Source organism: Sphingomonas sp. 1F27F7B, assembly GCF_005503355.1.
Taxonomy (GTDB): domain Bacteria; phylum Pseudomonadota; class Alphaproteobacteria; order Sphingomonadales; family Sphingomonadaceae; genus Sphingomonas.
Genome location: NZ_SCMK01000020.1, coordinates 54,279 through 96,934, shown reverse-complemented (window position 1 = coordinate 96,934; position 42,656 = coordinate 54,279). Strand labels below are relative to the sequence as shown.

The 42,656-nt window shown below is 64.5% G+C and carries 44 protein-coding genes and 1 pseudogene (1 of these 45 only partly in view); 30 read left to right on the top strand and 15 right to left on the bottom strand.

Annotation, left to right across the window (positions count from 1 at the left end; genetic code table 11):
* Positions 1-180 precede the first annotated feature (180 nt).
* The 3 genes from FFS08_RS24340 to FFS08_RS17560 all read right to left on the bottom strand — a co-directional run bounded on the left by FFS08_RS24340 (position 181) and on the right by FFS08_RS17560 (position 1,874).
* Entirely contained in the window at positions 181-507 is a 327-nt protein-coding gene (locus FFS08_RS24340) for a Rap1a/Tai family immunity protein (protein WP_223178489.1), read from the bottom strand.
* Between the two features lie 75 nt (positions 508-582).
* Positions 583-906 (bottom strand): PepSY domain-containing protein, encoded by a 324-nt coding sequence (locus tag FFS08_RS17565; protein WP_202408384.1) that lies wholly within the window; start codon positions 904-906, stop codon positions 583-585.
* A 77-nt stretch (positions 907-983) separates the two neighbouring features.
* On the bottom strand, positions 984-1,874 hold the full coding sequence (locus tag FFS08_RS17560) for a DUF1259 domain-containing protein (protein ID WP_008603797.1): 891 nt from the start codon (positions 1,872-1,874) through the stop codon (positions 984-986).
* Between the two features lie 168 nt (positions 1,875-2,042).
* Here FFS08_RS17560 and FFS08_RS17555 point away from each other — a divergent pair, with 168 nt between their 5' ends.
* The 4 genes from FFS08_RS17555 (at position 2,043) to FFS08_RS17540 (ending at position 6,304) form a co-directional block, all read left to right on the top strand.
* The gene (locus tag FFS08_RS17555; protein ID WP_025160483.1) at positions 2,043-2,993 is read left to right on the top strand and encodes a chromate resistance protein ChrB domain-containing protein; all 951 of its coding nucleotides are present in this window, start codon (positions 2,043-2,045) and stop codon (positions 2,991-2,993) included.
* A 2-nt stretch (positions 2,994-2,995) separates the two neighbouring features.
* Positions 2,996-4,393 carry a chromate efflux transporter gene (gene chrA / locus FFS08_RS17550; RefSeq protein ID WP_008603799.1) on the top strand — a complete coding sequence of 466 codons (1,398 nt, stop codon included), beginning with the start codon at positions 2,996-2,998 and terminating at the stop codon, positions 4,391-4,393.
* 74 nt (positions 4,394-4,467) lie between these two features.
* A complete protein-coding gene (locus FFS08_RS17545; RefSeq protein WP_017184236.1) occupies positions 4,468-5,136 on the top strand; it encodes a superoxide dismutase in 669 nt (222 codons plus the stop codon).
* 88 nt (positions 5,137-5,224) lie between these two features.
* Entirely contained in the window at positions 5,225-6,304 is a 1,080-nt protein-coding gene (locus FFS08_RS17540) for a Cj0069 family protein (protein WP_157838154.1), read from the top strand.
* Between the two features lie 84 nt (positions 6,305-6,388).
* On the opposite strand, the gene FFS08_RS17535 is transcribed toward FFS08_RS17540, so the two are convergent.
* Together FFS08_RS17535 and FFS08_RS17530 are read right to left on the bottom strand one after the other, a co-directional pair.
* Entirely contained in the window at positions 6,389-6,949 is a 561-nt protein-coding gene (locus FFS08_RS17535; protein ID WP_017184234.1) for a recombinase family protein, read from the bottom strand.
* Between the two features lie 167 nt (positions 6,950-7,116).
* Positions 7,117-7,539 (bottom strand): MerR family transcriptional regulator, encoded by a 423-nt coding sequence (locus tag FFS08_RS17530; protein ID WP_014072603.1) that lies wholly within the window; start codon positions 7,537-7,539, stop codon positions 7,117-7,119.
* A 76-nt stretch (positions 7,540-7,615) separates the two neighbouring features.
* Between FFS08_RS17530 and FFS08_RS17525 the strand changes: the two genes are divergently transcribed.
* The 4 genes from FFS08_RS17525 to FFS08_RS17510 all read left to right on the top strand — a co-directional run bounded on the left by FFS08_RS17525 (position 7,616) and on the right by FFS08_RS17510 (position 12,870).
* Entirely contained in the window at positions 7,616-8,011 is a 396-nt protein-coding gene (locus tag FFS08_RS17525) for a mercuric transporter MerT family protein (protein WP_014072602.1), read from the top strand.
* 12 nt (positions 8,012-8,023) lie between these two features.
* Positions 8,024-8,353: a heavy-metal-associated domain-containing protein gene (locus FFS08_RS17520; RefSeq protein WP_004213249.1), complete on the top strand. Its 330-nt coding sequence runs from the start codon at positions 8,024-8,026 to the stop codon at positions 8,351-8,353.
* Between the two features lie 79 nt (positions 8,354-8,432).
* The gene (merA, locus tag FFS08_RS17515; RefSeq protein ID WP_137863630.1) at positions 8,433-9,809 is read left to right on the top strand and encodes a mercury(II) reductase; all 1,377 of its coding nucleotides are present in this window, start codon (positions 8,433-8,435) and stop codon (positions 9,807-9,809) included.
* Positions 9,810-9,900: 91 nt separating this feature from the next.
* Positions 9,901-12,870 carry a Tn3 family transposase gene (locus FFS08_RS17510; RefSeq protein ID WP_014072601.1) on the top strand — a complete coding sequence of 990 codons (2,970 nt, stop codon included), beginning with the start codon at positions 9,901-9,903 and terminating at the stop codon, positions 12,868-12,870.
* A 45-nt stretch (positions 12,871-12,915) separates the two neighbouring features.
* Here the strand turns inward: FFS08_RS17510 and FFS08_RS17505 are convergent.
* Positions 12,916-14,022: pseudogene (locus FFS08_RS17505) on the bottom strand (DUF4158 domain-containing protein); the annotation flags it as partial.
* Positions 14,023-14,147: 125 nt separating this feature from the next.
* Between FFS08_RS17505 and FFS08_RS17500 the strand changes: the two are divergent.
* Both FFS08_RS17500 and FFS08_RS17495 read left to right on the top strand, forming a co-directional pair.
* A complete protein-coding gene (locus FFS08_RS17500; protein WP_008832583.1) occupies positions 14,148-14,768 on the top strand; it encodes a recombinase family protein in 621 nt (206 codons plus the stop codon).
* Positions 14,769-14,770: 2 nt separating this feature from the next.
* A complete protein-coding gene (locus tag FFS08_RS17495; RefSeq protein ID WP_011607966.1) occupies positions 14,771-15,295 on the top strand; it encodes a GNAT family N-acetyltransferase in 525 nt (174 codons plus the stop codon).
* Between the two features lie 66 nt (positions 15,296-15,361).
* On the opposite strand, the gene FFS08_RS17490 is transcribed toward FFS08_RS17495, so the two are convergent.
* From FFS08_RS17490 to FFS08_RS17460, 7 genes are all read right to left on the bottom strand, one after another.
* Positions 15,362-16,624 carry a type II restriction enzyme NmeDI-related protein gene (locus FFS08_RS17490; RefSeq protein ID WP_007683327.1) on the bottom strand — a complete coding sequence of 421 codons (1,263 nt, stop codon included), beginning with the start codon at positions 16,622-16,624 and terminating at the stop codon, positions 15,362-15,364.
* A gap of 281 nt (positions 16,625-16,905) precedes the next feature.
* Positions 16,906-17,310 carry a copper-binding protein gene (locus FFS08_RS17485; protein ID WP_007406376.1) on the bottom strand — a complete coding sequence of 135 codons (405 nt, stop codon included), beginning with the start codon at positions 17,308-17,310 and terminating at the stop codon, positions 16,906-16,908.
* Positions 17,307-20,450, bottom strand: coding sequence for an efflux RND transporter permease subunit (locus FFS08_RS17480; RefSeq protein WP_137863631.1), 3,144 nt, complete (start codon positions 20,448-20,450; stop codon positions 17,307-17,309). The genes FFS08_RS17485 and FFS08_RS17480 overlap by 4 nt, the downstream gene beginning before the upstream one ends.
* Complete coding sequence (locus tag FFS08_RS17475; protein ID WP_007406384.1) at positions 20,447-21,937, bottom strand: efflux RND transporter periplasmic adaptor subunit; 1,491 nt, start codon at positions 21,935-21,937, stop codon at positions 20,447-20,449. The genes FFS08_RS17480 and FFS08_RS17475 overlap by 4 nt, the downstream gene beginning before the upstream one ends.
* Positions 21,934-23,196, bottom strand: a complete 1,263-nt coding sequence (locus tag FFS08_RS17470) for a TolC family protein (protein WP_013039107.1) — start codon at positions 23,194-23,196, stop codon at positions 21,934-21,936. The genes FFS08_RS17475 and FFS08_RS17470 overlap by 4 nt, the downstream gene beginning before the upstream one ends.
* 63 nt (positions 23,197-23,259) lie before the next feature.
* Positions 23,260-23,517 carry a hypothetical protein gene (locus FFS08_RS17465; RefSeq protein WP_007683334.1) on the bottom strand — a complete coding sequence of 86 codons (258 nt, stop codon included), beginning with the start codon at positions 23,515-23,517 and terminating at the stop codon, positions 23,260-23,262.
* Between the two features lie 77 nt (positions 23,518-23,594).
* On the bottom strand, positions 23,595-23,957 hold the full coding sequence (locus FFS08_RS17460; RefSeq protein ID WP_007406428.1) for a hypothetical protein: 363 nt from the start codon (positions 23,955-23,957) through the stop codon (positions 23,595-23,597).
* 261 nt (positions 23,958-24,218) lie between these two features.
* Between FFS08_RS17460 and FFS08_RS17455 the strand changes: the two genes are divergently transcribed.
* The 20 genes from FFS08_RS17455 (at position 24,219) to hutC (ending at position 41,475) form a co-directional block, all read left to right on the top strand.
* Entirely contained in the window at positions 24,219-24,557 is a 339-nt protein-coding gene (locus FFS08_RS17455) for a hypothetical protein (RefSeq protein WP_007406371.1), read from the top strand.
* 140 nt (positions 24,558-24,697) lie between these two features.
* Positions 24,698-25,177 (top strand): heavy metal-responsive transcriptional regulator, encoded by a 480-nt coding sequence (locus FFS08_RS17450; RefSeq protein WP_007406417.1) that lies wholly within the window; start codon positions 24,698-24,700, stop codon positions 25,175-25,177.
* Entirely contained in the window at positions 25,174-25,395 is a 222-nt protein-coding gene (locus tag FFS08_RS17445; protein WP_007406426.1) for a hypothetical protein, read from the top strand. The genes FFS08_RS17450 and FFS08_RS17445 overlap by 4 nt, the downstream gene beginning before the upstream one ends.
* Before the next feature lie 59 nt (positions 25,396-25,454).
* A complete protein-coding gene (locus FFS08_RS17440) occupies positions 25,455-25,775 on the top strand; it encodes a hypothetical protein (protein WP_007406382.1) in 321 nt (106 codons plus the stop codon).
* A 23-nt stretch (positions 25,776-25,798) separates the two neighbouring features.
* On the top strand, positions 25,799-27,709 hold the full coding sequence (locus tag FFS08_RS17435) for a 2Fe-2S iron-sulfur cluster-binding protein (protein ID WP_030089529.1): 1,911 nt from the start codon (positions 25,799-25,801) through the stop codon (positions 27,707-27,709).
* Entirely contained in the window at positions 27,709-28,437 is a 729-nt protein-coding gene (locus FFS08_RS17430; protein ID WP_007406424.1) for a hypothetical protein, read from the top strand. The genes FFS08_RS17435 and FFS08_RS17430 overlap by 1 nt, the downstream gene beginning before the upstream one ends.
* Positions 28,434-29,156: a hypothetical protein gene (locus FFS08_RS17425; protein ID WP_007406380.1), complete on the top strand. Its 723-nt coding sequence runs from the start codon at positions 28,434-28,436 to the stop codon at positions 29,154-29,156. The genes FFS08_RS17430 and FFS08_RS17425 overlap by 4 nt, the downstream gene beginning before the upstream one ends.
* Positions 29,143-29,586 carry a DUF1622 domain-containing protein gene (locus tag FFS08_RS17420; RefSeq protein ID WP_007406411.1) on the top strand — a complete coding sequence of 148 codons (444 nt, stop codon included), beginning with the start codon at positions 29,143-29,145 and terminating at the stop codon, positions 29,584-29,586. Before FFS08_RS17425 ends, FFS08_RS17420 begins: the two co-directional genes overlap by 14 nt.
* Positions 29,587-29,600: 14 nt before the next feature.
* Positions 29,601-30,041: a four-helix bundle copper-binding protein gene (locus tag FFS08_RS17415; protein WP_015449267.1), complete on the top strand. Its 441-nt coding sequence runs from the start codon at positions 29,601-29,603 to the stop codon at positions 30,039-30,041.
* Between the two features lie 254 nt (positions 30,042-30,295).
* Complete coding sequence (locus FFS08_RS17410; protein ID WP_438830636.1) at positions 30,296-31,597, top strand: glycoside hydrolase family 130 protein; 1,302 nt, start codon at positions 30,296-30,298, stop codon at positions 31,595-31,597.
* A gap of 228 nt (positions 31,598-31,825) precedes the next feature.
* Positions 31,826-32,116 (top strand): hypothetical protein, encoded by a 291-nt coding sequence (locus FFS08_RS17405; protein WP_007406388.1) that lies wholly within the window; start codon positions 31,826-31,828, stop codon positions 32,114-32,116.
* Between the two features lie 318 nt (positions 32,117-32,434).
* Positions 32,435-32,836 (top strand): hypothetical protein, encoded by a 402-nt coding sequence (locus tag FFS08_RS23600; RefSeq protein WP_015449265.1) that lies wholly within the window; start codon positions 32,435-32,437, stop codon positions 32,834-32,836.
* Positions 32,837-32,983: 147 nt separating this feature from the next.
* The gene (locus tag FFS08_RS17395; protein WP_004212674.1) at positions 32,984-33,313 is read left to right on the top strand and encodes a hypothetical protein; all 330 of its coding nucleotides are present in this window, start codon (positions 32,984-32,986) and stop codon (positions 33,311-33,313) included.
* A gap of 252 nt (positions 33,314-33,565) precedes the next feature.
* Entirely contained in the window at positions 33,566-35,086 is a 1,521-nt protein-coding gene (locus FFS08_RS17390) for an aldehyde dehydrogenase family protein (protein ID WP_015449264.1), read from the top strand.
* Positions 35,087-35,112: 26 nt separating this feature from the next.
* On the top strand, positions 35,113-36,138 hold the full coding sequence (adhP, locus tag FFS08_RS17385) for an alcohol dehydrogenase AdhP (RefSeq protein WP_004212676.1): 1,026 nt from the start codon (positions 35,113-35,115) through the stop codon (positions 36,136-36,138).
* A gap of 25 nt (positions 36,139-36,163) precedes the next feature.
* Complete coding sequence (locus tag FFS08_RS17380; RefSeq protein ID WP_015449263.1) at positions 36,164-37,870, top strand: copper resistance system multicopper oxidase; 1,707 nt, start codon at positions 36,164-36,166, stop codon at positions 37,868-37,870.
* A complete protein-coding gene (locus tag FFS08_RS17375; RefSeq protein ID WP_171012667.1) occupies positions 37,867-38,853 on the top strand; it encodes a copper resistance protein B in 987 nt (328 codons plus the stop codon). Before FFS08_RS17380 ends, FFS08_RS17375 begins: the two co-directional genes overlap by 4 nt.
* On the top strand, positions 38,847-40,088 hold the full coding sequence (locus FFS08_RS17370; RefSeq protein WP_015449261.1) for an MFS transporter: 1,242 nt from the start codon (positions 38,847-38,849) through the stop codon (positions 40,086-40,088). The genes FFS08_RS17375 and FFS08_RS17370 overlap by 7 nt, the downstream gene beginning before the upstream one ends.
* Positions 40,089-40,156: 68 nt before the next feature.
* A complete protein-coding gene (locus tag FFS08_RS17365; protein WP_004213035.1) occupies positions 40,157-40,594 on the top strand; it encodes a DUF411 domain-containing protein in 438 nt (145 codons plus the stop codon).
* A 140-nt stretch (positions 40,595-40,734) separates the two neighbouring features.
* The gene (hutC, locus tag FFS08_RS17360) at positions 40,735-41,475 is read left to right on the top strand and encodes a histidine utilization transcriptional repressor HutC (RefSeq protein WP_004213136.1); all 741 of its coding nucleotides are present in this window, start codon (positions 40,735-40,737) and stop codon (positions 41,473-41,475) included.
* A 3-nt stretch (positions 41,476-41,478) separates the two neighbouring features.
* On the opposite strand, the gene FFS08_RS17355 is transcribed toward hutC, so the two are convergent.
* Complete coding sequence (locus FFS08_RS17355) at positions 41,479-42,213, bottom strand: PepSY domain-containing protein (RefSeq protein ID WP_004213137.1); 735 nt, start codon at positions 42,211-42,213, stop codon at positions 41,479-41,481.
* Positions 42,210-42,656: the 3' portion of a PepSY domain-containing protein gene (locus tag FFS08_RS17350; protein WP_015449260.1), read on the bottom strand. It continues 258 nt past the right edge of the window; the window shows 447 of its 705 coding nt (coding positions 259-705); its start codon lies off the right edge, out of view; it ends in the stop codon at positions 42,210-42,212. The genes FFS08_RS17355 and FFS08_RS17350 overlap by 4 nt, the downstream gene beginning before the upstream one ends.

Genomic DNA, 42,656 nt, shown 5'->3' with positions numbered 1-42,656 from the left:
GGCGTCACCTCAAGGTTTGTGCGCCAGACAACGATTTGGCAGACATAATGCGAACATCGGCTAATTAGCGAGCTTGAGGCGCGACATGGGATCGTTGAGCTGGCGGAATTCACCGCCAGGCGGACGCTCCGCCTGCCCTCAAAGGCAGCCGCCGGGCAGGCTACGCCGCGGGGTACGATGCTACTGACATGGCCAAGCCTTCGCTAACGAGCGTTCAGCTCCGGCCACCATATGAACACTCATAAAATAGCTATTCTGCTCCGCCCAGCGTAAATATGCCGCGCGCAGCGCCGATCGGTCATAGCGTGGAGCGCGGCATTCCGCTTTTCGCGCGACGATCATCATGTCGAGCACGCCTTGGAGGTAAGCGCCGCATCGCGGCTCATTCGCTTGACAGCTTACGAACAACGCCGAGCCCGTCGCCGACGCGGGTTCGGTTTGGCCGATCGCACTATCAGGCAGGGCGGCCAAAGCGGCGCATAACAATATCCATCGCCTTGGCCGCATTTTCGTCTCCTATTCCGCAGTATCATTTCGGAAGGGGCGCACGGCCCTCGACGGCCGGCGCCCCGTGCTGATCCATCATTCGCGGCCGAGCACCTGGCCTTCGGGCGTGACGAACAGTTCGATCGTCTTTCCGTCGCTGTTCTTGCCCTTGATTTCATAGAGCGTGCTTCCGTCCGCCTTTCGGGTGACTTGCTCCGCTTTGCTTATTGACGCGAGTTGCGCGCGTGCCGCGTTCATCGCGGCCTCGGGCACCTGAGCAAGCGGGATGTCTCGTTCGCTGTGCTTGCCGATTATCCGGTTTTCGTTCGCCTCGTGGTTTTGCGCGATCGCCACGCCCGCGATCGCCAGCGCGGCCGCGCCCACGCCTGCGACAACAGTGAGAGTTCGTTTGCTAGCCATGTTCCATTCCACTTCCTGCATAAGGGCCGTGGGGTCGGGCGGGCGGCGGTTACGGCCCAATGAGCCGTCGTCCGAGTTCAACTCCTCTGATTGTTCATCCTGTCGAGCGCCGCGCGCAGCCCACGGGCGAGCTTGGCTGCGTCGTCGTTGGCCCAGAAGTGCATGAAGAACAGCCGCGGCTCGTCGTTTAGCATATGATTATGCAGCGCCGTGACCTCGATCCCGTTCGTCCGCAGCACGCGCAGGACCGGATCGACCTCGTTTGCGACAAGTACGAAATCGCCGGTGATGGCGGCTCGGCCGTCCCCGGTTGGCTGAAAGTTGATCGCGGTCGCCGTGCCCATCGTCGGCGGAGTCTCCATATCGCCGTCCATCAGCCGCTCGGCGCGCGGAAAGCTGTATTGGAGGATGCCACCGGCCGTCTTGCCCTCACCGCCCATCAACCGGTTGAGCGCGGCCACATCGAGGTCGAGCCGCGATGCGGCTGCGCTGGCCGAAGGCGATTGCGGCGCGGCGAGCGGGGTCCGACTGGCTGATAGCGCTTGCCGGAGCGCGGCCGCGAGCTTCACCGGGTCGCCGTGGCCGGCAATGTGCATGTACATGGTCGCAGGCGAAGAGCGGAGCAGGTGATTGTGGAGCGCGGTGATCGTAAAACCGCTTGCGAGCAGGCGGCTCAAAACGGGGTTCACCTCGTCGTGGGTCAGCACGAGATCGCCCATCACCATCGCCTCGTCGCCCATCGGCTGAAACGCCGCCCAAGAGCCGAGCGCGAGGGAGGGCTTGATCGTCACCCCATCCAGCGTGACGCTCAGGTCCGAACGCGGGAAGCTGTAGCGGTGAACGCCCCCCGGCTGTTCGGCCCCCGCTCGTCCTATCGCCCGGTCGACAGCCGACCAGTCCGGCGCTGCCCATGCCGGGCTTGCCAGCAGGAGGCTGGCGAATCCCAAGGCGATGGTCTTTTTCAGCATAATTGATCCTTCATCAGCGCACTCGACACGGAAAGCCTCACGTCATGCGAGCGCGCCGCCGGCGAGCCGCGACATTGCGCTCCGGTTTCTTTCTTCGGGATAAGCAGTCCTATGCTCATGAGGCTTGTGATGCAACCCTTACACTTGTAGGCTAGTGACGATACAACTATGACAAACACACAAGCTTCCCCTTGGTTGCTCCTGATCCCGCAGCTTCCGGCTAAGCCTGCCTATTTGCGGGTGAAGGTCTGGCGGCGTTTGCAGGCGATCGGGGCCGCGCCGCTCAAGAACGCCGTCCATGCGCTCCCCAATCGCGAGGACACGCGCGCGCTGTTCGAAGAACTGCATCGCGAGATCACCGAAAATGGCGGCGAGGCGCTGATCCTCGAAGCGCGCCTTGTCGGCGGCATGGGCGATGCGGAGCTGCGCGGAGTGTTCGACGCTGCGCGTGACGCCGACTATGAGGAGTTGGCACGCGAGGCGCGCGCGCTGTGTGAGGGCGAGTATGTCGCGGCGGCGGATGTGGGCCGCCTGCGCAAACGCCTGAACGAGGTCGCCGCGATCGACTTTTTCGGTGCGCATGGTCGGCAGGCGGCACAGGCCGCCATCACCGAGGCGGACCGCCGCTCTCACCAACATCCCGATGTGAGCGGCCCCGGTGCGCCCGAGCTGACCCCGGCGGAGCTAAAGCGCCGCGTTTGGGTGACGCGCCGCCATGTCCATGTCGATCGCATCGCGTCCGCCTGGCTCATTCGCCGCTTCATCGACCCCGAGGCGAGCTTCAAGTTCGTCGAGGGCAAAGGATATGTGCCGGAGCCTGACGAACTGAGGTTCGACATGGCGGACGCTGAGTTCACCCACGAAGGCGACCGCTGCTCCTTCGAGACCTTGGTGTTCCTCACCGGTCTCGAGACCGACCCCGCGCTGCGGGCGCTCGGCGAAATTGTTCACGACCTTGATATTGCCGATGCTCGGTTCGAGCGCCCGGAAACTCCGGGAGTGAGCGCGCTTATCGCCGGCATCTGTGCCGGCACCGACGACGACGAGGAGCGGATCGCGCGCGGATCGACCGCGCTCGACGGATTCTATGCTCACTTCACCCGGCGAAAAGAGGACTAAAGATGGAGGCCAGCGCACGCGCTGAAATCGCAGTCGAGACGCTGCACGAGCACGGCATCAGCTTTGGCGAGGCGGTGCGCGTCTGGATCAGGGTCGCGCTGCTCAGCTTCGGCGGACCGGCGGGCCAGATAGCGGTGATGCATCGCATCCTGGTCGAGGAGAAGCGCTGGATCGGCGAGGAGCGGTTCCTCCACGCGCTCAACTATTGCATGCTGCTGCCCGGCCCTGAAGCGCAACAGCTAGCTGTCTATATTGGCTGGTTGCTCCATAAGACCAAGGGCGGCCTGGTCGCGGGCGCGCTATTCGTGCTGCCCGGCTTCCTCGCGATTTTAGGGCTCAGCTATGTCTATGTGCTGCTCGGCGAAGTGGCGCTGGTCGAGGGATTGTTCTTCGGATTGAAGGCCGCCGTGCTGGCGGTGGTGCTACAGGCGGTGGTCCGGGTGGGTTCGCGTGCCTTGAAGAACAACGTCATGCGCGGTTTTGCCGCGCTGGCGTTCGTCGCGATCTTCGTGCTCGACGTGCCCTTCCCGCTGATCGTGCTTGCCGCCGCGCTGATCGGCTTCTTCGGTGGCCGCGCTGGTTACGCCGCATTCAAGGGCGGCGGCGGACATGGTCCCGCCGGCGCTGAGATAATCCACGACCGCGACACCGCTCTTGGCGAGGGCCTTCCCGACCATGCCCGGCCGAACCTCTCTTGGTCGCTGCGCATCTCCGGCGTCCTGCTGCTGCTCTGGCTCGGGCCGGTCGCAGCGCTGCTGTTCGCGTTCGGCCCCGACGACGTGTTCAGCCGCATCGCCACCTTCTTCAGCCAGATGGCGGTGGTGACCTTCGGCGGCGCCTATGCGGTGCTCGCCTATGTCGCGCAGGAGGCAGTCGAGACCTATGGCTGGCTCCAGCCCGGCGAGATGCTCGACGGGCTCGGCATGGCCGAGACCACGCCCGGGCCGCTGATCATGGTGACGCAGTTCGTCGGCTTCCTCGCGGCCTTCCGCGAAGCGACCGGGCTGCCGCCGCTCGTCGCCGCGACCTTCGGCGCAATCCTCACCACCTGGGTTACCTTCCTGCCATGCTTCCTGTGGATCTTCGCCGGCGCGCCATTCATCGAGCGGCTGCGCGGCAACCGCGCATTGTCGGCCGCGCTTTCGGCGATCACCGCCGCAGTGGTCGGCGTGATCCTCAATCTGGCGGTCTGGTTTGGTATCCACACTCTGTTCGAGCAAGTCCGCGAAGTGCCGTTCGCAGCCGGCACCATCGATCTCCCAGTCCTAACGTCCGTCAACTGGCCGGCGCTGGCGCTCGCGGTGGGTGCGATACTCGCCATGTTCCGGTTCAAGGCCGGCATGCTGCCGGTGCTCGGCGTCTGCTCGGTCCTCGGGGCCGCATATGTAATGATCATCTGAAGGAGTGACGCGTGACGATCGACCATCTTTCCCGACGCAGTGCAATCGCAACTCTTGGCATCGGAGCCGCCGCCATGACTATCAACGAAGCCTCTGCGCAGACGCCGGCCGCAGCGCCGGCGGCTGTCCCCGCCTTTGCCGGAAATCATCAGGTCAAGCCGCTCAGGTTCAATCCCGCCAGGCTTCACGGCCTCTCCGAAAGGCTGATCACATCGCACCACGAGAACAATTATGCGGGCTCGGTCAAGGCCCTGAATATGATCGAGACACGACTTGCCGCCGCGCTCGCTGACACGGACCTGCCGCCGGTGGTCTATGGCGGATTGAAGCGCGAGGAGCTGCACCGCACCGGCTCGGTCGTGCTCCATGAGGTCTATTTCGACGGGCTCGGCGGCAACGGCCAGGCAGCCGGTTCCATCCGCGACGCGCTGGGCGCGGCGTTCGGCTCGTTCGACCGCTGGGAAGCCGACTTCCGCCGTACCGGGATGAGCCTTGCCGGCGGATCGGGCTGGTGCGTGCTCGTCTACAATCTCCACACGCGCTCGCTGCACAACCATTGGGCGTGGGATCATATGCACGGTGCGATTGCCGGCGTGCCGCTGCTCGCGCTCGATATGTACGAGCACAGTTTCCACATGGATTACGGCACCGCCGCCGCCAAATATGTCGACGCCTTCTTCCGCAACATCGACTGGGAAGTGGTCGACCGGCGCTATGCCGCGGCTTTGCGCGGCGGCGGCTGAACCCGACCGCCGTGGCTTAACACCCACTGCTGCGCGACACCTGAGTTCGCGACCACAAAGGGGACAGGTCCGATGGGGAGATGCAACAATGACATCCGGCCCGAACATCGCTCTTCTTTGGCGTGGGCAAGCAGCCGAGTGGACGCATCGCTTTCATGAAGCCCGGCAGTGGCCGATAATGCAGGCCTTGCGGGCGCTCGGGGCGACCGCAAGGCCTGTACTGTACAGGGACGAGGCGGTTCGCGAGATTCGGGACGAGCTGCTGTCGTGCGACGCAGTGCTGGTCTGGGTGAATCCGTTGGACATTTCAGGCGACCGCTCGCAGCTCGATCCAATGCTGCGCGAAGTCGCGGGGTGCGGCGTTGTCGTCAGCGCGCATCCTGACGTGATCGCCAAAATCGGCGTCAAGGAAGTGCTCTACACAACGCGATCCATGGAATGGGGCAGCGATGTCGATCGATACGTGGACGCTGAAGGCCTTCGCGCTCGTTTCCCCGAACATCTTGCCGCAGGCCCGCGCGTGCTGAAGCCGAACTACGGCAACGGCGGCAGGAATGTATGGCGTGTCCAACTAGACGAAGCGGGAAACGCTCCGGCTTTGAAAACGTCGGTGAAAGTTCAAGAGGCCCGCCAAGGAAGCAAATCGGAGCGCATCAGCCTAGCCGAGTGCTTGGAAAGGTGGGTGCCGTTTCTAAACGACGGCGGCGTGCTGATCGATCAGGCTTATCAGCCGCAGTCGTCCGAGGGCATGGTCCGCTGCTACGTGTGCGGGCACCGAGTGGTTGGCTTTGGGCACAACCTGATCACTGCGCTGATGACGCCAACGGCCATTGATACAACGTCGTCAACCCCACAGCCGATGGGCCGCGCCATGTTCGGACCGGAGGTGACGCGCTTCGCAGCCTTACGGAAAGCGATGGAGGATCGCTGGATTCCAGAGATGCAAAGGTTGCTGTCGATCGTCGACCACGATCTTCCGCTTCTTTGGGACGCCGACTTCCTATTTCGCCCTGGTGAAGCCATCAGCGATGGCTCCTATGCGCTTTGCGAGATCAATGCTAGTTCGGTTGCACCATTTCCGCCAAGCGCCGTCCAGCCAGTCGCCGCAGCGGCAATCGGTCGCGCTCTTGCCATTCGTTTGACGAAGGAGACCTCCAATCCTCATTGATATGATTCAAGCAATTCAAGAGACGTGACATTGGTCGTATCAATCAGACAAGCCTAAGGGTGAGCGAGGCTGGGTGAAACCGGCTCAGGTGGCAGCGCGGAGATACTGGTAGAGGGTTTCGCGACTGATCCCCAGGTCACGGGCGATGACGGCCTTGCGCTCGCCGTCATCAACACGGCGGTGCAGCTCGGCGACCATTTCGTCGGAGAGGGAACGTTTCCGCCCGCGATAAGCACCGCGTTGTCTGGCGACCGCAATGCCTTCGCGCTGCCGCTCCCGGATCAGGGCGCGCTCGAATTCGGCGAACGCACCCATGACCGAGAGCATCAGGTTGGCCATCGGGGAATCCTCGCCCGAGAAGGCCAGGCTTTCCTTCACGAACTCGATCCGGACGCCTCTTTTGGTGAGGGACTGAACCAGTTTGCGCAGATCGTCGAGATTACGCGCCAATCGATCCATGCTGTGGACCACGACGGTGTCACCCTCGCGGGCGAAGGCGAGCATGGCATCGAGTTCGGGGCGGTTGATGTCCTTGCCCGATGCCTTGTCGGTGAAAATCCGGTCGAGCGACTGCCCGTCCAACTGGCGATCGACATTCTGATCGAATGTGCTCACCCGGACGTAACCGATCCTCTGGCCTTTCATCGCCGCCTCCGGTCAAAATGTCAGGTTGAATTCTATGACACGGCGGAACATGCGTCAATAAATGCTTGCCATAACCCTATCCTGACAGAAACCGCCGCTGCATCCTGACGTCCGGTTAGGCTATACTCCAAGCTGACATCACAAAATCAAATCCCTCAAAGATGGCGTCAATTGCCTTGATGGGGTAAAAACTGGAGTGCTTCCAGGATGGGACATTCGGCAACGTCATCTCCAGTGCATCTGGCTAACGTGGTCGCCAGCGTCACCTCTATCTTCTGCAAATCTGCAATGCGGCGGCGGACATCTTCAAGGTGGAGTTCGGTTCTCGCCATAACCTCCGCGCAGGTTTGTGCACCGGTATCGGTGAGCGACAACAATGACCGTATCTCATCCATTGCATAGCCAAGGTCGCGCGCGCGCAGGATGAACTGCAACCTTTGCACCAGTTCCGGCGAATAGACGCGGTAGCCGTTGGAACTGCGAGGCGGCCCCGGCAGCAATCCCACCTTCTCGTAATAGCGGATGGTTTCGAGATTGCAGCCTGTTTTCCGGGCAAGCTGGGCACGCAAGATGCCGACCTGTTGCTCCATGAAAATACCTCTTGAGTCTGTAGTGGCTACAGAGCCTACACTGCGAATCACTCAGTTGGAACAAGGGATTCAAGCCATGGTCTCAACGCCGGAAGCGGGACAGCCAGCCCTCACCGAAAACCACGAGCCGAAGCAGGCAAACTGGGTTGCGGCGGGCGCATTGATCGGCGCGGGGCTCGCCTCGGCTTGCTGCGTCGTCCCGCTACTGTTGGTTATGCTCGGAATTTCCGGCGCGTGGATCGCCAACCTGACGGCGCTCGAACCTTACAAGCCCTATGTCGCAGGCGTAACGCTCGCGCTGCTCGGCTACGGCTTCTGGCATGTCTATTTCAAGCCGAAACCGCCCTGTGAAGACGGTTCCTACTGCGCTCGTCCACAATCGGCTTGGACCACCAAGGCGGTGCTGTGGCTGGGCCTTGCCGTCGCCATCCTGGCGCTCACCATCGACTGGTGGGCACCCTGGTTCTATTGAAAGGAAATACCCATGAAAAAGACAGTATGTATCGCTATGGCCGTGCTGGCTATGGCTGGCGGCGGGGTCGCCTATGCAGTTAGTGGCACGGCGCAAGATCGCCCCGCGGCTACCGCAACCGCTCAGAAGCAAACCACCTTTGCCATAGAGAACATGACCTGCGCCACCTGCCCGATCACCGTGAAGAAGGCGATGGAAGGCGTCGCCGGGGTAACGGCGGTCACGGTCGATTTCGCAGCCAAGACCGCGCGCGCAACCTATAACCCGCGCCGCACCAATGCTGCTGCGATTGCCGCTGCATCAACCAACGCGGGTTATCCGGCGCGCGCTATTCAAAACTGAGCGGGGCGCCGCCAGCGCCTCAAGAAAGCGATAAGCAATGAACGACTGTTGCAACCGCCCCGGGCAGGAAGGATTTGACGTGGCCGTCATCGGCGCGGGTTCTGCCGGGTTCTCCGCCGCGATCGCCGCTGCCGATCTGGGCGCGAAAGTGGCGCTCGTCGGTCACGGCACGATTGGCGGCACCTGTGTCAATGTTGGCTGCGTTCCTTCCAAGACGCTGATCCGCGCCGCCGAAGCGGTGCATGGTGGGCTTGCCGCCGCGCGCTTTCCCGGCCTTGGGGGCGCTGTCCAGATGGATGACTGGTCCGTATTGGCGGCGTCGAAGGACGATCTTGTCACGACGCTGCGCCAAAAAAAATATGTCGATCTGCTGCCCGCCTATGACGGTGTGAGCTATATCGAGGGCAAGGCACGCTTTGCCGATGGTGCGCTGATTGTCGGCGATGCGCCCATGAAGGTCGGCAAGGTCATATTGGCGATGGGTGCGCACGCCGCCGTGCCGCCGATTCCGGGGATGGACAGCGTGCCCTACCTAACCAGCACATCGGCGCTGGCGCTGGATCGCTTGCCCAAATCGCTGCTGGTGATCGGTGGCGGGGTGATCGGGGTAGAACTGGGACAGATGTTTTCGCGTCTGGGCGTTGATGTCACCATCTGCTGCCGAAGCCGCCTGCTCCCCGAAATGGACCCGGAAGTGAGTGCCGCGCTGAAAAACTATTTGGAAGCCGAGGGCGTGCGGGTTTGCGCAGGTGTCGGCTATCAGCGTATCGCCCAAACACAGAGCGGGGTCGAATTGACCTGCGAGGGGCATTGTGACACCGTCGTGGCGGAACAGGTGCTCATCGCCACCGGACGCCGACCCAATAGCGACGGGCTTGGGCTGGAGGAGCGCGGCATAGTGCTTGCCCGTAATGGTGGAATCGTCGTCGATGACCACCTCGAAACGTCGGTTCCAGGCATTTACGCGGCGGGCGATGTAACGGGACGGGACCAGTTCGTCTACATGGCCGCCTATGGCGCAAAACTGGCCGCGCGCAACGCGGTGACGGGCAACCAATACCGCTACGACAATTCCTCCATGCCATCCGTCGTCTTCACCGACCCGCAAGTCGCCAGCGCCGGCCTCACTGAAACGACAGCACGGGCGCAAGGCCTGGACATCAAGGTTTCGCTGCTCCCGCTCGATGCTGTGCCAAGGGCACTGGCAGCACGCGATACGCGGGGTCTCATCAAACTGATTGCCGACAAGGCGAACGACCGTTTGCTGGGCGGCCAGATCATGGCACCCGAAGGCGCGGATTCGATCCAGACACTGGTGCTGGCGATCAAACACGGCATGACCACCCTGGAATTGGGTGCAACGATATTTCCTTACCTGACCACTGTGGAAGGCCTCAAACTGGCGGCCCAAACGTTTGATAAGGATGTCGCCAAACTGTCTTGCTGCGCCGGGTGATTGCTCGGGGATCAACCGGCAACGAATGGCCTCCCTCCAGTGCAAGCCGCTTTGGTGTCAATTTTGTTATTCGCCTCAGCGGGAGAGCAAAATGGCACGACGCCGACTTCTGACCGGAGACGAGCGCCGGCGCCTGTTCGATCCTCCTGTCCAAGAAACCGCGATCATTGGGCATTATACCCTTTCTGCGGAAGATGTTGAATTGGTTGGGCGCCGCTATGGTCCAGCAAATCGCCTCGGTCTGGCTGCACAAATCGCTTTGATGCGACATCCCGGCTTTGGTCTGCAACCCGAGATCGGGCTTCCCGACGTCATTCTTCAGTACCTCGCGGCACAGTTATTCGTCGATCCTTCCTCCTTCTCTGCATATGGTCAGCGCGCGCAAACCCGTACCGATCATGCCGATCTCGTGGCGCGTTATCTTGGCATACGCCCGTTTCGACGCGGCGACCTGGCACTTGCCCTGAATCTTGCCGCGCAAGCCGCCGAGTATACAGACAGAGGTGAACCGATTGTTCGCGCCCTCATGGTTGGCCTGAAGGGTGAGCGGTTCATTCTTCCGTCAGGCGACACACTGGAACGCGCCGGTCTTGCTGGCCGGGCACGCGCACGCAAAGCTGCCGCAGCCGCAATCGTCGAAGGCCTCAGCTCTGCTGAACTGACACGGCTAGACGAACTCGTAATCAACAACCCGGATTTCGGCATGACACCGCTGGCGTGGTTGCGTAATTTCGAAGAAGCCCCGACTGCGGCCAATATCAATGGCTTGCTTGAGCGCCTGCGCTATGTTCGCGGCATAGGTATCCACCCGGTAGTTGGGGGCGCCATTCCGGAATTCCGCTTTGCCCAATTTGTCCGCGAGGGCGGCGTGGCACCGGCATTCCTGCTTTCGGATTACAGCGTCAATCGCAGGCGGGCGACGTTGACGGCCGCAGTGATCGACCTTGAGGCCAGACTTGCCGATGCCGCGATCCAAATGTTTGACCGACTTATCGGCGGCATGTTCACGCGCGCGCGGCGTGGGCGCGAGCGTCGCTACCAAGATAGTATTCAGTCGGTGGGGCAACTCATGCGGCTGTTTGGCGCCACGATTACAGCACTTGATGAGGCTGTCCAGAATGGCGGCGATCCGCTCGAATTGATTGACGAAGCGGTGGGCTGGCACCGGCTTGTTGCGGCAAAGGCCCAAGTAGATGCCCTTGCTGATCTTGCCGGCGAGGACGCACTGGTAACGGCAACCGAGCGTTACGCCACGCTACGGCGTTTCAGCCCGGCATTTCTGGACGCCTTCACCTTCAAGGCGTCTGGAACAGGGACGGCACTGATCAAAGCCATCGATGTCATTCGCGATGCGAACACACGAAAGTCGCGCGACCTTCCCGATGGCGTTCCACTGCCATTCCCCAATCGGCAGTGGAAGCGTCTCATCACCGAAAGCGGCCGTATCGACCGCCGACGTTATGAAATTGCGATCATGGCAACCTTGCGTGATCGTTTGCGCGCCGGTGATGTATGGATCGAGGGAACCCGCAACTATCAGCGCTTCGATGCCTATTTGCTGGGTCGGCGCGACGCCGCCAAAGTGGCGGATGTGCTTCCGTTCGATTCAAATGCTGCATCCTACCTCGCTGACCGGGCACGAAATCTTGACTGGCGGCTGCGCCGATTTGCCAAGCAGTTGAAAACAAACAAGCTTGAGGGAGTGTCGCTCGAACGAGACCGGCTCAAGCTTCAGCAAATGCCGCCTGTCACCCCACCGGAAGCTGAAGCCCTCGATCGCAAGCTCGATACCCTGCTTCCCCGCGTGCGCATCACCGAGCTGCTGCTTGAAGTCGCCGAACGCACTGGTTTTTTGAACGCATTCCGTGACCTGCGCTCAGGCAAGGAGCACGACAACCCCAGCACGGTACTCGCCGCAATTCTGGCTGATGGCACCAACCTCGGGCTGGAGCGGATGGCCAATGCCAGCGAAGGCGTCAGCTATGCCCAACTCGCATGGACCCACAACTGGTATCTTTCACCCGAGAACTATCAGGCCGCGCTGGCCATGATCATCTCAGCCCATCACGAATTACCCTTCGCGCGGCATTGGGGCGCTGGCACCAGTTCGTCGTCCGATGGCCAGTTCTTCCGGTCGGGGCGGAGCCGTTCAGGGGCGGCGGACGTCAATGCCAAATATGGCGCCGAACCTGGCGTGAAAATCTATTCTCACCTTTCCGATCACTTCGCATCATTCGGATCACGGATCATGTCCGCGACGGCAGGTGAAGCGCCTTACGTGCTCGACGGGCTTGTCCTGGGCGCCGGCAACCTTCCGTTGCATGAGCACTATACCGATACCGGCGGCGCCACCGATCATGTTTTCGCACTCTGCCACCTACTCGGGTTCCGCTTCGCGCCACGGCTGCGCGATATTGGCGACCGCAAGCTGGGTTCGATCGCTGCGCCATCGACATACAAGGGCATCGAAAATCTGATGGGCCGCACCATCAAAACGGCAGCGATCGAGGCCGATTGGGATGACATCGTCAGGATTGTCGCCTCAATCAAGGATGGCACGGTGGCGCCGTCAGTAATCTTGCGAAAACTTGCCGCCTACAAACGCCAGAACAGGCTGGATTTTGCATTGGCTGAACTGGGCCGTATCGAGCGCACTTTGTTCACGCTCGATTGGCTTGAACAACCGGAACTGCGACGTGCCTGTCAGGCCGGTCTCAACAAAGGCGAGGCGAGGCACACGCTTGCCGCCGCCATCTATACCAACCGGCAGGGTCGGTTCACCGATCGCTCGCTGGAAAATCAGGAATTTCGCGCATCTGGGCTGAACCTGCTGATTGCGGCGATTTCCTACTGGAACACGGTCTATCTCGACCGGGCCGCCCAGCACCTCAACGCTGTCGGCACGACGTTCGATGCGGCACTGCTTGCGCACCTTTCTCCGATGGGCTGGGCGCACATCAGTCTGACCGGCGATTACCTCTGGGAGCAGGCCAGGCGACTTCCAGCAGGTGAATTCCACCCACTCAACGAGCCAATGGCGCGGTTGAAGCGTGTAGCGTAGCCCATGTTCCGCTTATGTCCGAGAAATCGTTGTCTGGCGAACAAACCTTGAGGTGACGCCGACAAGGGTTCTGAACCGTTCCCAGCCAGGCCCGGTGGCGATTATCCCGTCCAGGGCCGTGCCATCGTCCTGCGCTCCAAGCAAAGCACCACCGATTTCGGCAAAGGACTTCAGCGTGTCCCGAACGGCCGCCTTTTCGTCGGCGATCCTGGTGTTGCAAAGGCGTTCGGAGGCCCGATAGAGACGGCCTACGATGCGATCGTGGGTCTCCACGATGACATCGGCCAGCGATGACCGCCATTCCAGGGTGCAGACAGCGAGGATCGCAAGCCGCCTGTCTTCGGGCAGATCACGCATGCCGTCGGCGTAATAGCGCTCGCCCTGCCGGCGAAGCCGGGTCACACGATGCGCCGGCACGCCGTCCAGCAAATCCGCCGGAAGATCGAACCTTTGAAGATATTCCAGTCGATCCATCAGCCGGTTAGCGGCTGCTGAATTTGCGCCAACCTCGAACTGTCGCAGCCATACGAAGCGCGTGACGCGACCATCCACCGTATCCTCCAACAGGTGAGCCAAATTCTCGCTCAGGGTTGGCGTGATGCGATGGGCGATAAGATCCTCGATCCGGCGCTCGGCCTCAACCAGCGCATCGGCGCAAAGGCGCTCGATCGTCGAGGAGCCGGGAAGGATCGTGCGGGTGCGGCGACACTCCGCAACGAAGCGACGGGCAAGATCCTCATTCGATGTCGCCGCCTCGGCTTCCCGAGCGATCCATTCGCGCAAATCCCGTGCGCCCCGCCCCGAAAAGGAGCGATAGCCGTAGATTCGGCGAAGGTCCGCCAGATGCTCGTGCCGGGTCTCCTCGCGCGCGGCATAGAGGAGTAGATCGTCGCTGGTCAGGCCGAGCTGGGCCGCGATGAAATCCGATACCTGCGCCGGGATCAACTCGCCAGGAGCGAGCACCCGGCCCGGGTAGCGCAGGACGCACAGTTGCAGCGCGAAGCCAAAACGATTGTGGGCGCGCCGGCGCTGGCGGATATGCCCGAGATCCTCATCGCTGAGGGTATAGTGCCGCAGCAGCTCACCTTGATCGACCGGCAAGTGAAGCAGCGCCTCGCGCTGTCGATCGGTCAGGGTCACGCGACGCGGCATACATGCTCCTTATTCTTTCCGAGCTACGGTTTGAGATAGCTTGATTGAGATGCTGGTTAAGATACACAATAGCCCAATCTTATGTGCTCATGTTCGTCACCGCCTCAAACCTTCGTTTGTGATCCATGCTGATCGGCTACGCCCGCGTGTCCAAAGCCGACGGCTCGCAGTCGCTCGACCTGCAGCACGATGCCCTTCGCGCTGCCGGTGTCGAGCCAGGCAATATCTATGATGATCGTGCATCCGGTAGCCGTGATGATCGCCCCGGTCTTGCCGCCTGCCTGAAATCGTTGCGCGACGGCGATGTCCTCATCGTTTGGAAGCTCGACCGGCTCGGCCGAACGCTCACCCACCTGGTCAGCACGGTGCAGAATCTGTCGGATCGCGGTATCGGTCTGCGGGTGCTCACCGGCAAGGGCGCGCAGATCGACACCACGACGCCATCGGGCCGGATGGTGTTCGGCATTTTTGCCACACTGGCGGAGTTTGAGCGGGATATGATCCGCGAGCGCACCATGGCTGGCCTGGCCGCTGCCCGCGCGCGGGGACGCAAGGGTGGCCGCAAGTTCGCCCTCTCCAAGGCCCAGGTGCGGCTCGCTCAGGCTGCTATGGCCCAACGCGACACGTCCGTTTCCGACCTCTGCAAGGAACTCGGGATCGAGCGCGTCACTCTCTACCGCTATGTCGGTCCCAACGGGGAACTCCGGGATTACGGTCAGCGCGTGCTTGCTGCCAAAACGCGATGATGATGACGGGAGCCCCGATCAAACTTACCCAAGCGGACGCCGCAGACGTTGCAGACCTGTACAACCGTTGCAGCGACTATTTCCTGTTGCAGGACGGGGCCGCGCCCACGCTGGACGATGCTCGCGAGCTTTTCTCCGATGTGCCGCCCGAAAAGAGCGCCCACAATCAAGCTGTCCTGGGATGGAAGGGGCCTGGCGGCCTATATGCAATCGCGGCCATCCTCCGCGATTATCCGCGTGATGGCACATGGTATCTCGGCTTCATGATCGTAGATGCCGCACAGCGTGGTCGTGGCGTCGGACGCTCAATTTACTCGACGGTCGAAAGCTGGGCCGCTGCGAGAGGTGCCACAGAGATTCGGTTGGCCGTGCTGGAAGCGAATGAAGCGGCAGAGCGATTTTGGCGTTCTCTCGGCTTCATTGAGTATCGGCGCGTTGGGCCAGACACCTTCAAAATGCGTAGCCATCGCCGGATAGAACTGAGCCGTCGCCTTTCTGGCGCGACCGTAGAAGGCAGCAACAAGTAAGATCTCGCGCCGGCTATCTGGGCGAGCTTGGCGTAGGATTCCGCCCCCTCCCGCAAACGCCCCCTTTCAGGGAAGGGGGCTTGAGATCGCCTTGATGGCCTTCAATCCCGTTCCAAAACGAGCGATCGCGTCCCTGTTTCTCTCCAGCTCGCCATAGGGCAGATAGGCGAAGTCGAGATCGGCAATACGGCTGAAAGCCGGGCGACGGAGTTGCGCGCGAACGTCCTGCTCGCGCGCATTCGGTGCGACCAGGAATAGCCCGGCGGCAGCGTGCAGATCGCTCCCCGACAGCGCCAGATCGAGCATGCGCACGATCCCCGAGTAGATCGAGGTCGAATGTTCAACCTCGAACGCGGCGGCGACGCCGTCGCCACCCTTCGCCAGCCACAACACGTCGATGAGGCGGATCGAGTCCGCTCCGGGAGAGGTCGCAATGGCGTCTGGAAGGCGCTCGAGGCATCCCTGTCCAAGCGGGCAGCCAGCGTGAAGTCGACCGCGGTCATTGGCGGCGATCCACACATCGTAACCGAGGGCATGGCCGAGGTCGCGCAGCCAGGCCTGGATTTCGGCGTGCGTGCGATCGGTTTCGCCCTGCGCGGCGGCTGTCTTGTCGAGCCGGCTTGCCTCCGCTCTGGCATGTTCCAATCTGCCGAGCCAGTCGTCGGCCGCCGTTGCGTCATCCTCCAGCGGTGGCGCGGGATAGCGGCCCGAGCCAATGTCGAACAACAGTCCGCCGATCGCGCCGAGATCGTTGGAGAGCAACTCGCGGTAACGGTCGTTGAGGTCGAGGATGCCGGCGCGCATGGCGAGAAAATGATCCCATGACCCGAGCTTCACCTTGGCGCCGGTGACGGCATTGTAGCCCTTGACGATCGCGGTATTGAAGGGCGGCACCAGCGTCGGGTGAAGGAAATAGAGCAGGTTGGCCGCCGCCGGCCCCAGCCCCTTGATCTTGAGCGCGTCTATGCTGCGGATGTGGCTGATGATCTCCTCGGCGGTATCGCAGCACGAGCAATTGTCGAGCAGGCGACCGAACGCCCGCTGGTTGTCCGGGCTTTCGTAGATGTCTGGAATGCGCAGCTTGGGCTTCCACAGCCAGGCATGGTCGGCGCCCTTGAAGATCTGCCGCTGTTCGGCGATCGAGTGGACAACCGTTTCCAGTGACGAGCCGCGATAGGCGACGCCGAACCGCCCACTTTCGATTTCTGCGACCACCTGCTGCAGCCCGCGACGGATGGAGCGGAAGTTTTTCAGCCGTTCGTCCCACAGAAACCAGGAGCGATAGGTGGCGCCGGGATCGTCTCGCCAACGACGGACAAGCTCGCTCACGAGATCATGATGTGTCGCGGGTAACAAGGTCATACTGGCTGGGTCATCTAAACTGGGCTCCTTGCCGTTCAGGCTATCGCGAGCAAGGGCGGCTTGCACGTTCAATGTGCGATCCGCGAAGCGTGCTCAAATTGTCGGTGATCGCGCAGGGAAACGCCGCTGGCATTGGGCGTTGCCGGTCGCAACCGTCGACCGGGCGCACAGCCAGGCAGACGGCCGGCACGGGCGTCGCCGCCCGGGAGCGGCGCCGCAACCAGCTTTTTCCGGTCGAACTTAGCGGATCACTGCTTTGCGATCGCGGTGACCTCGCCATCGCTGCCCTTGAGCGAGAGGTCGAAATCGACCTTGTCGCCGACCTTGACCGCATCGGTGATCGACGGCGCGGCCTTGAACGCCATCGTCATCGCGGGCCACTTGGCCTCCGGGATCGGACCATGATCGAGCGTGATCGTGCCTGCCGCCTTGTCGATCGCGGTGACGGTGCCATGGCCCTTGGCCTTGATCGCGGCGTTCGCGTCAGGCGCCATCGACATGTTGCCCATGTCGCCGCTCATGGTCGCGGCGGGCGCCGCCTCGTTGGTCTCAGTCGCAACGGGGGCCTCCGCCTTCTTGCCGCACGCGGCAGTCAGGGCGGCGAGGCCGAGGGCAATGGTCAGTCGTGCATGGTTCATCGTCTTCTCCTTCATGATGAAACGGGTTGAGGGATGGGATCGGTCTTGGGCCGGCGCAACAGCAGGTAGGCGGCGGGCAGGACGAACATTGAGAGCAAGGGCGCGGTCAGCATGCCGCCGATCATCGGCGCGGCAATCCGGCTCATGACCTCCGAACCCGCGCCTGATCCCAGCAGGATCGGCAGCAGGCCGGCCAGGATCACCGCCACCGTCATCGCCTTGGGACGGACGCGCAGCAGCGCGCCTTCGCGCACGGCGGCCTCGACCTCGGCAGCGTCCGGATGTGCGCCGCGCTCGGCCAGCGCGTTCTTGAGATAGATCAGCATCACCACCCCGAACTCGGCGGAGACGCCGGCGAGCGCGATGAACCCGACCCCGGTGGCGATCGACTGGTTGAACCCCAGCAGATAAAGCGTCCAGATGCCGCCGGTCAGCGCAAACGGCAGCGTCCCCATGATCAGCGCCGCCTCGTCGAAGCGGCCGAAGATGAGGTAGAGCAGCACGAAGATGATCAGCAGCGTCGCGGGCACGACCAGCTTCAAGCGGTCGACCGCGCGCTCGAGATATTCGAACTGGCCAGAGTAAGCGATGCTGACCCCAGGCGAGAGCCTGACCTGTTTCGCCACCGCACGCTGCAGATCGCCGACCACCGAGGCAAGATCGCGCCCGCGCACATCGACGTAGACCCAGGTCGAAGGCCGGGCATTCTCGGTCTTGAGCATCGGCGGTCCCTCGGCGATCGAGACGTTTGCCACGGTGCCCAAGGTGATCTGCTGGCCCGCGGGCGTCAGGATCGGTAGCGCCCGCAGCCTTTCGAGGCTGTCGCGCAATTCGCGCGGATAGCGCACGCTGATCGGATAGCGGGCGAGGCCCTCGACCGTCTCGCCGATCGTCTCGCCGCCGATCGCGCCGGAGACGATGGCCTGGACGTCGGCGATGTTGAGCCCGAACCGCGCGGCGGCGGCGCGGTCTATGTCGACATCGACATAGCGTCCGCCGGTCAGCCGCTCGGCGAGCGCCGAGCTGACGCCGGGCACGCTCCTGGCCACGGTCTCGACATCATGCGCGATGCGGTCGAGCTCGGCGAGGTCACTGCCCGACACCTTGACCCCGATCGGGCTCTTGATGCCCGTCGCGAGCATGTCGATGCGGTTGCGGATCGGCGGCACCCAGATATTGGCGAGACCCGGAAGCTTCACCCGGCGATCGAGCTCGTCGACAAGGCGTTCGGGCGTCATGCCCGACCGCCACTGGTCGCGGGGCTTGAATTGGATCGTCGTCTCGAACATTTCGAGCGGCGCGGGATCGGTCGCGGTCTCGGCGCGGCCGGCCTTGCCGAACACGCTTTCGACTTCGGGCACGGTCTTGATCAGGCGGTCGGTCCGCTGGAGCAGCTCACTCGCCTTGGCGGCCGAGAGGCCCGGCAGCGCCGAGGGCATGTAGAGCAGGTCGCCCTCGTCGAGATTGGGCATGAACTCGCCGCCGAGCCGGCTGAGCGGCCAGGCCGTGGTGGCGAACACCAGAGCCGCGATCAGCAGCACTGCCTTGGGCCGCTTCATCGTCCAGTCGATCGCGGGCCGGTAGATATTGGTGAGCCAGCGATTGACCGGATTGGCCTGCTCGGCCGGAATGCGGCCCCGGATCAGCCAGCCCATCAGGATCGGCACCAGGGTCACCGACAGGATCGCGGCCGCGCCCATCGCATAGGTCTTGGTGAAGGCGAGCGGCGCGAACAGCCGGCCTTCCTGCGCCTCCAGGGTGAAGACCGGAATGAACGACAGCGTGATGATCAGCAGGCTGAAGAACAGCGCCGGCCCGACCTCGGCCGCCGCCTCGGTGACGACGATCCAGCGCATCTCGCCATCGAGATGTCTGTCCGGGTGATCCTGCTCCCAGCGTTCGATCCTCTTGTGGGCGTTCTCGATCATGACGACCGCCGCATCCACCATCGCGCCGATGGCGATGGCGATGCCGCCCAGCGACATGATGTTGGCGTTCACCCCCTGGAACCGCATTACGACGAACGCGGCCAGCACACCGAGCGGCAAGGTCAGGATCGCGACCAGCGCCGAGCGGACGTGCCAGAGGAACAGGGCGCAGACCAATGCGACGACGATGAACTCCTCGACCAGCTTGCGGGTGAGGTTCTCGACCGCGCGATCGATCAGCTGCGAGCGGTCATAGACCGTGACCACCTCGACGCCCGGCGGCAGGCTTTTCCTGAGATCGGCGAGCTTGTCCTTGACCGCCGCGATGGTCTCACGGGCGTTCTTGCCTGACCGAAGAATAACGACGCCGCCGGCGACCTCGCCTTCGCCGTTCAGTTCGGCGATGCCGCGCCGCATCTCGGGGCCGACCTGGATCGTGGCGACATCGCCGAGCCGGACGGGCACGCCGCCCGCCGCAGTCTTGAGCGGGATTGCCCGGAAATCGTCGAGCGTTTTCAGATAGCCCGAGGCGCGGACCATATATTCGGCCTCGGCCATTTCCAGCACCGAGCCGCCGGCTTCCTGATTGGCTTGGCTGATCGCCTGCACTGCCTGGGCGTGGGTTACGCCGTAGGCCGCGAGCTTCACCGGATCGAGCAGCACCTGGTACTGCTTGACCATGCCGCCGATGCTGGCGACTTCGGCCACGCCGGTCACGGTCTTCAGCTCGTAGCGCAGGAACCAGTCCTGCAACCCGCGAAGCTGCGAGAGATCGTGCCGGCCGGTGCGGTCGACCAGCGCATATTCATAGACCCAGCCGACCCCGGTCGCGTCCGGCCCGAGCGCGCTGCGGGCGCTGGCCGGCAACCGACCCTGGACCTGGTTGAGATATTCGAGCACGCGGCTGCGCGCCCAGTAGAGATCGGTGCCGTCCTCGAAGATCACATAGACGAAGCTGTCGCCGAAGAAGCTATAGCCGCGCACCGTCTTGGCGCCGGGCACCGACAGCATGGTGGTGGTGAGCGGATAGGTGATCTGGTTCTCGACGATCTGCGGCGCCTGACCCGGATAGGAAGTGCGGATCACGACCTGCACGTCGGAAAGATCGGGCAGCGCGTCGATCGGGGTCGAGCGCACCGCCCACAGGCCCGCGCCGACCAGCGCGAGCATGCCGAGCACGACGAAGAAGCGGTTCCTCACCGACCAGCGGATGAGATGGGCGATCACTGGCCCGCCACCTTCGCCATATGCCGCAGCGTCGGTCCCGCCGGGGGCCGGTCGAACCCGAACCGGACCCGGTCACCCGCCTTGAAGCCGCGCGCGATGCCCGGATTGGCGAGCGCGAAGGTCATCGTCATCGCCGGCCAGTCGAGCGCGGGAACGGGCTCGTGGCTGAGCGTCACCGAATTGGCCGTGATCCGCTCGATCTTGCCCGTCGTCTCGTACAGCGTGGCTTTCGACGCCGGCGCGGCGATGGTCGCCGATGCCGCACCGCCGCCGATCGGCCGCGCCTCGATTCCCGACAGGCTCGCCTCGGAATCGATCAGGAACTGCCCCGAGACGACGACGTTCTCGCCGGGCGACAGGCCGGCAAGGATCTCGGTCTCGCCGCCTGCCTCGCGGCCGATGCGGACCTCGGCGGGATGATAGCGCCCGTCGCCTGCGGCCAGCATGACGAGCGTGCGCCTGCCCGTGCGGATCACCGCTTCGCTCGGCACCAGCAGCGCCGGCTTGGCATCGCCGCCAAGCGCGACGCTGGCGAACATGCCCGGCCGCAACCGGCCGTCCCGGTTGGGCAGCTCGATCCGCACGGTGAGCGTGCGGCTGTCGGCCTGCGTGGTCGGCAGGATCGCGATCACCCGGCCGGCGAAGCGCTCGCCGGGGAAGCCCGCCAGCGTGGTGCTGGCATTCTGGCCGACCCGGACATCGCCCGCGCGCGCTTCGGGCACCGCGGCATTGAGCCAGACGGTGCCGAGCCCGCTTACCTGGGCGAGCGTCTGGCCCATGGCGAGCGTCACGCCGGCACGGGCGTCGAGCGTCTGGATCGTGCCCGAGATCGGCGTCGTGATCGTCACCACGCCGTTCGGGCGTCCGCTCCGCTCGACGCTGGCGATGAGGCCGTCGGACATGCCCATCAGCCGCAGTCGCTGGCGCGCGGCCGCGGTGAGGTCGGGCTTGCCGAGCCGCCTGACGCTCAGATATTCGGTCTGCGCGCCGCCCCATTCGGGCAGGAGCAGGTCCGCGATCGGCGCGCCGGCGCGGACCACGTCCCCGGGCGCTCGCGCATAGACGCGGCTCACGAACCCGCCCGAACGCGCCTGGATGACGGCGACGTCGCGCTGGTTGAAGTCGATCGTGCCGGTGACCTCGAGGGCCGAGGCAAGGCTGCCCATCTTCGCCGCGACGACCCGCAATCCCAGGCTCTGCCGCGCGGCGGGATCGACGGCGACCGTGGGGGCCGCGCCGGCGCTTCCTCCGTCCGCGTATCGCGGCACGAGCTGCATATCCATGAAGGGCGACTTGCCGGGCTTGTCGAACTTCTGGTTGGGGAACATCGGATCGTACCAGTAAAGGACTTTGCCTGCCCCGGCGGGCGTGGTCGCCTCCGATTGCGGTGCCTGGCGATGGCCAGCCCAATAGCCTGTGCCGCCGGCCAGCAGCGCGACAGCCAGGATCGATGCGCCCCAGCGCAGCGCGGATTTATCGAGCGTCATGGCCGCTCCTCCCCATAGGTGATAGTGATGCGGACCGCGTCGCGCGCGACGTCGGCTTCGCGGTTGAGCGCCTCGACCTCGGCCTCCGCGAGCCCGAGCGTCGTGAGCAGCGCGGCGCCAAGGTCGAGCTTGCCGGCGCCATAGCTGTCGCGGTCGAGCTCGGCGCGGTGCCTGGCGAGTGGCACCAGCGTCTCGCGGGCATTGCGCAACCGGGAGAGATGCATGGCATGGTCTGCGAGATCGGCGTCGAGCTGCGCCACCAGCTCGCGGCGGATCGCCTCGCGGTCGAACCGACCCCCTTGCGCAAGGCTCTCGCTTGCAGCGATCCTGGGGTTCTGGCGCTTGCCGGCGAACAGCGGCAGGTCGATCGACACGCCGACCGAGGCCATGTCGCCGTACATGGGATCGCGCCGGCCATAGGTGACGCCGACCTTCCAGTCGGGGCGCTTGTCGGCGCGCGCGAGACGCACGTCCGCTTCGGCGACTGCGATCCGCGCGTCCTGCGCGCGCAGGGCGGGAAGCGCATCGATCCCGGCCCGCAGCCGGATCGGATCGACATCGAGCATCGGCGGGTCGCCCGTCGCCTGCGGGTCGGGGTCGCCGGTATAGCGCGCGAGCCGGGCCCGCGCCTGCGCCACCACCGCAGCCATCTCGGCGCGGCGATCGGCGATGGCGGCGCGGAGCTGGTCGGGCTCGAGCGCCTGGCTCGGGCGCGCGCTGCCCGACGCCAGGCGTGCGGTCACGGTCTTCTGCAGGTCGTCGAGGCTGGCATCGAGCAGGTCGAGCTGCCGGAGCCGGCGTTCTCCATAATAGAGATCGACCCAGGCGAGGGCGGTCTCGAGCCGCACGTTGCGGCCTTCGACCAGCTCGCCCGCCTCGGCGATACCGATATCGGCCGCGGCGCGCGCGGCGCGTGCATGGCGCTTGGCGAGATTGGGGAAGGTCTGGCTGAACCCGATCGTCGCCATAGTGAAATCGTCGCGCGTGAAGCTGCCGGCATTGGGGCCGCTCACCGGGAAGTTCTGCAGGCCCAGGTCGAGCGTCGGATCGGGCAGGCGATCGGCCGCGACCGCCGAAGAGCGGGCGCCGGCTGTCGCCGCCGCGCGCGCCTTGAGGCTTGGCGCGTTGGCGGCAGCGAGCCTCACTGCCTGCTCGTAGGTGAGCGGGCCGGCCGACACCGGCACGGCCCAGGCGCTCGCAAGCGTCGCACCGATAGAGAGCAACAGGCGTCGCACAGCGCGCCTCGGCATCATGATCATGGATATCATCCCCTCATGACAGAGGCGGCGCGCCAAGATGTGACGCGCCGCTCCGGAGCGGGTTTAGCCCTTGTCCGACCTGACTGCGCCGCGCATGCAGTCGGCGGCGCTTGCCTGCATCATCGCGCAATCGCAGCTGGCCATGTCCCGGCTGTCGGGCACCCATATGCGGACACGCGCAGGGCCAGTCGCCCGCGGACCATATTGCGGCGCCGACCGCCATTCCCAATGGCCTTGCGGCGTGCGGCTCGCGTCGGTTGCAAGCGCAGGCGCGGCGAGACTGAGGGCCGCCACAAGGGCGGCCGGAAGCAGTTTGATCATCACGAAAACCTTTGACTGAAAAGAAGGAAACCGGGCGCGCACGCATCGATCGATGCGCGCAGCCCGTGCTCGTTCAATCAGGCAAGGCTGGTGGGAGGATCCGGCTCGGGCGCAACCGCCTTGCCGGTCAATATCGTGTCGGTCGTCCAGAAGCTGGGCGCGTCGTAGAGACGCGCAGGCGCAACGCCGCCTGCCAGGTCCGCTGCGACCAGCGGGATCACGCACCCCATCGCGGCGATGCAATCGAGCGTCAGGCCCTTGCAGGGCTTTTCGCTGGGCGCAGGCTGCTGCTTGGCCATCATCGCCATGCAGTCCGCATCCATGCCCTTGGCCAGCGGCGCGCCTGCCGCCTGCGGCACGCTGTGCGCGGCCGCCATCTGGGCTCCGAAGAGACCGGACAGCGCTCCGATGACGAGCAGGAGGGCGAGCAGGCGTTTCACGGGCCTCGATATCTAGCGGGTTTCGCGGGCGCAGCCAACCAAAGTCTCGCGCCGCGCGGATTTTGAAGTGCTGACGGCTGATTCCGTCAACTCCGCGTCAATAAAGATCCGGCCCGGGGAAGAAGATCGGCTGCGGCCTCTACGTATATCGAGGCTGGACCCGGGACCGTAGTCCCAAGCCTGAAGAGACGCTCTTCCCCTCGGCAAAGTCCGGGCGGTGGCTTACCATCCAAGGAGGTGAATATGGTCAGAAAAACTCTCATGGTCGCGCTTGCCGGCATTTCGATGCTTGCTGCCGTCCCCGCTATGGCCCAGGGCATCGGGCACAGCCTGTTCATGCGCGGCTCGATCGTCGACACGGGCAGCAACGGCACGGTCGTCTGCATCGGCAAGGCCGATGGCGCCGAGGTCGGCCAGAAGCTCGAGGTCTATCGCGTCGTGACCCATCCGGGTCCGTCCAAGGGCGTGGCGCCGACCTATCACCGCCAGCTCGTCGGCCATGTGACGATCGACCATATCTTTGACGATCACTTCGCGCACGTGTCCGTCGCCGACGGCACGCCTGCCAGGCACGACATCGTCGAGCTTCGCAAGAACTGACAAGCCGGTGGCCCGGCGGCACGGGCTGCCCTGCGACGCGTCGGGGCAGCGGGCCGCCGGCGACGAGGAGACCGTTCGGGGTCAAAGCGAAACCGCTTGACCCTGGACCATGGTCCAACCGGCATGATCGAGCGGATGACATGGGCAATTTCAAGATCGGCGAACTGGCCGCGGCCGCAGGCGTGGGGCGGGATACGATCCGCTATTATGAGCGGATGGGCCTGCTGCGCGAGCCCGCGCGCACGGCAGCGGGCTACAGGCTCTACGACGCGACCGACCTCGAGCGCGTCAATTTCATCCGCTCGGCGCAGGAGCTTGGTTTCACACTCGAACAGGCCCGGCAGCTGCTGGCGCTCAGGGCGTCGGACACCGCGCATGCCCAGGCCGTGCTCGATATCACGCTTGCCAAGATCGCGGACGCCGAAGCCCGGCTCGAGCGCCTGTCGGATATCCGCGACATGCTGCGGATGCTCGCCGACGAATGCCCGGGCGAAGTGCCGGTCTCCGATTGCCCGATCCTCGCCTTCCTGACGGCGCGGCGGAAAGACCAGCAGCATAACAAGAAACATCAGGCAGCGCAGGACGAACGATCACCACGAGCGAAAGGGGTTTTGTCATGAAGAAAATGCGTTTGATCGCCGTCCTCACGCCGGCGCTGCTTCTAGGCGCCTGTGTGACCACGCGGCCGACCTCGGCGCAGGTCGAGAGTTGCCGGGCGATGGAGGGCAATATGGGTCTCCAGACGCCGCATGATCATGGCGAGATGAAGGGGCAGGGGCGCAACCCGATGAACCTCTCGCACGACCGGTGTCTCCGGATTCTGCGCAGCGCGCAATGAGCCGGTCCGGACGCCAGGGATGGCGCCCGGACACAGTTTTCAAGCCAAGGAGCAAAGCCATGATCGACCATGCGAAGAAAGCCCTTCCACTTGTCGGCGGAAGCCTGTTGCTGGCGCTCGCGCTTTCGGGCTGCGACCGCCAGGCCGACCAGACGGTGCCGCCCGCGGCGAACAGCGTCGCCGCCACCCCGGTCCTGACCGACAGCGGCAACGCTGCAGACGCGGCGCCGATGGACGCGATGAGCAACCAGGCCGAGATGGAGCGGCATCACCGTCAGGCGATGGACCATGACGCGATGCGCGCCGGGGCCGGCAACCAGACCGCGCCGGCACCCGATCCCGCGCCGGGCAATGCGGCGATGCCGATGAAGGATATGTAGGCTCGCACACTAAGGGGATGAGGATGTCCAGGCGGATCAGCCTTCGACGCTTGAGCCTCGGCTGCGCAATCGCTCTCAGCCTGTCCGCGAGCGCGGGCGCGCAGGAGGGCGAGGATCATGCCGCGCATCATGGCGCAGGCATGCCGGCCGGCGGGGGCATGTCCGCACCGGCAGAGCCGGGGTCGTCGGACATGGCGAAGATGATGAACCCCATGATGGATCGCATGATCAATGGGGAAGGGGAGAATGAGCACGGCCACGAATCGCGCCGGACCGGCTTCATCTCGCAGCTGCTCGCCTTTCCCGCGCTTGACGAAGCGGCAAGGCAGCGGGTCGCTGCGCAGGCCGGCGAACGGGTAAGCACGGGTCTGGCGATGATCAACGCCGCCTCGGCCGACGGCGCGCGTGCGACCACGGTCTCGGCCCGGCTCGATGCGGCGCGGCGCCTGCGCGAGGGAACCGACCTGTTCCGCTCCGGCACCGCCGCGCAGGGCGCGATCGGGGGCTTGCAGCCGCCCCGGGAGGTCGGGCTTGCCTGGCTGCGCGATCAGCTCGACATCGACCAGGCCGCGCCCGGCCATGCCGATCACTGGTTCGGCATCTCGCCCTCGCACCTCCTTCTCATGCTGTTCCTGGGGCTGGTGAGCGCCACGCTTATCGCGCTGCAGATCTTCCGCCTGCGGCGGATCGGGGCGATCGCCGGCGGTGTCGCCACCGCCAAGGTTCCAGCAAAGCCGGAGCCGAAGGCTGCCCCTCCCGCTACCAGGGTTGCGCCCGCGCCTGCACCCGTTGCCGACAGCGCCGGGCTCGCGCCGAGCAATGCGGCCGCACCCGCTGGGGCGTCGCTGCGCAAGCCCAAAAGCTGGGCGGGGCAGCTGCGCGTGGTCCAGATCGTGCGAGAGACGCCGAGCGTGCTGACCTTCCGGCTCGCGGACCCGACCGCCGACCGGCTGCCGTTCGACTTCCTGCCGGGCCAGTTCCTGCAGGTCGAGGTAGAGCCCGAAGCGGGCAAGACCGCGCGCCGTTCCTACACGATCGCCTCTTCGCCGACCCAGCGGGCCTATGTCGAACTGACGGTCAAGCGCGAGGAGCAGGGCGTGGTCTCGCGATACCTGCACGACAAGGTCGTCGCCGACGATCTGCTGAAGGTCAGCGGACCGTTCGGCGCCTTCACCTTCACGGGAACGGATGCCCAGAGCATCGTGCTGATCGCGGGCGGGGTCGGCATCACCCCGATGATGTCGGTGCTGCGCTATCTCACCGACACCGCGTGGAAGGGTGATATCTTCTTCTTCTACGGCGCACGGTCGACCGAGGAATTCGTGTTCCGCGACGAGCTCGAGCGGCTCGAACGCCGTTTTCCCAACCTCCATGTCGTCGCCGCGATGCAGCGCGCGCCCGGCACCGTCTGGATGGGCCCCGAAGGGCCGATCACGCGCGAGATGATCCTGGCCGCGGTGCCGGAGATCGCGAGCCGGCGCATCCATATGTGCGGCCCGCCGGCGATGATGGGCGCGATGCGCGGCGTGCTGGCGGAACTCGGCGTCCCCGAAGCGCAGCTGCACACCGAGGCGTTCGGTCCGGCCTCGCTGCCGGCCGACCACGAGGATCTCGAGGTCAAGCCCGCGCCCCCGCCAGCGGATAAGCCGGCCCCGAGCGCCGAGGTGGCGCCGAGCACGGTGACCTTCTCCGTGTCGGGGGTGTCGGCGGCCTTGCCCGCGGACGAGACCGTGCTGGAGGCGGCCGAGGGCGCGGGCGTCGAGATCCCCTATGCATGCCGTGCGGGCACATGCGGCGCCTGCGTGGTCAAGCTGCTGCAGGGCGAAGTGACGATGGAGGTCGAATCCGGCCTTGCGCCCGCCGACAAGGCGCAAGGCTATGTGCTCGCGTGCCAGGCGAAGGGGACGGGCACGCCGCTCGTGGTCGAAGCCTGATGCGCGAACGCAGCGACATTGCCGTGGGCCTGCTGGTCGCGTTCCTGCTGCTGTTCCCGTTCGGCTATCTCGTGCATGTGTCGCCCCGCTTTCCGGGTAGCCTGGCCGGCGGGATCATCGGGATCGCAGCGCTCGTGCTGATGCTGCTGACGCTTCCTTATGTCGCGGCCAAGCACATCGCCTGGGTCGACAAGGCGCTCTCCCGGGTCGTCAGCAAGCCAACCCTGCTCGCCATCCACATCTATGCCGGCGTGCTGGCGCCGATCCTGGGTCTGGTCCACGCCGCGCACAAGCTCGAAAGCCCGGTCGGCCTGCTTCTGACCGTCCTCCTGCTGATGACGGTCATCACCGGCTTCATCGGCCGCTACCTGCTTGCCCAGCTTGGTCGGGCGCTGCGCGGACGCAGGTCAGAACTGGCCTCGCTTCGCGCCGCCTTCCTCGAGGAGCCGGCGGCGCCGACGCAGGCCGATACCGCAGCCCCGCCGCTGTCGGGCTGGAAGCGCTATCTGTTCGTCGCCGGGGATGCGTCCGCGGGCCAGCGCCCCCAGGACAAGGCGGGGATCGCCGCAGCGCTGGCCGATACCGAATTCGCGATCCGTGCCGAAGAGGCAACCAACACCCTGTTCGCGCGGTGGCGGTTCCTGCACATCCTGCTGGGCTGTCTCATCTTCGCGCTGCTCGCGCTCCACGTCGGCGCGGCGATCTATTACGGGCTGCGCTGGCTATGAGCTGGCAGCGTCTTTCCTACGCCGTCTTCATCGCAGCCCTGCTGGTGATGGTCGCCGCGGTCGCGATCCGGATGCGATCGGACGCGCCGAGGGATGCCGGCCTGGTGGCGCAGCTCGTCTCGCCCGGCCCGCTCTCGAGCGCGCACCAGTCCTTTGCCGGCCAATGCACGGCCTGCCACACGCCGGGCAAGGGCGTCGAAACCCGGACCTGTCTCACCTGCCATGCGGGCACCGATTTCGGGACGAAGCAGTCGACGCAGTTCCACGCGAAAGCGACGCAGTGCACCTCCTGCCACGTCGAACATGAGGGAGAGCGCGGCATCATCCGCATGGATCACGCCGCGTTGCTCGACATGGCGAAGTGGCGGCAGCCTTTGGCGGGCATGTCGACAAACACTCGAAGCCTGACCCCCGAGACCGCGCTCAATTGCGCGAGCTGCCATGCGTTCCGCGATCCGCACCAGGGCCTGTTCGGCACCGACTGCGCGAGCTGCCACAAGACCGACAGCTGGAAGATCGCCAATTACCGCCATCCATCGGTCAATTCGACGCAGTGCGCCGAGTGCCACAAGGCGCCGCCGAGTCACTTCATGGAGCATTTCAGCATGGTCTCGCAGCGCGCAGCCGGATCGAAGGCGCGCGTCGACCAATGCTATGCCTGTCACGCCACCGACAGCTTCAACAATATCCGCAAGCGAGGCTGGTATGATCACCATTGAGGCCGACTGGCTGAGCGCCTTCTTCCGGCTCGCGGTGATCGGCCTGGAACTGGCGGGCACGCTGACCATCCTGGTCGGCGCGGGGCTCGCAACCTTTCTGTTTGCGCGGCGGGCGAGGGCGGGCGACCGAACCGAGGCCTATAGCGCGTTCCGCTCGGCGCTCGGCCGCAGCATCCTGCTCGGCCTGGAATTTCTGGTCGCCGGCGACATCGTCAAGTCGCTGGTGATCAACCCAACGCTCGACGATCTCATCGTTCTGGCCGGGCTGGTGCTGGTGCGGACCTTCCTGAGCATCTCGCTCGGGGTCGAGATCAACGGCCACTGGCCCTGGGAGGAAACCCGGATGGCGCGGGAGAAGGCGCGTGCGGCGTCGGATGGGTCGCCTGCGACGGCTGAGGCCGCCGGATGCGGCACAGCGCTCAAGGGATAGCAGATGGGAGGTGCATGATGATCGAGAGACGCGAATTGCTGATGGCCGGCGCCGGCCTTGCCGCCGCCGGAACGCTGGCTGTGCCGGCGGCGGCGCAGCAGCATCGAATGGAAGGGATGGCGATGTCGATGACGGACTGCATCGACGATTGCGTGGCTTCGCACCGCATGTGCCTGGAAACCGCCGCTTGGCTGACGAAGCAAGGCGGCGCGTCAGCTACGGCGTCGCTGATCGCCATGCTGAACGACTGTGCGGAACTGTGCCAGGCGACCGCCAACTCGATGCTGCGGGAATCTGCCCTGCACCGCATCGTCTGCCGCGCCTGCGCCGACGCTTGCGAGCGCTGCGCCGAGGAATGCGGACGCCATAGCGCGGACCAGCGGATCGCGCGTTGCTCGGCCACCTGCAAGAAATGCGCGGCGAGCTGCCGAACGATGGCGGACATGTCGAGCTGAGCGGCGCGCTTCGCACGTGCCCCACATAGTCACGTTCAGGCCAGAGCCCCCGGTCACAGCTTGTGTGTCCGACAACTACGCCAGGACAGCGATCATGGCACGTGGCACAAAGTCCGAGTATCCGGCAACGGCGGAAATCATCGCACCCGCCATCGCCGGAGCCTTCCGTGCCGCCACCCGATAGTCGGGTAATGCCGAGCACCATCTTTACGATTGCGTGAACGCTCCACGGTCGATCTGTATTGGAGAAGTCAGTGTCAACCGCCGAATTTGTCAACCGGCTACCCGAATTGCTCCGCCCCAATCCAGCAAGGGTAGTGATCAGACCCTATATGCCGTCGACGGAAACCTATAAATATGCGGTACCGGATCAGCCACGTGCGCAGCGCATCGCCGACCGCGTCCTGGCGCTCGACCCAGCATCGCTCCACGATGAGTTGCAACGCATTCTTGATGATTTCTCGGGAAGGCATCGTGAGGTTCCGTCCCTGTTTTTGCGGCGGTTCCACGAGGTTGATGGCATCATCGTCTGTGATTGCGAGGTCACCCATGAACAGGCGCTCTTGATCGGTGCCCATTTTTGCAACGAATATTCCTATGAGGCAGCAGCGCTTTTCAATCCGAGCATCGTCCTGCATCCTGATCAGTCTGCTGTACCTGAAAACTCTCTCCGATTCATTCTTTCCCTGCGAGGCGTGGGCGAGGGGCATATCTCCTCCGTCACCTTTCGCACCGGGTTTTGCGCCGCGGACGGAACCATAGCAATCAATCCTCCGAGCCCCATGCCGCTCGTGCTGGAGACTGAAAACATCTCCGGCGAGGACGGGCCGGACGCGGGCATTCGGATCAAGTGCGATGGCAGCCACGATCTCTCGGAGATCGTGATCTTTCCGACAACCCCCAGCCAGCGTGGTGGCATCGAAGACCTTCGCTTGGTCCGCTTCCTGGACGACGATGGCCGAGCCACCTATTTCGGTACATATACGGCATTTAGCGGCCAGTCCGTCCGGCAGGAGTTGTTGTCCACGCCGGACTTCCGGACATTCGAACTCAGACCGCTGCGTGGGGATGCCACCGGTAGCAAGGGCATGGCGCTTTTCCCCCGACGCATTGCCGGGCACTTTGCCATGCTTGGGCGCGAGGATAACGAAAATATCTGGTTCCTGACGTCCGCGGACATTCACGACTGGAGTGGCGGAGCGAAAGCCATCGAACCTCGCTGGCCTTGGGAGTTTGTCCAGATCGGTAATTGCGGATCGCCGATCGAGATCGACGAAGGCTGGCTGGTCGTAACTCATGGAGTCGGCGCCGTTCGGAACTATTGCATCGGGGCGTGCCTGCTGGACCGTGACGATCCCTCGAAGCTGCTGGCGCGGACGAAGCTACCGCTTTTGCGGTCGGACATGGATGAGCGCGAAGGTTATGTGCCAAACGTAGCCTACAGCTGCGGCGCGATGGTACATAATCGGGTGCTGGTACTGCCTTATGCCATTGCTGACAGCTTCACCACTTTTGCCACTATTCCTCTCGAGCGTCTGCTGGCCGCCATGGATTAGTCACTGTTGCCGACCTGTCCTGCTCTCGAGTCCGAACCATAGTTACACATCGGCACAACAACGATGCCAGTGCGATAATTTATGGCCATCTCAGAGACGGACTTCGCACATTACGTATACAGCAAGGCGGAAGGTGACACCATTTCACGGGCAAGCTCCGGAAGGGGCGACAATCGACCGGGCATATGCTCGATCGAACGGGAAACCCAGACTTGAAGGAATGGATACTTGCGCAAGAAGACGGCAATGATCGCTTCGCTCGCAGCTCTCGGCTTCCTCGCCGTCAGTGCCGGACCGGTGCTGGCGGACGGGATGCCGCCGGGCATGCCCGATCTTGAGGAGACCCTCAAGGCCAGGCCGGCGCCTGCCCAGCCCGATCCTGCCCACATGCAGGGCATGGCTCACGGTAAGGAGCAGATGCACGGCCAGATGATGCAGGGCCATCGAATGGCGATGCGGGATTCGCAGGACCAGGACGGCGCCTCCGGCATGTCACACAGGTCGGACGGTGGTTGCTGACCCTGCCATCATTCCATCAGACGACAAGGTTGACGGACAAGATCATGGCCGCTTTCAACCGAAGCCTTGGTCCGCCGTTCCCACGGCGGGCCAATCGCTTTTCTGGCCGGTCTCAGGACGAGAAAACCAGGCCGGGTCACATTTTTGATCGATCCCGGATCATCATTTTACGCGCCTGCTCCAGCAGGCACACGGCCGATCGGATTTCGATTCGTAACTTACGTATACAGACAGCGTCTCGCTAGCAGCATTGAAGCTTCGGAATTGCCGGGATCGGAACGTCGATCGGGCAACAGGAAGAACACTCGGAGACCCTCAATGCGACAGACGACATTTCTCGCGGCGCCCGTCAGCCTCTTCGCGACGCTAACCTTCGCCGCCGGCACCGCTCTCGCCCAGTCGACGCCCGCGCCCGCGCAGGCTGCGCCGGCCCATGCCCACCAGCAGGGCATGGATCATGGCGGGCAGCAGATGCACGATCAGATGATGAAGGATCATCAGGCCGGCGCGCAGAAGCAGCAGGGGCAACCGGCCCAGCAGGATCAACAGGGCATGTCGGGGATGGCCGGCATGTCCGGCGGCTCGCCTGCATCGAACGGCTCGGGCATGGCCGGTAAGGCGAAGAGTGGCTGCTGCAAGATGCCGATGAAGAAGGCCAAGCCGGCGGCGAAGAAGAAGACCGCCAAGCCCATGGCCGACAAGCCGATGAGCGACATGTGAGGTTTCCAGCCCCGAGAACAGACCCCAGGGGCTGAGGGCCCGCCGTTCCCCCGCGGCGGGCCAGTTCTTTGACGATGCCCAGCGTCGCCCCGTGCTCCCAGCTTTCAAAACCGGGTCCGAGCGTCTGACTTGACAGAGGAAACAGCGATGCGAAAACATCTTGGCGTCGGTGCTGCTGTTGGCTTTCTGCTCTTTGGCAGCACGCCGCTCCTCGCACAGGGTATCGGCCATAGCTTGTTCATGCGCGGCAAGATCGTCCGTATGGATGCGGGCGGCACAGTGGCCTGCCTGGGTAAGGCCGATGGCGCGCACATCGGGCAGATACTCGAAGTCTATCACGCAACGCCGCGCCACCGCCGTCTTGTCGGTCATGTCGAAGTCGACCAGATTTTCGACGACCATTATGCTCATTTCCGCGTGAGGGACGGGACGCTTCAGAAAGGCGATTGGGTGAGCCTAAAGCGCGTCCGGGCGTAACGCCAGAATTGGAATGCCAAGCGCCGCCCTCGCCAAAAGAAGACTCGGCCGAGTAACGCCTGTCTCGGCATAATTCCGATCAGGCGTGCGCGAATACGTTCAGGAGTCGATGAATAGTCATCGGCTCTGTTGGCGTGTCTGACCCTCAAGCCCGCGACCCCGATACCAGACTACCTTCTGCGGAACTTACTTATAGGCCACCCGGGCAAAGAGATTACTCCGTCAGGCCATCGATAGAGATGGAGTCAGGTTATGTTCGAGAAGGCGATCGGGACCATTAACGCGGCGGCCTCCTTCCGACACCGCTATGATAATTTCATCGGAGGCCGCTGGAGCGCTCCTGCGGGCGGCGAGTATTTCGCCGACACGAGCCCGATCAATGGCGCCCAGATCGCAGAGTTCGCGCTGTCGACGCCGGAAGATGTCGAGCGCGCGCTCGATGCGGCGCACGCCGCCAAGGATCAATGGGCAAGGATCGCGCCCGCCGAACGCGCCAGGATTCTCAATCGCGTCGCCGACCGGCTCGAAGACAATCTGGAGTTGCTGGCACTTGCCGAGACGATCGACAATGGCAAGCCGATCCGCGAGACGCGCGCTGCCGACGTGCCGCTCGCGATCGACCATTTCCGCTACTTCGCCGGCTGCATCCGGGCGGAGGAAGGCGGCATCTCGACGATCGATGCGGACACCATCGCCTATCATTTCCGCGAGCCGCTCGGCGTCGTCGGCCAGATCATCCCGTGGAACTTCCCGCTGCTGATGGCGGCGTGGAAGATCGCCCCGGCGCTGGCGGCGGGCAACTGCACCGTCATCAAACCCGCATCCCAGACGCCGCTCACCTTGCTGATGTTCGCCGAGCTCACCGCCGACATCCTGCCGCCCGGCGTGCTCAATGTCGTTACCGGCCCGGGACGGACCGTTGGCCAGGCGATCGCCGCCAATCCGCGCATCGCCAAGGTCTCGTTCACCGGCGAGACCGTCACCGGCAAGCAGATCATGCACGCCGCGGCGGACCATCTGATCCCCCAGACGATGGAGCTTGGCGGCAAGTCGCCCAACATCTTCATGGCGGACGTGCTCGACGAGGACGATGCCTTCTTCGACAAGGCGCTCGAAGGCTTTACTTTGTTCGCCTTCAACAAGGGCGAGGTCTGTACCTGCCCGTCGCGCGCCCTGATCCATGAGTCGATCTTCGACCGCTTCATCGAGCGCGCCGTGGCGCGCGTCGCCGCGATCCGCCAGGGCGATCCGCTCGACCCGTCGGTCCAGGTCGGCGCGCAGGCGTCGGAGGACCAGCTCCACAAGATCCTGGGCTATATCGATATCGGCAAGGCCGAGGGCGCGCAGTGTCTGGTCGGTGGCGCCAGGGCGCTGCCGGGCGGTGCGCTCGACCAGGGCTATTTCGTGCAGCCGACCGTGTTCGTGGGTCAGAACCACATGCGCATCTTCCAGGAGGAGATCTTCGGTCCCGTCCTGTCGGTCACCACGTTCAAGACGGTCGAGGAGGCGATCGCACTTGCCAATGACACCGCCTACGGTCTTGGCGCGGGCGTCTGGACCCGGAGCGGCAACACCGCCTACCGGCTCGGCCGCGCGATCGAGGCCGGGCGGGTCTGGACCAACTGCTATCATCAGTACCCCGCCCATGCCGCCTTCGGCGGATACAAGGCATCGGGCTTCGGGCGTGAAAACCACCGGATGATGCTCGATCATTATCAGCAGACCAAGAATCTGCTCGTCTCCTATGACGAGCACGCGCTCGGCCTATTCTGACCCCCCGCTTAAAAGGAGAAACGGACATGGCGAAAACCATGAAGGCGGCGGTCGTCCGCGAATTTGGCAAGCCCCTGGTCATCGAGGACGCGCCGATCCCGACGGTCGGCCCCGGGCAGGTCCTGGTCAAGATTGCGGCAACCGGCGTGTGCCATACCGACCTGCACGCGGCAGAAGGGGACTGGCCGGTCAAGCCCAACCCGCCCTTCATTCCTGGCCATGAGGGCGTCGGGCATGTCGCCGCCGTTGGTGCCGGCGTCACCCATGTGAAGGAAGGCGACCGGGTCGGTGTGCCCTGGCTCTACACCGCCTGCGGGCACTGCGTGCATTGCCTGGGTGGCTGGGAGACGCTTTGCCACGAACAGCAGAACACCGGCTATTCGGTCAATGGCAGCTTTGCCGAATATGTCCTCGCCGATCCCAACTATGTTGGTCACCTTCCCGACAATGTCGACTTCCTCGACATTGCGCCGATCCTCTGCGCGGGCGTCACCGTCTACAAGGGATTGAAGGCCACCGAGGCCCGACCCGGCGAGTGGGTGGTCGTCTCCGGCATTGGCGGGCTCGGCCACATGGCGGTGCAATATGCCCGAGCCATGGGTCTCAATGTGGCCGCGGTCGACATCGACGATAGCAAGCTCGACCTCGCTACACGCCTTGGCGCCACACTGACGGTCAACGCGCGCAACGAGGACCCTTCGGCAGCGCTCAAGAAAGCCATTGGCGGCGCGCACGGGGCGCTGGTGACCGCCGTTTCGCCCAAGGCGTTCCAGCAGGCGCTCGGCATGGTCCGGCGCGGCGGCACGGTCGCGCTCAACGGCCTGCCGCCGGGCGACTTCCCGTTGTCGATCTTCGACACCGTGCTGAACGGCATTACCGTGCGCGGCTCGATCGTCGGCACGCGGCTCGATCTGCTCGAGGCACTGGCGTTCGCCGGCGAGGGCAAGGTCAAGGCCACGGTCCATGCAGACAAGCTGGAGAACATCAACGACGTCTTCTCCCGCATGCATCATGGCGACATCGAGGGCCGGATCGTCCTCGACCTCGCCTGAAGCCGACTTCGCGAAAGTACAGTTCATGTCTCCCTTACATATCCGGCCGATCGCGCGGCGCCGTTTCGTCCAGGGGCTGGCGATCGGCGGCGCGGTCGCCGGTTTCGCCCCGGCGCTTCTCGCGCGATCCGCACCAACCTTGCCCGCTGAGCTGAGCGGGACCGAGTTCGACCTCGAGATCGCCGAGCTGCCGGTCAACTTCACCGGCAAACGCCGTATCGCGACCGCCGTGAACGGCAGCGTGCCCGCGCCGGTCCTGCGCCTGCGCGAAGGCGACACGGTCACGCTGCGCGTACGCAACGGCCTCAAGGAGATGTCGAGCATCCATTGGCACGGCATCATCGTGCCGGCGGAGATGGACGGCGTGCCCGGCATCAGCTTTGCCGGCATCGCGCCGGGCGAGACCTTCACCTATCGCTTCGAGGTCCGCCAGAGCGGAACCTACTGGTATCACGCTCACACGCTCGCCGAGCAGACGGGACTCTATGGAGCGATCATCGTGGAGCCAAAACAGGTGCCGACGGCGCGGGCGCCCGATCGCGACTATTGCATCGTGCTCAGCGACTGGTCGGACGAGCCGCCGCTGCAGATCTTCCTCAATCTCAAGAAGCAGAGCAGCTACTATAATTTTGCGCAGCCGACCGCCGGCGATTTCCTCAAGGATGTCGGCACCATGGGCTTGGGCAAGGCGCTCGAGCGGCGGCGGATGTGGAACAGCTCGCGGATGAACCCGACCGACTACAGCGATGTCTCTGCCGCGACCTACACCTATCTGATGAACGGCGCGCCGCCCGCCGGCAACTGGACCGGTATCGCCGCGCCCGGCGAGCGCGTGCGCCTGCGCTTCGTCGGCGCGGGGACGGCGACGTTCTTCGACGTGCGGATCCCCGGGGTCGAGCTGACGGTCGTATCGACCGACGGGCAGCCGGTCGAGCCGGTCACGGTCGAGGAATTCCGGATCGGCCCGGGCGAGACCTACGACGTCGAGTTCACCATGCCCGAGGGCGGCGCCCGCACCATCTTCGCGCAGGCGATCGATCGGAGCGGCTATGCGCGTGGCACGATCGCACCGGCCCCGGGCATGGCGGCAGCCGTGCCGCCGCTCGATGCCCGGACCTGGCTCGAGCCGGTCGACATGATGGGCGCGATGGCGACGATGGGCGCAATGGGAGGCGACGCGCATGCCGGGCACGGCATGACCGAGATGCCGGCCAGGGCACGGCACGCCCGCACCGAATATGGCGCCAATACCGACATGCGCGTCGACTATCCGCGCACCAATCTCGACGATCCCGGCGCCGGGCTGCGCGGGCGCGGCTGGCGCGTGCTGACGCTGGCCGATCTGCGCACGCCGGGCGGCGATCCCGACCCGCGCGAGCCCGAGCGCGACATCGAGCTGCATCTGACGGGCAATATGGAACGGTTCATCTGGTCGCTCGACGGCATCAAGCTCAACGATTCCAGGCCGCTTCATTTCAAGCCAAACGAGCGGCTGCGCGTCACCTTCGTCAACGACACGATGATGGCGCATCCGATGCATCTGCACGGCATGTGGAGCGATGTCGAAGGCCCGGACGGCGCCTTCCAGGTCCGCAAGCATACGGTCGTGGTCCAGCCCGCCCAGCGGGTGAGCTTCCGCGTCACCGCCGACGCCATGGGCCGATGGGCCTTCCACTGCCATCTGCTCTATCACATGGCGGCCGGCATGTTCCGGGAGGTGGTGGTCGCATGATCCGGATTTTCCCCTCGCGCGGCATCGCTCTTGGCGCTGCCCTCTTCCTGGCGCCGGCGATGACGGCTCCCGCCCTCGCGCAGGATGCCTCGCCCCCGTCGCCCGCCGCCACCCCTGCCCAAACGGCCACTCCCGCTCAGCACACCCCTTCCGCGCAAGGCTCTCAGGACCATGCGGGCATGGACATGCCGGGCATGGATATGACCGACACGAAGGCGTCCGGTAACGGCGCCACGATGGACATGGGCTCGATGCAGGGCGGCCAGGCCCCGCCGGACGCGCGCAACTCGGACGATTATGCCGACGGCTACCGCAACTCGACGCTGCCGGGCTATGAGATGGCCGACAAGCTCTCAATCCCCAAGATACTTGTCGATGAGCTTGAGTTCACCAGCGGCAACGAGGGTCAGGGCGTGGGCTGGACCGTGCTCGTCACCAAGGGTCAGGACAATGACAAGCTCTGGCTGCGCAGCCAGGGGCTCAAGAACTCCCGCGACCAACGTCTCGATCCGGAGAGCAGCGTCGAGGCGCTGTGGTGGCACAGCAAGAACCCGTTCTGGGGCACGCTGCTCGGGGTCAGGCAGGATCTCGGCAAGGGTGCGACCACCTGGCTGGCCGCCGGCGTCGAGGGACTGGCGCCCTATTGGTTCGACGTCCAGCTCACCGGCTATGTAGGAACCGATGGGCGTCTCGCGGCGCGCGCCAAGGCGTCCTATGAGGTCTTGTTCACCAATCGGTTGATCCTTACGCCGCAGGTGGAGACCAATATCTATTCGAAGCGGTCGAGCGATCGGCAGCTCGGCAGCGGCTTCAGCAATGTCGAGCTGAGCGGACGGTTGCGCTACGAGGTGTCGCGCAAGTTCGCGCCCTATATCGGCTTCGTCTGGGAGCGCGCATTTGACGGCACGGCCGATTTCCGTCGCCTGCGCGGGGAAGGGCCTTCCGAACACAGGCTGGTGATCGGCTTGCGCGCCTGGTGGTGATCCGCGGATGGCCACTCGAGGGGTCGACCGCGAACGCGCCGCGTGACAAGGCTGGATCGCAAGCCAACGGTCGCTGGCCGGCCTCCTTTTTCGTCTTGTTGCTCGCGGCGGCTGCGGCGTCGGCGGGACAGACGGCCATTCTCGCCTTCCTTCCGGCACTGGTCGACCCGGCTCGTGGCGCGCTATCGTCAAGCGCTCATGATTTTCATGTCGCGAGCCTGACCGCGGTCCATCCCCTGGCAGCCTTGCTGGCGGCGCCGCTCTGGGGCTGGATCGCGGACCGGGTCGACTATCGGGCGATGTTGCGCGCAGCGCTGGTCATCCTCGCCCTGGTGACCGCGCCGATCGGCCTCGTCGGGCTGCCTGAGCTTTATGCATTGCGCCTGGTGGCGGGGATGGCGTCGGCCGCCATCATACCGTTGGGCTTGCTCTGCGCGAGCTTTGCCGCAAACGAGCGCGCGGACCAGGCGCGGCGCTTCACCTGGCTGACCGCCTTCTTGTTTCTGGGCGATCTCGCCGGTCCGCTGGTGGCGGAGGTCTCGGCCGCGATCCTGCCCCGCGCTCCCCTCATGATCCTCGCTTTCGGCATCGGTGCCGTCGGGGCGGCGCTTTGCGCCGTGCGTCTGCCGCGCTGGTGTGCACCTTGCATCGATGGCGGAGACCTGCCCGCGCCGACGCTCGGCGCGACGCTGATCCTGCTTTTCGTCACGATCGTCGCGGGCGGCGGGCTGGCGGCGATGCATGTCAATCTCCTGGTGACGCGGAGCGTCATTTCGCTGAGCCGCGAAGAGATCGCCTGGATGCTCAGTCTCTGCGGATTGGGCATGCTGGCAGCACAGATCTTCCATGCGAGGCTCGATTGGCTGGTGACCATGCCGAGGCGGCTTGCGGGGCTGACGCTCGGCCTGCTGGCTGCGGCGCTCTTCCTGTTCCCTGTCGCCGCGAGCATGGCCGAACTCAGTGGGATCATCGTTGCTGCCGGCTGGAGCTCGGCAACCCTTCGATTGGTCACCAGCTTCTGGATCAGCGGTGCGGCAGCCCCTTCGGGTCTGAAGCTCGGTCTCCAGCATTCCGCCGCCAGCATCGGGCAGGCGCTCGCGCCGCTGGCGATCGCCGTCGTCGCTCCCGGGGCGCAGCACTTAGTCTTGTGGGGGATTGGTGGTCTGTCGCTGGCGCTGCTTGTGTCCTTGCCGCTCGCCTGGAGGCCGCGCGCCATCGTGAAATCTTCAGCGTGATGAGGGGTAGGGGGCATCAATGCGTATAGATCATTAGGAACCCTATCGCATGCTTCCGGGAGCCGTTCATGAAGACCCGTCTTTCTGCCGCCTTGCTGTTCCTCGCCCTGCCCGGCGCAGCGCTTGCGGCGAATGATGTCGTCGTCCACCGGGACCCGGGTTGTGGATGCTGTGAGAAGTGGGCCCAGGCGCTTCGCGCGAAGCTGGGCCGCACGGTCGTCATGCGCGACGATGCGTCGCGCGGGGCGCTTCAGCGGAGGGCCGGCATGCCGGGCACGCTGGCATCCTGCCACAGCGCGATGGTTGATGGCTATCTGATCGAGGGCCATGTCCCGGTCGCCGATATCAAGCGCCTGCTGGCAACCCGTCCCGTAGGCGTCAGAGGCATTGCGGTGGCGGGGATGCCGATCGGCTCGGAGGGCATGGAAGTGGCAGGCGCCGCCCGCCAACCCTATGCGGTGGTGTCGTTCGGCAGTTCGGGCCAGAAGGTCTTCGCGCGGCATTGATCACGCACGCCTCGGCTCTCGCTGGTGATTTCCTGTTTGAATGACTGGGACTTGCTCGCCCCCACCTGTATAGTCATTTGATGCATGCTCCCGCTCGCCCCCATAGCCGCGCATCCGCTCCCCGGACGAAAGCTGCTTCTGTGGGCGAACCCGCGGTCGACGCTGCCGGTGCGGAGAAGCAACCTCGCTATGTGGCGATCAAAGACAGCATTTTCGAGGACATCCGGGAAGGTCGCCTGAAGCCCGGCGACCAGACGCCGTCAGAGGCCGAGCTCGTCGAGACGTTCAAAGTCTCGCGCATGACCGCAAACCGGGCGTTGCGGGAACTGCAATCGGCCGGTGTCGTGGTACGGCGGGCGGGGCGGGGCAGCTTTGTCGCCGAGCCCCGGCCGATCGGGCAGCTGATCGAGATCCGCAACATCGCGGAGGAGGTGCGCGGCAGGGGCCACGCCTATCGCGCGCGCGTCATTTATAATATCGAGATACGGGCTGATGCGGAAAGGGCAGCTCTGCTGGAAGTCGGCTTGGGCACGCGCCTCTTCCATTCGCTTATCGTCCATCACGAGACCGAATTCCCAATTCAGGTCGAGGAGCGCTTTGTGCTGGCATCTGCTGCGCCACGCTACGGAGAGAGGGATTTCAGCGCCTCGACGCCGAATGAATATCTGACACGTGTTGCCCCGCTCGAGCGAGTAGAGCACCGGGTGTGCGCGGCGATGCCGGATACAGCCATGCGAACAATGCTGGGCCTCGCTGAAGGAGAACCAGTGCTAATGATGACGCGCAGAACCTGGAGTCGCGGACGTCTCGTATCGCACGCTTGGCTCACGCACCCGGGCAATCGGTTCGAGCTATCGGCGGCTTTTTCTGTTGGGACCTAGCGATCAGCCCGCGCCCAACTTGACGGCCGATTTGCGCCTGCGCCGCAACCATCGCACGTCGGCGCGACTGAAGCTCTTAAACAGCAGGTAGAAGCCCGTCCCCGACAGCCACAAAGTACCGAACGCAACGAAGACGATCAGCGGGTGATTGAAGCTGGTGCGGTTCACATAGTCCATATTGTGGAGCATCCAGAAGAAATCCCAGGTGCGCCATGTGTCGCCGCGCATGACCAGGAATCGGCCGGTGTCGGCGGAGATGTAGGCGCTGCTGTTCTCTGCGTCCGCGAAATCCAGTCGCCACATGGTGCCTTCGTGCTCGCGCGCTTCCACATTCGGTTCGGCGAGCAACGTTGCCTTGCGGATCGGTGCTTCATTCACCATCGTCGCGACGTCGCGCGCGACCTGCTCGTCGACCCGAACCGGGGCGCCGCTCGTCGCGTCGATTAGCCGCGTGCCCGTGGTGGATCGAAGCTCGTAGACGGGGCGTGTGGCAAGGGACCGCAAGGCGATGCCGAGCACGGGACCATCAAGAGCGAGCTTTGCCGGCGCAATATAGTCACCGGCAGGTAGGGCGTGCTGATGGCTGGCCTGCGCACTGTGTCCGCCGACCTTCTCCTGATCGAGCAAGGCCATCATCGAGCCGCTCAGAGCCCAAAGGAGAAACTGCACGCCCAGGATCAGGCCGACCCATTTGTGGATGCGCCGAAAAAAGAGCGGGGTGAACCGGATTTTCTTCATGCCTTCTTCTTCCTGCGCCGCGGGAACGACCAAAGCAGCAGCCAAGCCCCGGCCAGCGCCATGGCAAGGGCACTCCAGGTCGCCACGCGCAGCAGCGGATTGTTGACGTCGGAGCGATCGTCATAGTCCATGATGTGCAGCATCCACGCGAAATCGAACACGCGCCACAGCGCATGGCGGCGCGAGATCAGCTCACCGGTCTGCGGAGAGAGATACAGGGTTGGCCGGTTCCAGGCATCGAATTCGACCTGCCAATAGGGAGGCTTGCGCGCCTGCATTTCCAGTGGCGCCGTCGTCAGCAGCCGGGCTGCGACGATGTCCCCGGTGCCGCTGTAGATGCGCCGAGCGGCGGCGCGGATTTGTGCCTCGCTCAAATCGGGGATGGGCTGTCCCGAACCTGCATCGAAGAGTCTTGGACCACCCGAGGTTTGCGCGCGCCAGAC

Excerpts from the sequence above, each read along its gene's own strand:
- FFS08_RS17485 (WP_007406376.1), bottom strand. The coding sequence starts at position 17,310 with ATGAAGGAGAAGACGATGAACCATGCACGACTGACCATTGCCCTCGGC.
- FFS08_RS17540 (WP_157838154.1), top strand. The coding sequence starts at position 5,225 with ATGACATCCGGCCCGAACATCGCTCTTCTTTGGCGTGGGCAAGCAGCC.
- FFS08_RS17535 (WP_017184234.1), bottom strand. The coding sequence starts at position 6,949 with ATGAAAGGCCAGAGGATCGGTTACGTCCGGGTGAGCACATTCGATCAG.
- FFS08_RS17560 (WP_008603797.1), bottom strand. The coding sequence starts at position 1,874 with ATGCTGAAAAAGACCATCGCCTTGGGATTCGCCAGCCTCCTGCTGGCA.
- adhP (WP_004212676.1), top strand. The coding sequence starts at position 35,113 with ATGGCGAAAACCATGAAGGCGGCGGTCGTCCGCGAATTTGGCAAGCCC.
- FFS08_RS17430 (WP_007406424.1), top strand. The coding sequence starts at position 27,709 with ATGCGCGAACGCAGCGACATTGCCGTGGGCCTGCTGGTCGCGTTCCTG.
- FFS08_RS17525 (WP_014072602.1), top strand. The coding sequence starts at position 7,616 with ATGGTCTCAACGCCGGAAGCGGGACAGCCAGCCCTCACCGAAAACCAC.
- FFS08_RS17520 (WP_004213249.1), top strand. The coding sequence starts at position 8,024 with ATGAAAAAGACAGTATGTATCGCTATGGCCGTGCTGGCTATGGCTGGC.
- FFS08_RS17355 (WP_004213137.1), bottom strand. The coding sequence starts at position 42,213 with ATGAAGAAAATCCGGTTCACCCCGCTCTTTTTTCGGCGCATCCACAAA.
- FFS08_RS17495 (WP_011607966.1), top strand. The coding sequence starts at position 14,771 with ATGACGGGAGCCCCGATCAAACTTACCCAAGCGGACGCCGCAGACGTT.
- FFS08_RS17500 (WP_008832583.1), top strand. The coding sequence starts at position 14,148 with ATGCTGATCGGCTACGCCCGCGTGTCCAAAGCCGACGGCTCGCAGTCG.
- FFS08_RS17435 (WP_030089529.1), top strand. The coding sequence starts at position 25,799 with ATGTCCAGGCGGATCAGCCTTCGACGCTTGAGCCTCGGCTGCGCAATC.
- FFS08_RS17545 (WP_017184236.1), top strand. The coding sequence starts at position 4,468 with ATGACTATCAACGAAGCCTCTGCGCAGACGCCGGCCGCAGCGCCGGCG.
- FFS08_RS17510 (WP_014072601.1), top strand. The coding sequence starts at position 9,901 with ATGGCACGACGCCGACTTCTGACCGGAGACGAGCGCCGGCGCCTGTTC.
- FFS08_RS17380 (WP_015449263.1), top strand. The coding sequence starts at position 36,164 with ATGTCTCCCTTACATATCCGGCCGATCGCGCGGCGCCGTTTCGTCCAG.
- FFS08_RS17425 (WP_007406380.1), top strand. The coding sequence starts at position 28,434 with ATGAGCTGGCAGCGTCTTTCCTACGCCGTCTTCATCGCAGCCCTGCTG.
- FFS08_RS17440 (WP_007406382.1), top strand. The coding sequence starts at position 25,455 with ATGATCGACCATGCGAAGAAAGCCCTTCCACTTGTCGGCGGAAGCCTG.
- FFS08_RS17395 (WP_004212674.1), top strand. The coding sequence starts at position 32,984 with ATGCGAAAACATCTTGGCGTCGGTGCTGCTGTTGGCTTTCTGCTCTTT.
- FFS08_RS17530 (WP_014072603.1), bottom strand. The coding sequence starts at position 7,539 with ATGGAGCAACAGGTCGGCATCTTGCGTGCCCAGCTTGCCCGGAAAACA.
- FFS08_RS17455 (WP_007406371.1), top strand. The coding sequence starts at position 24,219 with ATGGTCGCGCTTGCCGGCATTTCGATGCTTGCTGCCGTCCCCGCTATG.
- FFS08_RS17445 (WP_007406426.1), top strand. The coding sequence starts at position 25,174 with ATGAAGAAAATGCGTTTGATCGCCGTCCTCACGCCGGCGCTGCTTCTA.
- FFS08_RS17365 (WP_004213035.1), top strand. The coding sequence starts at position 40,157 with ATGAAGACCCGTCTTTCTGCCGCCTTGCTGTTCCTCGCCCTGCCCGGC.
- FFS08_RS17470 (WP_013039107.1), bottom strand. The coding sequence starts at position 23,196 with ATGATCATGATGCCGAGGCGCGCTGTGCGACGCCTGTTGCTCTCTATC.
- FFS08_RS23600 (WP_015449265.1), top strand. The coding sequence starts at position 32,435 with ATGCGACAGACGACATTTCTCGCGGCGCCCGTCAGCCTCTTCGCGACG.
- chrA (WP_008603799.1), top strand. The coding sequence starts at position 2,996 with ATGGAGGCCAGCGCACGCGCTGAAATCGCAGTCGAGACGCTGCACGAG.
- FFS08_RS17450 (WP_007406417.1), top strand. The coding sequence starts at position 24,698 with ATGGGCAATTTCAAGATCGGCGAACTGGCCGCGGCCGCAGGCGTGGGG.
- FFS08_RS17475 (WP_007406384.1), bottom strand. The coding sequence starts at position 21,937 with ATGACGCTCGATAAATCCGCGCTGCGCTGGGGCGCATCGATCCTGGCT.
- FFS08_RS24340 (WP_223178489.1), bottom strand. The coding sequence starts at position 507 with ATGCGGCCAAGGCGATGGATATTGTTATGCGCCGCTTTGGCCGCCCTG.
- FFS08_RS17390 (WP_015449264.1), top strand. The coding sequence starts at position 33,566 with ATGTTCGAGAAGGCGATCGGGACCATTAACGCGGCGGCCTCCTTCCGA.
- FFS08_RS17375 (WP_171012667.1), top strand. The coding sequence starts at position 37,867 with ATGATCCGGATTTTCCCCTCGCGCGGCATCGCTCTTGGCGCTGCCCTC.
- FFS08_RS17465 (WP_007683334.1), bottom strand. The coding sequence starts at position 23,517 with ATGATCAAACTGCTTCCGGCCGCCCTTGTGGCGGCCCTCAGTCTCGCC.
- FFS08_RS17420 (WP_007406411.1), top strand. The coding sequence starts at position 29,143 with ATGATCACCATTGAGGCCGACTGGCTGAGCGCCTTCTTCCGGCTCGCG.
- FFS08_RS17415 (WP_015449267.1), top strand. The coding sequence starts at position 29,601 with ATGATGATCGAGAGACGCGAATTGCTGATGGCCGGCGCCGGCCTTGCC.
- FFS08_RS17565 (WP_202408384.1), bottom strand. The coding sequence starts at position 906 with ATGGCTAGCAAACGAACTCTCACTGTTGTCGCAGGCGTGGGCGCGGCC.
- FFS08_RS17555 (WP_025160483.1), top strand. The coding sequence starts at position 2,043 with ATGACAAACACACAAGCTTCCCCTTGGTTGCTCCTGATCCCGCAGCTT.